We start from the raw sequence: 54720 nt of genomic DNA on the forward strand, positions 1-54720 counted from the left end.
GGTGGCGGCGTGTCTGGCGATGTCGGGGCTGCACTGGGGGCAACGGGCATCCGTGTGCCCGCTCCAAAAGTCTATGAAACATTGGAATCGAATGCCGCAGACGGTGTGATGATGCCGATGGAGGCGAAGAAGAGCTTCAAACTGTTCGAAGTTGCCAAAAACTCTTACGAAGTTCCGGGCGGGTTCTATCGTGGATCTTTCGCCATCATCATGAACCAGGACACATTCGACAGGCTGTCTGATGCCGATCGCGCTGCACTGGATAAGGTATTTGGCGAAAACTTGTCACGCGCTGCGGGCAAAGCCTGGGACCAGATCGATGCGGCTGGCATCGAATCGCTGCACGCGAATTCCGACAATGCACTGACACAGGCCTCGGCTGACGATGCGGCCAAGTGGCAGGCACTTACAGGACCGCTGATTGAAAAGGTCCTCTCCGAGGTCAGTGCAAAGGGCGTCGATGCAGTTGCCGCGCATGCCTTTATCGTCGAGCAGATGTCCGCCGAGTGACCTGACCGCACGTTCAGCGTTTCAAAACACCAACAACAAGGCCCTTCATTGGGCCTTGTTTCATACAGTGGACCCACCATCATGACTGAACAAGATGACCAAACCTCAAATCCAGCGCAAAACTGGGACATGTCGCTGCGACAAACAAGTCCCTGGCGCTATATCGCCGTTGCCCCGACATGGTTTGCGGCCGGTATCTTGTTCCTGTTGATGTCGATGACATTTGCAGATGTCGTTTTGCGCAGCCTGTTTGGCAACCCGATTGAATCGGCAACCGAATTAACGCGACTGTTCATGGCCATCATCGTGTTTTCGTCTCTGCCTATCGTCAGTTGGAAAGGCGCGAACATCGTGGTTGATCTTATGGACCCGCTATTTTCCCGTCGCCTTGCGGCCCTGCGCGACTTTGTAATTGATCTTGCGTGCGGAATCTTTCTGTTGTGGCCCGCAAAGCGGGTCTGGGAACTTGCCGAACGTGCGCGCGAATACGGCGATGTCAGCGAATACCTCAACCTACCACAACACTATGTCGGTTGGTTCATCTCCGTTTTCACCCTTGTCACTGCAATCACCTTCATTGCCCGTGCCGTCGCGCGAGTAATTTCCCCAACAAAGGCAAACTTCTGATGCTGTTTTCCATCCTTGGCCTGGCTGCGGTCCTTTTCCTTGTGTTCCTGCGGATGCCGATTGCGATAGCAATGGGGTTTGTGGGGTTTGTCGGCTATGCTGAACTGCGCGGGTTTCGTGCCTCGATTTCTATGGTCGGTCGGTTGATCATAGACACCGCACAGGACTACGGGCTGTCGGTTGTCCCACTGTTCATCCTGATGGGGCTTTTCGTGAATAAGGGCGGACTGTCGCGCGAATTGTATCAGGTATCTTACGCCTTTATGGGTCACTTTCGAGGTGGGCTGGCAATGGCGACAATCGTTGCTTGTGCCGGATTTTCGGCCATCTGCGGCTCGTCCCTGGCGACTGCTGCCACGATGTCAAAAGTCGCGATGCCTCAAATGCGCAAATACAATTATGCTGACAGCCTGTCGACGGCATCCATCGCCGCCGGGGGCACGTTGGGGATTCTTATACCGCCCTCTGTCATTCTTGTTATCTATGGTTTGCTGACCGAAACCAGCATCGGAAAATTGTTCATCGCCGGTATCATCCCGGGATTGCTCGGGGTCGTTCTTTACCTTGCGGCAGTGCGCTACACGATCCTGCGCAACCCAGAGGCCGGCCCCGCCGGGGATCGCGCGAGCTGGGTTGATCGTGCCAAGGCTTTGAAAGGCGTGTGGGCGGTACTTCTGTTGTTCTTCATTGTAATCGGCGGGTTGTACGGAGTTTTGGACTTCTGGCCACTGAATTTGACATTTTCCCCGACCGAGGCGGCAGGTATGGGCGCGGCAGGAGCCTTTCTGATCGCTTTTTCGCGGCGCAGACTCAGCTTTGCTGCAACGATGCAGGTCTTGATCGAAACCGCCCAGACGACCGCCGCTCTGTTTACTGTTCTGATCGGCGCCTGGGTGTTTTCAAACTTTGTGAACCTTGCCGGCCTGCCGGAAGCGCTGCGCGCCACGGTTTCCTCTGCGGGTCTGGGGCCAATGACGGTAATGCTGATGATCCTTGGCGTCTATGTCATCCTCGGATGTGTTTTCGAAAGCCTTTCGATGCTATTGCTGACTGTGCCGATCTTTTTTCCACTGGTCACGAGCCTAGGCTTTGATCCGGTCTGGTTCGGCATCATTGTTGTCGTCGTCACCGAAATCAGCCTGATTACACCACCGGTCGGATTGAATGTCTTTGTCCTCAAAGGCGTTGTTGGGAACGTGTCGACAGCAACGATCTTCAAAGGCGTCACGCCATTCTGGGTCGTCGACATCATCCGCTTGGCCGTGTTGGTACTTGTACCAACACTGGTGCTGTTCCTGCCAAACTCTATGCACTAGCGAGTGGTGCCTCCCAAAAGGACGCTAACCAACTCTCTGATATGGCGTGTTAAAACGTACGGCTCGCGGCGTTCGGCGCTCAACGAACCTAGTTAGAGATTGGTTAGCCTTCCAACATCTGTTTTGCGAAATTCAATTGAGGTTACAGCACGGGCTATTCCTCAGCTCCGACAAAGGTCCTGCATTTCTCGCCTTCACTGCAATGCATTCGGCAGCGATCTCTGCTGAAAGAGAGAAGTACGAGAACCTTGGTGCGTTCCGCGCGACTGACATTTTCAGTGCCGGATTGCCGGAATTGCAGCCAAAGATTGCATAGTCGCCCAGTCAAACACCGGTGGCGGGACAATTTCTGAGGGCGTAACGAACGGCAGCTTTTCTTTCTGCAGTGTGGCTGATGGTCTCGGTAAGCGGGAGTTGCAGCACCTGCGAGCGTCGGCGTTGACTATGTCTACTCCGGGCTCTCAGCGGACATTCGAGAGTTCACAAATAGGAGGCCTAGTGGAAGCCAAAAACCTTTGTTAAAGCCGCAACAGCGGTCGCCAAGAAAATAAGTAGCCAGAGCCTACTTGGCCGATAGTCTGTCGAGAAGTACCGAACTCTTCTTTGGCTTGCTGCAAATCGCTCTTGCTCCCAACCACCTGCTTTTGGACCGATAACAGGTTCGATATTCGCTCGGATGTATTCACTGATACTTTCTATGAAAACGCGATGCAGAAAGGTTCTACGCAGCGAGAATAGCGAGACAAAAGGTGGCGCAAACCATACCCATGTTTCGAACTCGTTGCTAATCAGGAAGCTATCGCTGAAAATCAATCCGTAGATGACCACTAGCGCTGCGAAGGCCCCTCGTTCGAGACGAAAGTTTCTTTCAGTGTCTGCCTCGATTGAAGCCCTTAGCGCTTTGTACTCTTCGAGAAGGTAGTTTGCTTCGCGGTCACTCAACGAAGCCTCTGCCTCAGACTTTTCAACATCCAATACATTCCCCCCCAATCGCAATCCAAAATTCCCAACGCGACTTCGTTATTGAAAATACCAACTGCTATGTCTAGCAAACTTGAAACAAATCCGAAAATCTTAGCACCAGTTGCCTGTGCAAAGCCCGTAGCACGCCTTCAACCACAAAAGGCTCACCAGATCGCGGCCAGTATGAGTGCCAGAAGAAGGAGACATAGTTCATCGTATTTGCGATCTCCAATAGTGATAGCGTAGTCTTAGATTGGATCGCGTGACACTTCGAGACCGGACATTCAATCCCTCTGCAGAATTTGTCAGAAAGGGCTCTCAGCAGACATTCGAGAGTCAACAATAAGGAGCGCCTGATGTCGGCTCTGCGGACTTTGCGGTCATTTGGAACAAACCCTCAAATGGCTGCAGTGTTTGACGAAACGAGACGGGCTATGCGACCTAGGACACTAGCAGATACGCAATAAGTGCGACCAATCCAATTGAGCTAGCCCAACCTAAAAACGAATAAAAGAACTTAAGTCCATCCAGCTGTAGCATCACATAGTCTCCCAATCGCATGTTTCGCTTATGCTTCCAACGATCAAAAATCAGAGGAAAAGCCGCCGCAAGACCGTGTGCCAGCCCGGTGGGGAGTAAGAGTGACATCACTCCGACACCAAATACACTTGCGGCTACTCCTGAGACGGTCCAAGTGTTGTCGAGAGCCTGAGAAACAGCACCCAAAGTGATTGCGGCGGCAAAAACAGACACCAACATCATCAAGAATGCACCTAATCGCTGCATAGGTGTTTCAGGTGATCCCCACGCCCAAAGACACAGAACCTTTTCGAACATTGAGTTTGGTAAACCTCATACTGCTTCCTAGCCAACTCGTCATAGCAGCCATTCGTTCCGTTCGCAGCATTTGTTGCGAAGGGCTCATTGCAGATATTCGAAGTCGACAAAAAGTAGCAACGAGTTAGCTCTGCGGACTTTCCCGGCTTTCGCCGCGGCTCCGCCAATGCCGGCTTTGGATGATAGACGCTCGGTCACAAACGGTCGATTCCACCGGTGACAGAAACGTGTGAGCTTTGTTCAAACAGATCGCGTTCCGACCCAAGCAGCAGCAGTCAAGCGCAGAGCTTCAGCAATTACTTGGAGAGCAAAGGCACCTTTGATACGCTTGGTATGGAGGTGGTTGATTATGGGTTTTCTCAAGCGACATAAAGATGGCCTGGCTGCGCTTGCGCTAGTTCTTGGTTTGGTTCTGACGATTTTCAACTTAGTCGATCTTCCATTCAAAGTCTGGAATCGAGTTGATGGTGCTGCAGCGGCGAGCGCAACCTTGGCGAATTCGATCTCACACCAATACATAATCTACAAACCTGGTGATGTGCCCAACCCTGAACCCTTTGGAGGAGATGGAACACCATTTCTGAAAACCAGCATCCCGGACATTTACCAAATTCATGATACGAGTTTTAGAGACGCTAAGTATGAAGGCAACGAGAACAAATTCTACGATATCTTCGAGGAGGAGATCGAAGGTAAAATTGTTACAGCCGATGCCAATCGATCGTGCTTTGTCACATGTGCATTGAACCCCGTCGGCCTATGCGAGGGCTATCTTCCAAGCAATCTCTGCAGCCTCTATGGTATAAGTACGCTCCCCGGGAATGCAGAATGGTGCAGCATATTTGGCCCTACGGTTTCGGAAGAACAGAAACAAACCTTCTTCGCGGACACCTTCATGTCGATTGATGATATACAAAGTTGTAACGTTGATTTTGAAGCTTTGACACGAAGGCAAGAAGCATGCGGATGCTCAGAGTCCAGTGAGATTGGACATCGCCAAGAGAATTTCATTTATTACGTTCTTACCAATACTGGAACAGACGCAATTTCGGAGATTGAATTGGTGCTTGAGCGTGTTCCCTCAACTGATCAAGTGTTCACGCGTTACGATCAGCTAGCTGACTACGGGCGCGCTACTAATTCTGAGAACGAACTTTCAATCACATATGAAGCTGCACTGCTGCCAGGAAAGAGCATCGTGGTTCCTATTCTGCATGCCATCATCGGCGATAAACCAACAGAAGATGGACCGACGACAAAAGGCTACGATCTCTTTGCGATTGGTGAGCATCTCGTCCCTGTTCGCGTTCTGGCAACTCGGCAGTCTGGCAAGTTCGTAGAACAGGCTGTGCGGGCAATGTCTTCAAACCCAGTCAGTTTTGGTGAAGGTATTGGCGGAGCGGGCTAGGATCACTGCCTAGCGCACATCACTTTGCACTTTGAGCAAACCCCCTGCCAATAACCTAGGCACCCACAACGGTCGTTTTTGTCATTAGCGGATACGAGCCAGCGAGCATTGAAAAATCTTGCGCCACAAACCTTTGGCGAAACTCGAATTGATTTCGTCACGTTCTTTTCCTAGGTCCAAAGTGCGGACACTGGTGCGCGGTACAGCATCAGGTGCTTTGGGCTGAGAGCGGTCAATCGAAATTCCAAAATAAGGAGCGGCAAAAATCGGTTTGGACAAGTTGAAAATGTTCCCTACATGTTCTCATCATGCCCGCCGCGAATCCGCCGATACGAGAACACCCGGGAAAGCCGTCTCGAAAGATGGTCGACGCGGCCCGCGCTCATCAGTTAATCACGCTGCGCTGTAACCTCTGCCACAAGCGCATGAACTATCTGGCTTCTGATCTGGTTGAGATAGTGGGGCCAGATTGGCCGCTGAATCACGCACCTTTTCCCTGCCATAAGCACGGGCGCGAATATCTCGACGTCAAGGTCTGGTCACCAACGGCAGAGGATCTGGGCCGCGTGGCAATCAGGCGACCGGCTCGGGTGATCCAGACTTGGAAGACTGTGATGCTCGGGGACTGAGAGGCTCGAACCAGTTTCCAAAGTCGCTTGTAAGCTATTGATACTTGGTGGCGGCCGCCAAACTTGGTTTCCAATGCAGGCCTTTGAAAAACAACAATATGCGCATACCTCTCAGGTGCGCCATTTCTTGAATATTTGGGCTCGTATTGAAAATCACCTGCGACAGCCGGTTTGCGCAGGGTTTATGAGGCTGCCTGAGTAGAATAGGCACCTACTTAATGGCAGATAAATCTGCTCATTCAAACGGTTAGGTGACCGACAAAGTTCTCTTGACGACAGGCGGGGCGGATCAACCGCCCCAGCTTCTTACCACACCGCAATCCATATGCACGAAGTTCGAGCGGTGGTATTTGCCAACACCACCAGCACGGCAAGACATCGCCGCTTTGGCCATTTGCGAGACCGAACGAGATGACAGGCGGAGGTCGGCTGCCTGGCCTTTCATGTGCAACGAATTCTTGGCAACACGGCGCGACCGTGACCGCAGCATCGCGTTGGTCTGCGGCGAGCGATAGCCCGACAGCAGCATATAGGGTTCGTTGACATCCAACAGATTATGCGACGCCGCCATGATGTCGATCGTGCGGAGGTCCATATCCTTGGCCTGGTCGGTGCGCCAATCGCGCATGAAGTGGTTCACTTCTTTGACCGCGTCTTTGATGTATTTACCGTCAACCCAATAGATCATATCGATCCGCTCGCCAGTGCGTCCGGAATACATGCGAATACGGCGAATATCACCACCGCCACGAAGGAATCCTGCTGCATTGGAGTAGGTTGGAGTTGCTACAACTGCTGTAGCTGCGAATGCGCCCAATAAAGCACGCCGGGTCAAACCCGAGGAACTGCTCGTCGTCATTTTGTGTTTCGTCCCGTACTGTTCCTGCCTGCACACGATGTTACGCGCGCTGTATTAATTTATTCCCATCCCAGATGAGGGATTTATGACACAGTCGTGAAGGGCGGCCAAGAAGTCTTTCAAATTCATCTTTTCAAGGGGGAATTTTCGGCAGTTTTTTGCGCAGGTGGTGCAAAATGGCAAAGATCCAACGTCTTAGGCCGTCGCGGAAATCTGTCCGATGCAAACAAGCATCACGCTTGGGTATAAGCACGAAATTGATGCATTTGTGAATAGACAATGGGTTTCAAGCAAAACCATAATTGTTCGGCATTGCCTGAAACGGCGTATTATATTGAAAATTCAAGGGCTCCAAATGTTCTCTGTTCTTCGTGCAAGCACCGGTATTGCTTTGGCCGCATGTTTTCTGACGACTTCGGCGATGGCGAACACTGAGGCCAAGCCTGACACCGCATTCCAGATGGCGGTTGCCGAATTTGCACCTTCCGGGTCTGAGATTGCCGATTTCTACCGTGAAAGAGGATTCGTGCCTGTTTGGGTTGGCGACACGGCTGCACATGCTGAACGTCGTCAACGGTTGATTGAGGGGCTTTCTGCGGTCGAATTACACGGGCTACCCGCGAACGCCTATGATGCGCAGGGCTTGGTTGACCGGCTTCAATCAGCAAAATCAGCGCGTGAGCTTGGGGCCGTCGAGGTCGAGTTGACACGCGTTTTTGCAGCCTATGCTCAGGACATGAGGACAGGCCTTTTACGCCCATCCGATATAGACGATGGATTGGTCAGGAAGGTCGAGCCGACCTCGACAGCAGGGCATCTGCGTGGACTGACGACCTCGGAGGATGCAGCCTATTTCGATCAGTTGGCGCCAAGCTCGACCCAGTATCGGGCTTTGATGAAGCAGAAACTTGCGCTGGAAGAATTGGTTCGCCAAGGCGGTTGGGGAACTACTGTTCCGCAGGCTAAGCTCGAACTGGGAGATACGGGACCCGCCGTAATAGCGATGCGTAACCGACTGGTTGAAATGGGTTTTATGAACCCAACAGCCAGCCCTGTTTTTGACGATGCCTTGCTGGCAGGCGTTCAGCGGTTTCAGATCGCACATGGTCTTGCCGCAGATGGCGTCGCGGGTCCGGGCACAATTACTGAGCTGAACCGCACTGCTTCGGATCGTCTGAAGGCCGTCTATGTCGCGCTGGAGCGTGAGCGCTGGTTGCCGCGCGAGCGCGGTGAACGCCACATTCTGGTCAATCAGGCTGATTTCTCAGCCAAGATTGTTGATGACGGCTTTATTACCTTTGAAACCCGCGCTGTGATCGGCAAGAACACCCATGATCGTCGCAGCCCTGAGTTTTCGGACAAGATGGAGCATATGGTCATTAACCCCAGCTGGTATGTCCCACGCTCGATCATTACCAAGGAATACCTGCCGCAGCTGCAGTCCAACCCAAATGCCGTTGGGCATATTCAGATTACCGATCGCAGTGGTCGCCAGGTCAATCGCGGGGCAGTAGATTTCACCCAGTTCACCGCAAGCAACTTTCCATTTGCGATGCGCCAACCGCCCAGCAAAAGCAATGCCCTGGGGCTGGTGAAGTTCATGTTCCCCAACAAGCACAACATTTATCTGCATGATACACCGCAGAAAAGTCTGTTCGCTCGGGAATCCCGTGCCTTCTCGCATGGTTGTATCAGATTGGCGCAGCCTTTCGAATTCGCTTACGCACTGTTGGCGAAGCAAGAAGAAAACCCAAAGGCATTTTTCCATCGGATTCTCGCGACTGGAAAAGAGACCACTGTGAAGCTTGAGCAGCATGTTCCTGTCCACTTGATTTACCGCACTGCCTTTATTGGCCCGAAAGGTGAGGTACAGTACCGACGCGACGTCTATGGCCGTGATCAGAAAATCTGGAATGCTCTGCAGAAAGCAGGGGTGGTCCTGCCGGACGTTCAGGGGTAATCACCGGGGGCAGGTCCTAGTTCCGGGAAGCCCCACATGAAATATACAGTTCAACAAATCGCAGATGCCCTTGACGCTGAGTTCCAGGGCGATGCCAGCCTGGTCGTACATGCTGCTGCTGAACCGTCGGATGCAACTGCCACTGATCTGGCGATGGCGATGTCGCCAAAATATGCCGAGGATCTGGGATCGGGTTCGGCGCAGGTCGCCATCCTTTGGGAAGGTGCTGACTGGCAGGCGTTGGGGCTTAAGGCAGCAATATTCGTTCGACGACCGCGCATGGCGATGGCCGGGATCACCTCCATGCTGGATAAAGGGCAGGGCTTTGGGTCCGGGGTTCACCCTTCGGCAGTCATCGACCCAACTGCGGATGTGGCAGATGGGGTCTCAATCGGCCCTCTGGCAGTCATTGGTGCACGGGCCCGTGTCGGCAGAGGGGCGAATATCGGACCGCAATGCGTCATCGGCATGGATGCTGTGTTGGGCGAAGACGCGGTTCTGCGCGAAATGGTCAGCATTGGTGCCCGTGTGCAGATCGGGGATCGTTTTATCGCGCAACCAGGGGCAAGGATCGGTAGCGACGGGTTCAGTTTTGTTACGCCCGAAGTATCGGGGGTAGAGAACGCGCGCAAGACCTTGGGGGATGCAGGAGACGCCAGCGCGCAAAGCTGGCTGCGCATTCATTCGCTTGGTTCTGTGGAAATTGGCGACGATGTCGAGATCGGTGCGAATTGCACGATCGACAACGGGACCATTCGTAATACTCGCATCGGGAATGGCACAAAACTGGATAATCAGGTCCATATCGGCCACAACACGCGCGTCGGTAATGACTGTCTGCTGTGTGGTCAGTCTGGTATTTCCGGTTCGGTTGAGCTTGGCAATAACGTGGTTCTGGGTGGGCAATCAGGCGTCTCGGACAATATTTTCGTTGGCGACCGGGTGATTGTCGGCGGTGGTACCAAAATCCTGTCAAACGTACCTGCCGGTCGTGTGTTGATGGGCTACCCGGCTGTGAAGATGGAAACCTTTACTGATGTCTATAAGGCGCAGCGCAGATTGCCGCGGATGCTTCGTGACGTGGAGGCGTTGAAAAAGGCTGTTTCCAAACAGCCTCCGAGCGATTAAATCACATTCAACGTGATAATCAGAGGATCGATATGAGCATCACCGACCGCGTCATTGCCATCATTGCCGAACAAGCCGTGTTGGAGCCTTCGGATGTGACGCCCGAAAGTACGCTCGAAGATCTGGGGATCGACAGCCTGGGGCTGGTCGAGAGTATCTTTGCCATCGAAGAAGAGTTCGACATTACCGTTCCGTTCAATGCCAATGAACCAACGGCCAGTGACTTTGACATCTCAAATGTCGCCGCGATCATTGCTGGGATCGAAAAGCTTGTGGCAGAAAAGGTCTGACCCAAGCAAATGAAACGGGTAGTAATAACCGGGGCAGGCACGATCAATTCGCTTGGTCATTCAGTTCCAGATACGCTTGAGGCGATGCGGGAAGGCCGTTGTGGCATTTCGGAACTTGAATTTCGAGATGTCGACAGGTTGGCGATCAAGATCGGTGGGCAGGTCCGGGGGTTCGAAGCCGAGGGTCGGTTCAACCGCCAACAGATGACTCTGTATGACAGGTTTACACAGTTTACCCTGACCGCGGCCAAAGAGGCCATAGATCAGTCCGGGATCGAATTCCACGGTGAGTTGGCTGCACGATCTGGCGTGGTTCTGGGAACAGCAGGTGGTGGCGTTTCGACCTGGGACGACAATTACCGTTCAGTCTATGAGGACGGGAAGAACAGGGTTCATCCATTTGTTGTTCCTAAACTTATGAACAACGCGGCGGCAAGCCACGTATCGATGGAACATAACCTCAAAGGTCCCAGCTTTACCGTATCGACTGCTTGTGCCTCATCGAACCATGCGATGGCGCAAGCCTTTCAGATGGTGCGCAGCGGGGCGGCCCCTGCGATGATCACCGGCGGCTCAGAATCCATGTTGTGCTTTGGTGGCGTTAAGGCCTGGGAAGGGCTGCGGGTGATGTCCAAGGATGCCTGTCGTCCCTTTAGCGCCAACCGAAACGGTATGGTGCAGGGTGAGGGCGCAGGCATCTTTGTCTTCGAGGAATACGAGCACGCGAAGGCGCGTGGGGCAGAAATTTTGTGCGAAGTTGTTGGTTTCGCGATGACCTCGGATGCATCAGACATTGTGATGCCCAGCAAGCAGGGCGCTGCCCGTGCGATGTCAGGGGCGTTGTCTGATGCTGGCCTGAATGCCAATCAGGTGGGTTATATCAACGCCCATGGCACAGGTACTGCGGCCAATGACAAAACGGAATGTGCCGCTGTAGCTGGCGTTTTCGGCCCGCATGCGGACGAACTTTTGATCTCATCCACAAAGTCGATGCATGGTCACTTGATTGGCGGAACCGGCGCGGTAGAGCTTTTGGCCTGTATCATGGCCCTGCGAGATGGGGTGATTGCACCGACGATTGGCTACGAAGAACCTGATCCGGAATGTGCTTTGGACGTTGTGCCCAACGAGGCACGCGAAGCGAAAATCGAGGTTGCGCTAAGCAACGCTTTCGCTTTCGGAGGTCTGAACGCAGTACTTGCCTTGAAGCGGGTTTGAGAAAGCCGCTGGGTTAAACGGCTTTCTCGAAATGTAGTCTTCAGTTGGTTGCGACATCAACAATGTCGTAGCCTGCAGTAAACCCGGACAAAGACAGGTCAAGTTCGATCACCTGATCCGGCGCGGGCGCTGGAACGATGGTCAAAGTCGCCTTGCTACCCTGCTTCATTGCGTCGATATCCCCTTGGGTCAGGCCGATTTGGGCAACACAGCCAACAGGGTTACAAAACGAATAGTTGTAGCGTTTGGCAGGCGCCCCGTCGATTGAGAGGGTCAGCTGCGCTTGCAACAGGGTTTCAAGCGGAACCAAGATATTTGCTCCGGCTACAGCCGAACCGCCTTCGGGTAGGCGGAACATGGAAAACTCAGCCATAGGCACATCTTGCGGGCCATTTATGACCTGCAGCAGCGAACACAGATCTTTGCCCGCGTTCATCTTCAAACAGTTCAGGCTCCAGTCGCCGAATTTTTCTTTGTCATAGCGCTGTCCGACCTTGACGGTTTCATCGACCGGCTGCCCCAGGTCGAGACCATTGTCCACCTGCTCGGTCGTAGGGGATTCGGTGGCAGGTTCTGTCGTGTCGGTGGTCTCTTGCGCCAGGGCGGCGCCGTTGAAAAGAAAAGCTGCCGCAACAAGCTTTATCGGTGTCCTGAACATAATTGCCTCGTGATTGTTGATGTGGCTTTTCGCCGGGTCTAGCACCACTGGCGCGCAGTGTCAGGCATTATGCAGCGTAAAAAGACAGAAGTGATCGGAATCTCGCCTGAGGCCCCGTGGGCAACACGTGTGGCCAAGATAAAAGGGAGCCGGTGGAGCGGCTCCCTTTCATGAATTTTTCTCCCCGTCGGACCGGCCGACTTAATTATGTGCAGACGTTACGAGAGGGCGGCGCGGTGGTCAACTGCTAACCTGAAAATTTAATTATGAAGCTATGGTGGAAAAAGGGCCGCGCGTGAACGCGCGGCCAGTCGACAGGGAGGAAGTTTGTTGACCGCGCAATTCTCATACACGAACAACCAGAAAACTATCGCAGCCAAAGGTTAACTTTGTATGCTGGGCGGAGATCGGTAGGAAACAGGGCCTTAAACATATGAGTGAGAACATATTTCTTGGCGGTGGTGGCGCGGATTACAGCCAACCGCAGACGTTGTCGTTGAAATACGCCAACCGCCACGGCCTGATTGCCGGTGCGACCGGTACTGGCAAGACCGTGACGCTTCAGATCCTAGCCGAGGGGTTTTCCAAGGCTGGGGTGCCGGTGTTTCTGTCTGACGTCAAAGGTGATCTGTCTGGGTTGGCGCTGGCGGGCAGTGAAAGTCACAAGCTACATGGGGCATTTCAGAAGCGTGCCGAAACCATCGGATTCACGGATTACGAATATGCCGCTTGCCCGGTCACTTTCTGGGATCTGTTCGGTCAGCAAGGCCATCCGGTTCGAACCACAGTATCCGAGATGGGACCTTTGTTGTTGTCCAGGCTGATGGACCTGAGCGAAGCACAAGAAGGCATTGTAAACATTGCATTTCGGGTTGCCGATGAAGAAGGTATGCCCCTGTTGGATATGAAAGATCTGCAAGCCCTGTTGGTCTGGATCGGAGAGAACAGAGCAAATCTTTCACTGCGCTATGGGAATGTCTCAACCGCCTCGATCGGTGCCATCCAGCGACGGTTGTTGGTTCTTGAAAATCAAGGGGGCACCAATCTGTTTGGCGAACCTGCCCTGGAACTGGCCGATCTTATGCGCACCGATGCCAACGGGTATGGCATGGTGAACATCCTGGCCTCTGACAAGCTGATGGGATCACCTCGGCTGTATGCGACGTTCTTGTTATGGCTGCTGAGCGAACTGTTTGAAGAGTTGCCCGAAGTCGGCGATCCGGACAAACCCAAGCTGGTATTTTTCTTTGACGAAGCGCATCTGTTGTTCGAAGACGCGCCCAAAGTGCTTGTGGACAAGGTCGAGCAGGTCGCCCGCCTTATCCGATCAAAGGGCGTAGGGGTCTATTTCATCTCGCAAAACCCGGCAGACATCCCAGAAGACATTCTGGGTCAGTTGGGTAACCGGGTACAGCATGCTTTGCGAGCCTTCACCGCCCGAGACAGGAAAAACCTTCGCCTTGCGGCCGAAACCTACCGCGAGAATCCAACCTTTGATACAGAGGCCGCCATCCGTGAGGTTGGCGTGGGCGAGGCGGTTACATCCATGCTGCAAAAGAAAGGGGTTCCGGGCATCGTCGAACGCACTTTGATCCGTCCCCCTGGGTCACAGTTGGGGCCGATTACCGCTGCCGAACGGCAAACGGTAATGAATGCGTCTCCGATGAAAGGCAAATACGAAACCCGCATAGATCGCAGATCAGCCTTTGAGATGCTCCAGGCGCGGACTGATGCCGCAGCACAGGCCGCAGCCGAGGCAGAAGAACAGCTTGAGTCTCAATCGATTGCAGAACGCGAATTTGCCACGGCTCGCCGATACTCAGGCAGCAAAGTATCGCGGTCTTCTTCGCGGATCGTGCGAAAGAAAGACACCTTTGCCACCGCCATGAGCGAGGCCGTCATTAAAGAGCTTAAGGGAACAACCGGGCGCAGGATCGTCCGAGGCATTCTGGGCGGGTTATTTCGTAATCGTTGAATGGCGGGCCGGGCTAATTGCCCGGCCACACAACGGTCACTTCAGGCGGCGTTGGCCTTCTTGTCTGCAATATGCATCAGCCTCGGGGACGGACATTTTTGTTGCCGGAAAGTCGATTGCCCGGTCCCAGTCCACGCGGTTCTGCCGGTAGAGCTGGCATGTTACCACGCCCTTGGGGGTCTGGACTTTGACCGGAGTGGTTTCCAGATCTTTTGGTGACGGAATACATGCGGTCAAAGAGGCAAGAACCGGCAACAGAATGAGTGTCTTTGTAAGAGTGGTTTTCATCGGTGTTTTCTATTCCCTGCGGGCAAATGGTAGTAGTCTGCACAAAGGCAAATATTTGGTGAACACGACTGTGAAACTTGTCAGGCCGATGAGTTGCTCTAGTAAGTTCCTCACTCAAAAGCAAGAAACCGCACCAATTTCTTGACGCGGTTCCATATATTGGAGGTTCTGTGGCCCTATTTCTCGGGGATCAACCCTCTTGGGCTGAATCTAAGAACAATCAGCAGAATCAACCCCATCGTGAACAGTCGCATATGGGCCGCGCTGTCGATCAGATGCGTCTTGAGCGCACTGCCATCGGGCATTCCGGACGTGATCAGGTTCATAAGCCACAACCCAATCGGTTCGACCTGGACCCACAGGAACCAGATGAGGAACGCGCCCAGCACCGCACCAAAGTTGTTGCCCGATCCGCCCACGATCACCATGACCCAGACCAGAAATGTAAAGCGCAGAGGGTTGTAGGTACCCGGCGTCAACTGCCCGTCCAGCGTTGTCATCATTGCGCCCGCGATACCGCAGATGGCAGAGCCCAGAACGAAGATTTGCAAATGGCGGCGGGTGACATCTTTACCCATCGCCTCGGCTGCAACCTCGTTGTCACGGATGGCGCGCATCATGCGGCCCCAGGGGCTGCGCAGCGCCATCTGGGCCATCCACAGCAGGATCAGAAGAACAACCATGAACAGCAGGGAATAGCCCAGCTTGACCGACAGGGTCGAGGCGATGACAGGGTCCAGCCCAAACCAATCGGCACGGGCAATGAAGGATGGATCCTGCTGCAGCTCAACCTCATAGCCGACCACGGGCGAGGGGCGTGGGATGCCGTAGACATTCTTGACACCTCGGGCCAGCCAGTCCTCGTTTTTCATGATTGCGATGATGATTTCGGCAATCCCAAGCGTCGCAATCGCCAGATAGTCCGAGCGCAGGCCAAGGGCTGTTTTGCCGATCAACCAAGCAGCACCGGCGGCCAACACGCCGCCCGCTGGCCAGGCCAGCAGAACCGGCAGATTCAACCCGCCAAGGTTGCCCGCAACGGCTGGGTCAATGGCTTCGACACCAGCAACGCTGGGGTCAAACACCGCACGGTAAATGAAAAACCCGGCGATCAGAATGGCGACGATGGCAATCGTCTGTACACGGCCCCTCGGCATTTTTGTTGCCACCAGAACCGCCGCAACGACGGTCGCAGCCCCCAACAGCAACGAAAGGACGATCCCGTATCCTCCGGATGACCACGCGCCGGGTGTCGGCGGGGTTGAGACCAGCACAACTGCCAGCCCGCCCAGCGCAACAAAGCCCATAACACCAACGTTAAACAGGCCGGCAAAGCCCCATTGCAAGTTTACCCCAAGCGCCATGATGGCCGAGATCAGCCCCATGTTCAGGATCAGGATTGCTGTGTTCCATCCCTGCACCAAGCCAGTTGCCAGTATTAGAACGGCGACCGCAGCAAAAAGAACCGAGTTTTTCAGCCGCTCGTTGTCCGTTTGCACAGCATATCGGTAAGTCCATCCTAGGGCGACCTCCGCGATTCCGGCAATCAGTCCGACGGTGCCAATAGTTGCTCCGGCGATCAGAGGAATAGCAATCGATGCAATGAGACTTAGGATCATACTGCTTTCCCCTTAAACAGACCTGTGGGCTTAAACAGAAGCACGATAAGCAAGATAACAAAGCTGACCGCGAATTTGTAATCGGTGGATAGGAATTGGACCAATCCCGATGGCTCCAGATGTTCCGGTGCCAGATAGGTCAGCACCTTTTTCCACGCATAGGTGATCGTCACCTCGGAAAACGCGATGATGAACCCGCCCGCGATAGCGCCCAACGGGTTGCCGAGGCCGCCGACGATGGCCGAAGCGAAGATCGGCAGCAGAAGCTGGAAATAGACAAAGGGCTTAAAGCTCTTGTCCAACCCGTAAAGCACACCCGCAGTTGTCGCCAGCGCCGCGACAAGGATCCAAGTGATCATCACCACACGTTCAGGGTTGATGCCGGACAGCAGCGCCAGATCCTCGTTATCCGAATAAGCGCGCATCGACTTGCCGGTGCGGGTTTTGTTCAAAAACCAGAACAAAAGTGCCACGGCGACAACGGCCACAACCACAGTGATGCCCTGAGAGGTCTTGATCGCCAGCCCCTCATGTAGCCCGGTCATCGCCTTGAATTCCCGCGCTGAAACGATGAACCGCTCACCGTCCGAGAACCTTTGATCATCCGGCCCGATTATGAACCGCACCAGCCCGTTCATTATGAACATCACGCCCATCGAGACGATCACCAGAATGACCGGCTTGGCCTTTTGTTCCCGGTAGAACCTGTACACCAGCCGATCCGTGATCAGAACCAGAACGATACAGCCGAGAATGGCAAAGGGCAGGGCCAGCAGAGCGGTCGGTAACGGCCCGAAACTGACACCGGCGGCCTGCAGACCCCATGTGACCAGCACCGCGATCATCGCACCAAAGGCCATCGTGTCGCCATGGGCAAAATTCGAGAACCGCAGGATGCCATAGATCAGCGTCACCCCCAACGCGCCCAGCGCCAACTGGCTGCCATAGGCGATTGCGGGAACAAGGACGAAGTTGGAGAGCGCCACAAGGGCGTTGAGGAAGTCCATTAGTTTTGTTTCCCTGCTTCGCAGAAACCTTTAACTGACCTGGTCAGTAGTTTGTCGCGTCCAACCAATGTTTCACTTAAGATTGCAGTTCCAAGTTCATAGTTGGGTTTGTCCGCATTAAAAACGCCTTGAAACACGTCGAGCCTTGGGCTGCCAATGTCTGGGCCATAGGCGAATACCGAAAGTATTGGATCATGCGTGACCCGAATATGCGACCAGTCACTAGTTGGGTATTCTAAGCCATTTTCGTGCCAGATTAATTGGTGCTCTGTTTCAGAAAGCATCACATTTCGTTGATTCTCAAACCTACAAAGAAGCACATTTTCTGATTCAGTTTGTTTTGATTGAAGTATCGCGCTCTCAGCAGAAGCGACGGTTACAAAAAGACAGACGAAAAAGGCGGCGAGACAGCTAAATCTATTCATCCTCACCCCCCCAAGAAACTCTTACGAACCTCTGGATCGGCCAGCAGTTCCTTGCCCGTGCCGGTATAGGCATTCCGCCCCTGAACCAGCACATATCCCTTGTCGGCGATCTCCAACGCCTGACGAGCGTTCTGCTCAACCATCAGGATCGGCAACCCGGTGCGGGAAACCTCGATGATCCGGTCGAACAGCTCATCCATCACGATTGGTGAAACACCGGCGGTGGGTTCGTCCAACATCAGCACTTTGGGCTGGGTCATCAGCGCGCGGCCCACGGCGACCTGTTGGCGCTGACCGCCCGACAGCTCTCCGGCGGCTTGGTTGCGTTTGTCGCGGAGGATGGGGAAGAGGTCATAGACCTGCTCCATCGTGTCCGAGAAATCATCACGGCGGATAAAGGCACCCATCTCAAGGTTCTCTTCCACCGTCATCGACGTAAAGATGTTCGAGGTCTGAGGAACAAAGCCCATCCCCTTGATCACCCGATCCTGGGGCGACAGGTTGGTGATGTCTTCTCCGTCCAGTCGCACAGATCCCGCGCGGACATCCAGCATCCCAAACACGGCCTTCATTGCAGTGGATTTACCGGCGCCGTTGGGGCCAACGATTACAGCGATTTCACCGGCGTCGACGGAAATCGTGCAATCATGCAGGATATCCGGGCCCTTGCCGTAGCCTCCGGTCATGGTGTCGCCGATCAGGAATGGGCCACCTTCGACGCGGTGCGTCTTTCCGCTTTTGCGATGTGCGGGCGTCATTGTGCCCATGCCGTGTGTATTGGTGATCGAGGCATCCTTGTTGCCGTGGTCATCCTGATAAGGATTATCGCTCATGCCCCGGCCTCCAGCTTGTCTTTGTTCTTCAGGCCGGTGCCCAGATAGGCTTCGATCACATGCTCATTGGCTTTGATCTCGTCCAGAGTGCCCTGGGCCAGAACCTTGCCCTCGGCCATACAAATGACCGGGTCGCAGATTTTGCCGATGAAATCCATGTCGTGCTCGATAACTACGAAAGTATAGCCGCGTTCCTTGTTCAGTCGCAGAATCGTGTCGGCGATGGTCATCAGCAGAGTGCGGTTCACACCCGCGCCGACCTCGTCCAGAAACACGATCTTGGCGTCGACCATCATGGTACGGCCAAGTTCCAGCAGCTTTTTCTGCCCGCCCGAGACCTGACCGGCCTTGTGATCGGCCAGATGTTCGATGGTCAGAAACTCCAACACCTCATCAGCCTTAGCCTTTAACGCGCGCTCTTCATTAGCGATGCGTTTGCGGCCGAACCAGGTGTTCCAAAGCGATTCCCCGGATTGCGCGCCGGGCACCATCATCAGGTTCTCTCGGCAACTCATCGAGGAGAACTCATGCGCGATCTGAAAAGTGCGCAGCAGACCTTTGTGAAATAGATCATGCGGTGGCAAGCCGGTTATGTCCTCGCCATCCATGAACACGCGCCCAGAGGTGGGCGGGAGCACACCCGCGATCACGTTGAACAGAGTTGTCTTTCCGGCCCCGTTCGGCCCAATCAGGCCGGTGATCGAACCCTTCTGGATTTCCAGCGATGCCCCATCCACCGCATGAAACCCGCCGAAATGCTTATGCACGTCCTCGACGACGATCATCTTTTCCCCTAGCCGCCGTTTTCGGCGTTCTTGTTTTCACACCCTCATTGAAGAGGTGCGGTCTTTTTTCACTGAAGCAGCCCGGACACAAGGTCCGGGCTGCTTATTTTCAGGTCTTCTTAGGCCAAAATCAACGGAAGTTGACGGTCTTGTTTTCGCCGTCGGTGACTTCGATCTCGCGATACGAACCTGCGCTTTCGCCGGGGCCGATCAGCTCAACGCCGGACGCGCCGACATAGTCGATGTCTTGACCAGCGGCCAACAGTTCCAGACCTTTGGCCAGCTCACCCGGATAGATCTTCTCTCCTGGAGCGTTGGCAACATCTAGGATCTTGCTGCCGTAGTCGGCCGGGTTGGTCGAACCAGCGGCCTGCATCGCCAGCATGAACAGCGCTGCGGCGTCATAGCTTTCAGGCGAATAGGGCGACGATCCGTCAAAACCGGCGGCTTCGGCCATGGCAAAGTACTTTTCAGCACCTTCACCACCTGAACCGGCGATCTGACCGAACGAGCCGTTCAGGTCGGGACCGACATTTGCGGGCAGCGAGTCACCGATCATGCCGCCCGGCAAGCCGAACGTGTCGAATGCACCGCTGTCCAGCGCTGACTGAATGATGCCCAGTCCGCCCTGATCGAGATACCCGGCTACAACCAGAATGTCGCCACCGGCCGAGGCCAGCGCGCCAACTTCGGCCGAGTAGTCCGCTTTGCCATCTTCATGCGCTGCCACGATTGTGACTTCGCCGCCCGATGCCTCGAACGAGGACTGGATCGCGTCTGCCAGACCCTTGCCATAGTCGTTGTTGGTGTAGGTCAGTGCGATTGAAGTGATACCGCGATCATTCAGGATATCTGCCATCACTTGACCTTCACGCGCATCCGAAGGGGCGGTGCGGAAGAACAGGCCGTTATCCTCCATGGTCGACAGGCCGGGCGAGGTCGCCGAGGGCGAGATCATGACCATCCCGTTCGGGATCGCGACATTCTGCAGGATCGCTCCGGTCACGCCAGAGCAGTCACCGCCAATGATGCCGGCAACGCCGTCGGCAATCATGCGTTCACCGTTCGAGGTGGACAGGCCGTTGTCGATACAGCCGGTATCAGCGCGCGATGCGGTGACGGTCGAGCCATCCAGCAGTTTGCCGGATTCGGTGACTTCGGCCATCGCCATCTCGGCGCCTGAACCCATGGCGGGTGCCAGCGATTCAATCGGTCCGGTAAAGCCGAACAGAACACCCAATGTGACGTCTTCGGCCATAGCTGCGCCCGAAAGAAGGGCGGTTGCTGCAGTTGCTGTAAGCAGCTTTTTCATATGGTTACTCCCAGTTGTGAACGTATTCGTTCTGGGCACGACCCTAGGCAAGCTGTTCGAAAAAGAAAAGTCCTAACGCAAACGTGTTTTTGTGGCGCACAGTTCTAGTTGTTCAGATGTGCCCGGCGCGGTGTTTTCGGTAAGGAGAACGAGATGTTTAGACTAGCTTTGATCTTCATCTTTTCTGTTGTTTCAGGGTTGGCAGGGGCAGAATCGCTAACTACCAACTCCGGATCGGCGCGTGTGACGGCGATGGTGAAGGGGCTCGATACGCCCTGGGCAATCGGCATCCTGCCTGACATGTCCTTTCTGGTAACTGAGCGCGAAGGTGAACTTCTGTTTGTGTCGGAGGGAAACATAGTTCGCGTCAAAGGCACTCCCAATGTGGTTGCAAAGGGGCAGGGCGGTTTGCTGGACGTAACCGTTGCCAGGGATTTTTCGCAAAGCCGTGAGGTTTTCCTGACCTATTCCAAGCCTCAACCAAAGGGGGCAGGCACTGCACTTGCGATTGCGCGCCTGTCCGAAGACGGATCAGAGCTGACCGATCTGCGCACGATTTTCGAAGCTGAAAATGGTGGGGATTCTGGGCGTCATTTTGGCTCTCGTATTGTCGAGGCAAAGGACGGGACATTACTTGTCACTATCGGCGATCGTGGTGATCGCCCGACCGCACAGGATCAATCGAGTCACAACGGCTCGGTGATCCGTGTGAACCGGGACGGCTCGGTGCCGGCTGATAATCCATTTGTCGGACAACCGGGAATTCAGCCAGAGATATGGTCTTATGGCCACCGGAATCCCCAAGGTGCAGGGCTGGATGCACGGGGGCATCTATGGGTATCGGAACATGGAGCCAAGGGCGGTGATGAAGTGAACCTAATCCGGCCGGGGCGGAACTATGGCTGGCCGGTGATTTCCTATGGCAAGCACTATTCCGGACAAACAATCGGCGAGGGGACGGCGAAACCGGGGATGGTGCAGCCTGAATTCTATTGGGACCCTTCCATCGCCCCATCCGGCCTTTTGATTTATTCAGGCAAGCTTTGGCCCGAATGGAAGGGTGATCTATTCGTCGGGTCGCTCAAATTCGACTATATCGCTCGGCTTGAAGGCACTCCATTGACTGAGGTCGAGCAGATCAAGGGCCCTCAGACGGAACGCGTCCGCGACATTGTCGAGGCACCAGATGGATCAATCTGGTTTGTTTCCGTCGGGCAGGGCGCTGTCTTTCGCATGACCCCCAGCGATTAAACAGACAAGCGCCCGCTTTGCGCACCGCGCTCACGATAGGGCGTGGTGTTGTAATGCGCCCGGTAGCATTTCGAGAAATGGCTCGGCGAGGCAAACCCGCATGCCAGCGCCACGTTGATCACGCTCATGTCGGTCTGCATCAGCAGGTTCCGGGCTTTATGCAGGCGCAGCTCCATATAATAGCGTTTAGGTGACCGGCTGAGGTAACGGCGAAACAGACGCTCTAGCTGCCGCGTGGACATGCCGACCTCTTTGGCCAGAAGCGAAGGCGAGATCGGCTCTTCGATGTTCTTCTCCATCATCAGGATGACCTGGCTCAGCTTGGGATGGCGCACCCCAATCCGTGTCGGGGTCGACAGACGCTGGGTGTCCTGATCAGTACGGATCGAGGAATAGATCAGCTGATCGGCCACCGCGTTCGCAAGATCTTCGCCAAAATCCTCGGCGATGATTTTCAGCATCAGGTCGATAGAGGAAGTACCACCGGCTGTTGTCATCCGGTTTCCGTCAATCTGGAATACGGATTTGGTCAGTTCGACCTCATCAAATTCTTCGGTGAAACTGTCTGAGTTTTCCCAGTGAATTGTCGCACGCTTGCCATCCAGTAAACCGGCCTTGGCCAAGGTATAAGCTGCCGTACACAGCCCACCAATGCGCAATCCCCGGCGTGCTTCGCGGCGGACCCAGTTCAGAATTTTCTTGGTGGTAGCGGCTTGAACATCGACACCGCCGCAGATCAGCACGACGTCATCACGCTGCAGCTCGGCTAGATCTGCGTCCAGTTTGAACTCGGTTCCTGCGGAACATCTGATTGTCTCGCCGCCTTCTCCAGACAGACTCCAACTGTAAAGCTCTTTGTCGGCCATTCGGTTTGCGATGCGCAGGCTATCCAGCGCAGAGGCAAAACACAGCAGCGAGAATTTGTCCAACAGGACAAACACGAAATGACGAGGGCTGGCCGCAGTGGTTTCCACCGTGACAACTTGGCGTTGCTCTTGCATGGCGAGGTGTCCTTGATTCGGCGCCGTTTGACCCTACGTCCGGCGACAGATTTGACCGCCACCATGATCAAAGCTTGTTTGCGACGTCAAGAGGTCCAAATCGTATATGGCCTCTCACCAAACGTTTTTGTATAGAGGCGACTTGAATACTTCAGCGGAGATCAAAGCTATGACCGAATGGCAAAAAACGAACTGGCGCAACAAGCCCCGGGTTCAGATGCCAGACTATACCGACGCAGCCGCGCTGGCAAAAGTCGAGGCTCAGCTTTCGCAGTATCCGCCGCTGGTGTTTGCAGGTGAGGCGCGTCGGCTCAAGCAACATCTTGGTGCTGCGGGGCGGGGTGAGGCTTTCCTGCTGCAGGGCGGCGACTGTGCTGAAAGCTTTGAACAATTCAGCGCGGATGCGATCCGCGACACCTTTAAGGTGATGCTGCAGATGGCCATGGTTCTGACCTATGGCGCAAAGGTGCCGGTGGTCAAAGTGGGCCGTATGGCTGGACAGTTCGCCAAACCGCGCAGCGCACCGACAGAGGTGGTGGATGGCATTGAGCTGCCCAGCTATCGCGGCGATATCATCAACGAGCTGGATTTCACGCCCGAGGCGCGGATTCCGAATCCGTCCAAGATGTTGCAAGCCTATACGCAGGCAGCGGCAACATTGAACTTGTTGCGCGCCTTTTCGACCGGTGGTTTCGCCGATATGAGCCATGTGCATTCGTGGACACTCGGCTTTGCCGATGGCCAGGATGTTCAGAAATACTCTGAAATTGCTGACCGAATTCAGGATTCGATTGATTTCATGGGGGCTGCGGGCATCACCGCTGACACAACGCATGAATTCTCGTCGGTTGAATTCTATACCAGCCACGAAGGTCTGCTGCTTGAATACGAAGAGGCGCTGACCCGTCTTGATTCTACATCGGGCAACTGGTTGGCCGGGTCCGGCCACATGATCTGGATTGGCGACCGCACCCGTCAGCCTGATGGCGCGCATGTTGAATTCTGTTCTGGCGTTCTGAACCCGATCGGTCTGAAATGCGGTCCGACGACATCTGCCGAAGACCTCAAAGTTCTGATGGCCAAACTGAACCCGGAAAACGAAGAAGGGCGTCTGACCCTGATCGCGCGGTTTGGTGCAGGCAAGGCAGGAGAGCATCTGCCGCGTCTGGTCAAAGCCGTCAAGGAAGAGGGCGCCAAGGTGACCTGGGTCTGTGACCCTATGCACGGCAATACGATCAAATCGGCCACCGGCTATAAGACCCGGCCCTTTGATTCCGTGCTGCGCGAAGTTCGCGACTTCTTTGGTGTGCATCAGGCCGAGGGCACGATCCCCGGCGGTGTGCATTTTGAGATGACCGGGCTAGACGTGACCGAATGCACTGGAGGTGTACGCGCTGTAACAGAAGAAGATCTGTCAGACCGTTACCACACTGCCTGCGATCCACGTTTGAACGCGTCGCAGTCGTTGGAACTGGCCTTCCTTGTTGCGGAAGAATTGACAGATCTGCGCCGGAACCGCGGCAAACGCGCAGCCTCCTAACCACTTGGTCAGACGGTTTTAAAAAGGCGGGTCTAATAGGCCCGCCTTCTTTACATTTAATACGCGTTACTCGTTACTTATCCCGTGATACGACCAATCGAAGGTGAAATCCGGGACGTTTGAACTCTTGTTGTTCTTCGGCAAATCCTTCGACAACAGGCTGTACCGGTTGTTGAGGCGCCTGTATTTCTGACACAGCACGCAGTTTATGATGGCTTACATCAAAGCGCCGGGGGGTTGCCCCAATCGCCCTGTCACTGACCATGACGCCAAGAACACGGCTGACATCGCCCAAATCGCTTTTCAGCGGCAAAAGGATCATTCGCGCCTGAAGATCCGTGCGCCCAAACCCACCGGTCGAGGCCAATTCAAGTTCAGCAATGGCAGGACCGGCAAAAACCTGTTCAAGGATTTCCGTAACCTGAGTTCGCGCGCTGGGTTCGAAAAAAGCGGTCAGCGGCATTCCCCGGACCTCCATACCCGCCAGTGTGTTCAAGTGACTGCCGGCCAGACGAAACCGGCCCAGACCGGGTGCAATGCGTTCAAGGATGAAGGTGTTAGGCAGGATATTCTCAAGCCCGCGCGGGTCGATCTGAGATCGCATAGGAACACCATCGCCGGACAGCAAGGCTGTCCAGTACGCTTCGGCCTGTTGTATGGGCGATAGACTGCGCCCACTGTCAAAACGATCCATTGCGACGATCTTTCCAAATTTAGTCCCGGAACCGTTACCGAAAAAGATCTTCATTTTCATCACCCTAACTGCAATCGACCGTCATTTTCATAAAATGCAAGATACCGGGAGCTTTTGCGCCTTGTCGGTACTTGCCTAGACGAGATTGGCACGGGTTGAGTCAATTTTGGAGTAATTCTTTAATGAATGGTTAACCTCTGTCCGGCGCTGTCATTCTCAGCAAACTCTTGCCCTGCACACGAGGATGGCATTAGGTGCGGACAAGAACACTGGGCGGGCAAAGCGGAGAAGATAGGCATGATCAGATCCATGACCGGATTTGCCTCGGGCAAGGGAACACATGGTCCACACAGCTGGACCTGGGAGTTGCGCAGCGTAAACGGCAAAGGGCTGGATATGCGTCTGCGGGTGCCTGAATGGCTCACCGGGCTCGAAGCCGCGCTGCGGTCACGGATGTCCAAAGGTCTGGGCCGGGGGAATGTGACGCTTTCGCTCAAGCTGAGCCGCGAGGAAACGACAGCCGATCTTGTGCTGAATCCAGTTGCGATGGCCGCTGCTCTGGATGCTCTGGCGCGAACGCAGACGATGGCAGAAGAACGGGGACTAGCGCTGGCCCCGTCGACGGCGGCCGAGCTTATTGCTGTCAAAGGCATGTTGGAATCCGGTGGGGATGCGGATGATCCGGCCCCCTTGGTCAAACATCTAACCGGCGCCTTTGATGATTTGCTGAGCGATTTCATTAAGATGCGTGAATCCGAGGGCCGGGCCCTGGCCGATGTGCTTGAGGCGCAGCTATCGCAGGTTTCAAGCCTTACGGAGCAAGCCGCCAAGCTCGCTGAAGAGCGCCGGGATAAAATCGCTGAAAACTTACAAGAAAACCTGCAGCGCGTGATGGATAATGCGCAAGGCGCGGATCCGGACCGGGTTGCACAGGAGCTGGCTCTGATCGCAGTCAAGTCGGATATAACGGAAGAAATTGACCGGCTGAAAGCCCATGTCACTGCCGCACGCGATTTGCTTGCACAGGATGCCGCCGTGGGGCGCAAGCTTGATTTTCTGATGCAAGAGTTCAACCGCGAGGCCAATACGCTGTGTTCCAAGGCACAAAGCGCCGATTTGACATCGGTTGGGCTTGAGTTGAAGGCGGTAATAGATCAGATGCGCGAGCAAGTGCAGAACGTAGAATAATGACAGGAGCGCCCTGATGGCGGATCGACGCGGCCTATTAATCATTCTGTCCTCGCCTTCGGGCGCAGGGAAATCCACGTTGGCCAAGCGTCTGATGCAATGGGACACAGATCTGGAGTTCTCGGTTTCGGCCACAACACGCGCGCCCCGGCCTGGGGAAGAACATGGGCGTGAGTATTATTTCCTGACCGAAGATACCTTTCGACAGCAGGTGTCCGAGGGACAGATGCTGGAACATGCCCATGTGTTTGGCAATTTCTACGGCTCTCCGGCTGGGCCAGTTCGCGAGTCCATCAATGAAGGCAAGGACGTTCTGTTCGATGTCGACTGGCAGGGCGAGGTGCAGATTAGGAACTCGGATCTGGGCAAACACGCCCTGTCGATTTTCATCCTGCCACCGTCGATCCCCGAATTGCGCCGCCGACTGGAAAGCCGCGGTCAGGACAGTGAAGAGGTTATTTCCAAGCGGATGCTTAAAAGCTGGGATGAGATCAGTCATTGGGGATATTACGACTATGTGCTGGTCAATGACGATCTGGACGAGACCGAAGAAAAGCTGAAAACCATCGTCAGTGCCGAGCGAATGCGGCGTATCCAGCAACCCAAGCTTCAGGATCATGTCCGTACGCTGCAAAACGAATTCGAGGATCAGTCATGACCATCTATGCCCTTGGCTCTGATGTACCGGAAATCCACGAGGACACCTGGGTCGCCCCCGACGCCAATCTGATCGGCAAAGTCGTGCTCGAGCAGGGGGCCTCGGTCTGGTTCGGCTGCACGATCCGCGCTGATCACGAAGAAATCCGGGTTGGTGAGGGCAGCAATGTTCAGGAAAACTGCGTGATGCATATTGATGCGGGGTATCCTCTGAGCATCGGGAAGAACTGCACGATTGGGCATAAGGTCATGCTGCATGGCTGTACGATCGGGGATAATACCCTGATCGGAATGGGGGCCATCGTGTTGAACGGTGCCAAGATCGGCAAAAACTGTCTGATCGGGGCAGGGGCTTTGGTGACCGAAGGAAAAGAGATACCGGATAACTCTCTGGTCATGGGCTCACCGGGTAAAGTGGTGCGGGAGATCGACGCTGCGACGGCCCAGAAGCTGACCTTCAGCGCCTTGCATTATCAAGAAAACATGCGTCATTTTCGCGATACAATGCGAGAGCTATCCTAGCGTCCAACTGCGTTGCTAAGAGAACTGCCCCTTTATGACCAACGACCAACTTGAAGAAATTGTAACCGCCATCCCGATGCCCGCGCTGATGGTTGACCAGACGGAACGGATTATTGCGGTCAATACCGAAGCAAAGACGTTGTTGGGCCAGAATATCCTGCAGCGGCATTTCGCGACCATCCTCAGACAGCCGCAGGTTATCGAAGCGATTGAACAAAGCCTGCGCACGAAGGGAACGTCCAACACTCGGCACCTGTCCAATGACGGTGCCCAGGATACAACATTCGAAGTTCAGTGCCGGTATATGAATGGGGTCGGTGCAGTATCCGGCGGTGCGTTGCTTGCTGTATTTCAGGACGTTACGCATGTTGAGCAAGCAAATCAGATGCGACGTGATTTCGTCGCGAATGTCAGCCATGAATTGCGGACCCCGCTGACGGCATTAATGGGCTTTATTGAAACCTTGCGCGGTCCGGCCCGAGATGACGAGGCCGCCCGGGATCGTTTTCTTCAGATCATGAACGACGAGGCAAATCGCATGAACCGGCTTGTCGGCGATCTTCTGTCTTTGAACCGCGTCGAAAGCGAAGAGCGGGTTCGCCCGAAAGAACAACTTGAGCTGACGGCACTTCTTAAATCGACCCTCAATTCTCTGCGCCCATTGGCAGATGACGCGGATGTAGTGCTGAGCCTGGATGCGCCCGAAGACAAAATAATGCTAGTTGGCGACAGCGACCAGTTGCTCCAAGTATTTACCAACCTGATCGAGAACGGAATTAAATACGGCGGCAGCGGTGGTCGGGTAGAAGTTCGCGTCAAATCTTCGGATCACGATACTGCTATGCGTGGTCCCGGTGTTCGCGTTCAGATCGTGGATAGGGGACCTGGAATCGACCCGAAGCATGTATCGCGTTTGACCGAACGATTCTATCGCGCGGACAGTCATAGGTCACGGCAACTGGGTGGAACCGGGTTGGGCCTGGCGATTGTAAAACATATTCTAAACCGCCATCGCGGCAGATTGCGGGTGGAAAGCGATCTTGGAAAAGGCACTGTTTTTACAGTGATTTTGCCGCGCTGATCGCTTGGATCAAGCCAGTTGTCGGATCTGTTTTGTTTCTTTCACAGCATATGTTCTGTGGCGTATCGGCTGAAAATCCAAACATGTCATGAAACCGTTACACACTTGTCACAAAAGACTTACGCACGACTTTTAGAGGTTCGGCCAAGATCATCATGAGGATGATCCAGAAACATATTTCTCAAGGAGACTGAAATGTCCTTTGTAAAACTGTCGGCTTCGGTTCTGGCTATCGCTGCTGTTTCGGCCACTGCGGCCACCGCGCGTGATCAAGTTCAGGTTGCTGGTTCTTCCACCGTTCTGCCCTATGCTTCGATCGTTGCAGAAGCCTTTGGCGAAAACTTTGACTTCCAGACCCCGGTTGTTGAATCGGGCGGATCTTCGGCCGGCCTCAAGCGGTTCTGTGAAGGTGTTGGCGAAAACACCATCGACGTAGCGAACGCTTCGCGCCAGATCCGTGAAAAAGAGATCAAAGCCTGCGCCGAAAACGGCGTCACCGACATCATCGAAGTTCAGATCGGCTATGACGGCATCGTTTTCGCATCCGACATCAACGGCTACTCGTTCGAGTTCACGCCGGAAGATTGGTACAAAGCGCTGTCCGCTCAGATCGTAGTTGATGGCCAGCTGGTCGACAATCCCAACAAGACCTGGGCCGACGTGAACCCAGCATTCCCGGCTCAGCCGATTGCAGCCTTCATCCCCGGCACCAAGCACGGCACGCGTGAAGTGTTCGAAGACAAGGTGATCCTGGCCGGTTGTGAGCATCTGGGTGACTTTGATGTCTACAAAGCCGCAAATGGTGACGACAAGAAAGCCGCTGAAAAAGCCTGTATCGCTCTGCGTACGGATGGCGTTTCGGTCGACATCGACGGTGACTATACCGAGACCCTGGCGCGTATCGACAGCAACAAAGACGGCATCGGCGTCTTTGGTCTGGCGTTCTACGAAAACAACACCGACAAACTGCAGGTTGCGACCATGGCAGGCATCGTGCCTTCGACCGAATCCATCGCAACTGGCGAATACCCGGTATCGCGCCCGCTGTTTTTCTATGTGAAAAAAGCGCATATCGGCGTTATCCCCGGGCTGAAAGAATATGCAGAGTTCTTCGTCGCTGACGAGGTTGCAGGCCCCGATGGCCCTCTGGCTGCATACGGTCTCGTATCAGACCCAGAGCTGGTCAAGGTTCAGGAAATCGTAGCCAGCGAAACCACTTTGGGCGGCGGTTCCTAAGCTTTCACACGACTGAACCGGGGCGGTGTCTACGCCCCGGTTTTCTTAAATCCACTCCTGCCGCTTGACGGAGTTCTCATGGCACTAACCTGGCTGCTGCTCATTTTGCTGGCGATTGCTGTTCTTGGCTATTTTGCGGGCCGGTACCGCGCGATGGCCAGCGCGGACGGAAACCTGCGCAATCTGCACTCTCTTCCATCCTATTACGGCTATAACGTTGCTTTGACGGCGCTGATACCGGGGTTCGTTTTGCTGGTCATCTGGTTGCTGGCGCAGCCCTTGATCGTCAGCAATTCTGCCTCTGGGTTGCTGCCGGACTCGGCAATCCCCGAGGGGTCGACCCGCGGCTTGCTGATGAGCGAAGTGCGCCGGGTCGCCAACGGCCTGGACGGCGCGGTTGCCGCAGGCACCATGACCGAAGACTTTGCCCGCAGCGCGCATGAGGATTTTGCCGATGTGACCGCGCGACTGAAAGAGGCTGGCCAGATCATTACGCAAGAGGTAACCGCACCCATTCTGCTGGCGGCGCAGAAATATCGCTCGATGAGCGCAAGCGGAAACATTGCGATGCAGATCGCGGTTTTGGTTGTGACGCTGATCGGGGCCTCATTTGCCTATATCCGCACTCATAAAGAATTTCGCGCCCGAAATGTTGTCGAACAAGGCATTCTGGCGCTGCTGCTGCTGGCCGCTTCGATCGCAGTTCTGACCACAGTCGGCATCGTCCTGTCCATGTTTTTTGAAACGATGAATTTCTTCGAACTTCATTCGTGGAAAGACTTTTTCTTTGGCAGCACCTGGGCCCCGAACTTCCGGGGCGGAAGTGAACTGTCGATCCTCCCACTGCTGTGGGGGACATTGTATATTTCTCTGATCGCGTTGCTGGTTGCGGTTCCGATTGGGCTGTACGCTGCGATCTATCTTTCCGAATATGCCTCGAGCGTGGCAAGGTCTGTGGCCAAGCCTTTGCTGGAAATCCTCGCCGGTATCCCAACCATCGTTTACGGTCTTTTCGCGCTGCTGACGGTCGGTCCGGCACTGGTATCTGTGTTCGGGCAGGGGGGTGCTTTGGGCGTTGGTTGGATGGCCAGTTCGAACGCTGTACTCACGGCGGGTCTGGTCATGGGCATCATGCTCATCCCATTCGTGTCGTCACTATCTGACGACATCATCAACGCGGTGCCCCAGTCAATGCGAGACGGATCGCTAGGCTTAGGCGCAACGCATTCCGAAACTGTCAGGCAAGTCGTCCTGCCGGCAGCTTTGCCCGGGATCGTAGGGGCAATCTTGTTGGCCGCAAGCCGCGCAATCGGTGAGACGATGATTGTCGTAATGGCCGCCGGTGCGATTGCCAAATTCTCGGGAAACCCTTTCGAAGCCATGACCACAATCACCACTAGGATCGTCAGCCAGCTGACCGGGGATACTGATTTCGCAAGCCCGGAGACTCTTGTGGCCTTTGCCCTGGGTCTGACCCTGTTCATCATCACGCTGGGGCTGAACATCTTCGCCCTCTATATCGTGCGCAAATACCGGGAGCAGTATGAATGACTGACATGTCCCAAAAACAAGACGCAGCACCTGCCGCTAAACACAAAGGGGCTTCGCTGTTCAATCAGGACACGCGAACCAAGCGTCGCAATGCGGCCGAATCCCGGTTCAAAATGTACGGGATCGCGGCCATTGGTGTCGGTCTTGTGATGTTGATCGTGTTGGTGACCAATATCGTCACCTCCGGTACCGGCGCCTTTCAGCAAAGCTTTCTTGAGCTGACGGTTGAGCTGAAGGAAGACAAGCTCGACAAAAAGGGCAACCGTGACATCGCGGATATCAGCAAGGTTTCGACCTTCGGATACGCGCCTTTGATCGCCTCCGCACTGGAGGTTGAGGTGCAGAAACTGGGCATCCAGTCCGATCTGTCGCCCAAAGAGATGGGGCAAATCCTTTCCAAATCCGCACAGGCGGACCTGCGTAATTACGTCATCTCGAACCCGGATGAGATCGGAAAGTCGGTCAGCTTCCGTTTTTTGGTGAACAGCCGCGTTGATGGCTATCTGAAGGGCCGTGTGACACGCCAGTCCATCGCGAATGACAAGAGCATCTCGGTCGCACAGCTGGACTTTGTGGATCAGTTGCGTGCTGCTGGTGTGCTGTACAAGGCGTTCAACCCTGACTTTATCTTCGGGGCGGACGCCTCCGATCAGCGGCCCGAGGCTGCCGGGATCGGAGTATCCATGCTGGGTTCTCTGTTCATGATGCTGGTCGTGTTGGCGCTGGCCCTACCGATCGGGGTCGCGGCCTCGATCTATTTGGAAGAATTCGCGCCGCAGAACCGGTTTACCGATATTATCGAGGTGAATATCTCGAACCTCGCGGCTGTTCCTTCGATTGTGTTCGGTATTCTGGGCCTGGCCGTATTCATCAACTATATGCATCTGCCGACCTCGGCCCCGCTGGTGGGTGGTCTGGTGCTTACGCTGATGACGCTGCCAACGATCATCATTTCGACCCGAGCTTCACTCAAGGCGGTGCCGCCGTCGATCCGAGACGCCGCGTTGGGGGTAGGGGCCTCGAAAATGCAGGCAGTGTTTCATCATGTGTTGCCACTGGCCGCACCTGGCATCCTGACGGGTACTATTATTGGCCTGGCGCAGGCGCTTGGTGAAACTGCGCCGTTGCTGCTGATCGGGATGGTGGGCTTTATCGCCTCGAACCCGCCGGATGAAATAGTGGACGGTTTTCTGTCTCCGAACTCGGCCATGCCAGCACAGATTTACGAATGGTCCAAGCGCGCCGACCCGGCCTTTTACGAACGCGCATGGGGGGGCATCATTATCCTGCTGCTTTTCCTGGTAACAATGAATGCAATCGCAGTCATCCTGCGCCGTCGCTTTGAACGCCGCTGGTAAATGGGGTCAATTATGAACGATATGACACGAGTGGAGAGAACCGTGGACGCCAAAGACATCAAGATCGCCGCGAACAAGGTTCAGGTTTATTATGGTGAAAATCACGCCATCAAAGACGTCGACGTCAGGATCGAAGACAAGACCGTCACCGCCTTTATCGGCCCCTCGGGTTGCGGAAAATCCACCTTCCTGCGCTGCCTGAACCGGATGAACGACACGATCGACATCTGCCGTGTCGAGGGCGATATCCTGCTGGATGGCGAAGATATCTATGACAAACGCGTCGACCCGGTTCAGCTGCGTGCCAAGGTCGGTATGGTGTTTCAGAAACCGAACCCATTTCCCAAGTCAATCTATGACAATGTGGCCTACGGCCCGCGTATCCACGGACTGGCCAGAAACAAGGCTGAACTGGACGAGATTGTCGAGAAATCACTGCGCCGCGGCGCCATCTGGGATGAGGTCAAAGACCGTCTGGATGCCCCCGGAACCGGCCTGTCCGGCGGTCAGCAACAGCGCCTGTGCATCGCCCGTGCGGTGGCTACGGAACCTGAGGTTCTGCTGATGGACGAGCCGTGCTCGGCCCTTGATCCGATTGCGACTGCGCAGGTCGAGGAACTGATCGACGAATTGCGGTCGCGATACTCGGTGGTGATCGTTACCCACTCGATGCAGCAGGCCGCTCGCGTCAGCCAGAAGACCGCGTTTTTCCATTTGGGCAACCTTGTCGAGTTTGGTGAAACCGGACAGATTTTCACCAACCCCGAAGATCCCCGCACCGAAAGCTACATCACCGGCCGTATCGGCTGAACATAGGTATTCAGAGATGACAGAACAACATATCGCATCCGCCTTCGACCGGGATCTGGAAGCCATTCAGGCGCATATCATGAAAATGGGCGGCCTCGTCGAAGCCGCAATCATGAGCGCGGCACGGTCGCTTGAGTCGCGCGATGTCGAACTCGCGCAAGAGGTGCGTCAGGGCGACAAGGCCATTGATGCGTTGGAAGAGCTGATCAACGAAGAAACGGCGCGTTTGATCGCGCTGCGTGCGCCAACAGCAAGCGATCTTCGTCTGGTCCTATCGGTATTGAAGGTTTCCGCCAACCTGGAACGTATCGGCGACTATTCAAAGAACATAGCCAAACGCACGACGGTCCTGGTCAATACCAGTGAGATCAATGGCAGTGCCGCCGCCTTGCGACGTATGGCACGTGAGGTCGAGCGGATGCTCAGGGACGCTTTGGACGCCTATGTCCAGCGCGACGCTGAGCTGGCGGCGGATGTCATCGAACGTGATGAGGAAGTCGACCAGATGTATAATGGTCTGTTCCGAGAATTCCTGACTTTCATGGCAGAAGACCCACGCAACATCTCATCCTGTATGCACCTACATTTCATCGCCAAGAATATAGAACGTATGGGCGATCATGTGACGGCGATTGCCGAGCAGGTCGTTTATCTGGTGACCGGAGAGCGCCCGACAGAAGCGCGTCCCAAAGCCGATTTTACATCGCAATCCGTCTAGGAGATTTGAGAATGTCCGCTGATCAACCGACCGTTCTGGTTGTCGAGGATGAGCCGGCTCAGCGCGAAGTCCTGGCCTATAATCTCGAGGCAGAAGGTTTTCGCGTATCCAAAGCAGCCAATGGTGAAGAGGCCATGTTGCTGGTCGATGAAGACAGTCCGGACATTATCGTACTGGACTGGATGATGCCCAATCTTAGCGGGATCGAGGTTTGCCGCCGGCTGAAAACCCGCTCCGACACGCGGTCGATTCCAATTATCATGTTGTCGGCCCGGTCGGAAGAAATCGACAAAGTACGAGGTCTGGAAACTGGGGCTGATGACTATGTGGTCAAACCCTATTCGATTGTCGAGCTTATGGCCCGGGTACGCACCCAGTTGCGGCGTGTCCGGCCTGCGACTGTAGGAATTAGGCTGGAATTCGCAGACATCGTTTTGGATTCTGAAACTCATAAGGTCAGCCGCGACAGCAAACCACTAAAGCTTGGCCCAACCGAATTTCGCTTGCTGAGCACATTTATGGAAAAGCCGGGCCGCGTCTGGAGCCGAGAACAGCTATTGGATCGCGTCTGGGGGCGGGATATTTATGTCGATACACGAACGGTCGACGTTCATATCGGCCGCTTACGCAAAGCTCTAACGCAGTATGGTGGAGATGATCCGGTTCGCACTGTTCGCGGTGCGGGATACGCGCTGGGTTGAACGCGTGGGGCGGGCGGCTGCAAGCTATGAGTTTTACTCAAGGGTGGATGCGAAACTCTTACTGTTTTTTGGTGAGCCGACGGGTTAGTTTGCCGCGAAGCTGACAAAGCGGAGACGCACCATGAATGCCCCTGACACCAAGCCGACATTACGCGCCAAAGATGTGCCTGACATGGGCCAGTTCGCCTGGGATGATCCGTTCCGCCTGTCAGACCAGCTAGACGAAGACGAACGTATGATTGCGGCCAGTGCGCAAGCCTATGCGCAGGAAAAGCTTCAGCCGCGGGTGACAGAAGCATTTCAGAACGAAGAAACTGACCCCGAGATTTTTCGTGAAATGGGTGAAATGGGTCTGCTGGGCACTACGATCCCGGAAGAATACGGCGGGCTAGGGGGCGGATATGTCTCTTACGGCCTTGTCGCCCGAGAAGTGGAACGCGTGGATTCGGGCTATCGCTCGATGATGTCTGTACAAAGCTCGTTGGTGATGTATCCGATCTATGCCTATGGCAGCGAGGAGCAGCGCCGGAAATACCTTCCGAAACTGGCCAGCGGCGAATGGATCGGATGTTTTGGTCTGACCGAACCTGATGCGGGCTCTGATCCGGCAGGTATGAAAACGCGTGCGGAAAAGATCGACGGTGGATATCGTCTATCTGGCAGCAAGATGTGGATATCGAACGCCCCGATTGCGGATGTGTTTGTTGTTTGGGCCAAATCTGATGCACATGACGGAAAGATCCGTGGTTTTGTCCTTGAAAAAGGCCTCAAAGGTCTGAGCGCGCCGAAAATCCAGAACAAGCTGAGCCTACGCGCCTCGATCACCGGTGAAATTGTGCTGGAGGGTGTCGAAGTCACCGAGGATGCTTTGCTGCCTCATGTTCAGGGCCTGAAAGGCCCGTTTGGATGTCTTAACCGCGCACGCTACGGAATCAGCTGGGGTGTTATGGGCGCTGCCGAAAGCTGTTGGCATGCGGCGCGCCAATATGGGTTGGACCGGAAACAATTTGACAAGCCATTGGCGCAGACGCAGCTTTTCCAGCGCAAATTGGCGGATATGCAGACAGAAATTGCTCTGGGTCTTCAGGCAAGCCTGCGTGTCGGGCGACTGATGGACAAGGCCGAAGCCGCGCCCGAGATGATATCGATCATTAAGCGCAACAATTGCGGCAAAGCCCTGGATATTTCACGTCATGCGCGAGACATGCACGGCGGCAACGGCATTTCGCTTGAGTTCCAGGTCATCCGACATATGGTGAACCTAGAAACGGTCAACACCTACGAGGGGACGCATGATGTTCACGCGTTGATCCTGGGGCGTGCACAGACGGGATTGCAGGCGTTTTACTAAGTTTCCAGAATTCGTGTAATTGGTATTATGTTAAATTAATGCCAATGCGCTTGGGAAACTTTTCAAATCCTCACAATACCTTACGATCTGTTCCTGACACCTACCACATCATGAGGATCGAATGGAATTGAACGGAAAGATCGTTGTTGTGACCGGTGCCGCTGATGGCATCGGAAAAGGTTTGGCACAGCGATTTGCTCGTGAAGGTGCCACGGTTGTCTGCGCTGATATCAACAAAACCGGCGCAGACGCTGTCGCAAAAGAGATTGGCGGCCATTCATTCCATTGTGATGTTTCGCTTGAGGCTAATACAGCCGAGTTGATCGAAGCTGTAGAAAGCTCGGTCGGCCCTATCGATCTGTATTGTGCAAATGCCGGGATATTGACGATTGGTGGTTTGGAGGTTCCGGATGAAGACTGGGATCGTATCTGGAAAATCAACGTGATGTCCCATGTTTGGACCGCGCGGCATTTGGTGCCCAGAATGCTGGAGCGTGGCGAAGGCTACATCATGACCACGGCGTCTGCTGCGGGATTGCTGAACCAGCCAGGTGCCGCGCCATACGGCGTCACAAAGCACGCAGCAGTTGGGTTTGCTGAATGGTTGTCGCTTACATACGGGCATAAAGGTTTGCGGGTCTCGGTACTTTGCCCACAGGCCGTACGGTCCGATATGACGCGCGGGCACGAAACTTCCGTGGCTTCGATTGACGGAATGTTGGAACCTGAAGATGTTGCCGAGGCTTGCGTAGAGGCAATATCTTCTGAGCAATTTCTGGTACTGCCTCATCCACAGGTTCTGGACTACATTCGCCATAAATCCGGAGATTATGACAGGTGGATTTCAGGAATGCAGAAGTTAAATCAAAAGTTTATCGAAGAAACTTAACTTTTGTTCTGAGGGCGCCTCATCAGGCCTTCCTGGGCGACTGATGCGACCAGAACGCCATCTTCGGAATAGATTGATCCACGGTTGAAGTTGCGCCCTCGCCCGCCCCATGGCGAATCCATGGAATACAGATGCCAATTCTCGAACTTGAGCGGCGCGTGAAACCAAATCGCATGGTCCAGGCTGGCGCCGTTCACCTCACCAGTAAACCAGCTTAGGCCGTGCGGGCGCATTCCCGAGCTCATGAGATACATATCTGAAGCATAGGCCAGCAACAGATGCTGCGTGACCGCATCGGCATTGGCCGCGGCCCCCATCCGGAACCAGATCTGGTTGCGGTCATCCGATTTCTCTGGGTTGAAAGGATCCAGATGGCCGACCTCGCGGACTTCGATCGGGCGCTCGCGTGTTAGTTCTCCGCGAAAGCTGGGCGGTACATTGTCCAGATATTTCTTCTTGAGCTCTGATCGCGATGGGTAGGATTCGGGCGTTTCCATCTCAGGCATGTCGTGCTGATGATCCCAACCTTCGTCCTGAATGTGGAATGAGGCGGACATGTTTAAAATCTGCTTACCATGCTGAATTGCAACCACACGGCGCGTCGTGAACGAACCTCCGTCACGGGCCCTATCAACTTGATATATTACGGGAATGCTTGGGTCGCCCGGGCGGATGAAATAGGCGTGCAGGGAATGACACAGGCGGTTGTCGACGGTGCGATATGCGGCGGCTAGTGCTTGTGCGATGACCTGACCGCCGAAAATTCGCATAGGTGTTTCGCCGCCCGACCCTGTTCCCCGAAACAGGTCCACTTCCAGTCTTTCAACGTCCAGAAGATCCAGAAGAACTTTCTCTGCTTCGGTCATATGCGGTACTCCGATTAATCTTGGCGAATGGGTATCAGCGCGCCGAATGTCATTCAATGATTGACCCGAGGGTGAGCGCCTTCAATTCTGCGCGGGAGGGATAAGAGCTGGATGGTGACAGTTGGGTAAAAAAGATCGCTGTAAATTCGTTCTGACGATCAACCCAAAAGAAGGTCGATGCCATACCACCCCAGCTGAAATCCCCCATGCTGCCCGGAACACAGGTTCTGCCGGGGTTAATGACGACAGCGCCACCAAGGCCAAAGCCCATGCCCTCCATGGGTTGTTCCGCAAAACTCTGCGGTCCCATCGAGGCAATATCGCCGGGTAAGTGGTTGTGAAGCATGAATTCTACAGTTTTTGGTGCAAGAATCTGTTGATCACCGAACCTCCCGCGATTTCGGAGCATCTCTGAAAATCTAGCAAAGTCATCAATGGTTGAAACCAACCCTCCGCCCCCAGAGTACATTGTTGCCGATTCAAAGGGCGATGCTTCGGCATTGTCGACCAGACGCAATGTCTGCTCACCCGTACGGGCTTCGTTTAGCGCCATCGCATTGCCCGCCAAAGGCGTATAGAGCGAGGCAAACCGATCCCCTGCTCCCGCCGGAACCCCGAACCCGGTCTGGGACATGCCAAGAGGTTTGAAAATCTCTTCCGCAAGGAATTGCTCCAGAGATTGGCCGGAAATAACTTCTATCACGCGACCAATAACGTCTATCCCCACCGAATATTCCCATCGCGTTCCCGGCTGAAAGGCGAAAGGTAAAGTGGACAGCAAAGATACTCTTTCGGCCAAAGACCCTTCTTTAGGGCCAAAAACAAGATCAAGTTCGTCCATTGCCGCAGCCAGGATGCCGGGGTTGAAAGGATAGCTTAGGCCACTTGTATGGGTCAGCAGCTGATGAAGCGTTGGTGCAGGTGCAGGTTCGGTCTGATCCAACCTTGTGGCGCCGGGTACCAGCGCCTGTGTTGCGGTGAAATCAGATATATATTCAGACACTTGAGCGCCGAGGTGAACCTCACCTCGTTCGACAAGGATCATCAGGGCCGCAGTGGTTATCGGCTTGGTCATCGAATAGATGCGAACGAGGGTATCCCGCTCGAATGGCAGATTGTTCTCAACGCTTCTAAGCCCGCAGGAATGAAACAGAACCTCCCTGCCCTGATGCATCATCAAGAATGAGCTTCCGGCATATTTGCGATCATCCACATAGGATTGCATCCAATCGCAAATACGATCTAGCCGGGCTTGTTCGAACTTCATCTGTGTGTGCTCAACTTTGAGAAATTAACGTATCTTTCCCAAATATTGCGGGGTTAAGCGGAAAAAGGACAGCTAAATCACCTCAATCCAACGATGTCCCTGTACGCCAAAAGGGTTTTGCCTGCTAATGTGGTCGCAGATAGATTCGTGTCCGGTTCGACTCTCGCCTGATGGAGGAGAAATATGCCGCAACATATAGAATTTGTTTATGATTTTTGCAGTCCGAACGCCTTCCTGGCGCAGAAGATGATATCTGATATCGCCGCAAAGCACGAAGTCGGTGTTACATATGTTCCGGTTCTGCTGGCCACTGTTTTCAAAGCCACCAATAACCAAAGCCCGTTTAAGGCTTTTTCAGAGAACCGGCAGAAGACGGCCTATTTGACCCGCGATCTCCATCGCTTTGCGCGTCACCGTGGGTTGAGCTTTCATATGAGCCCACATTTCCCGGTGAACACCAAATTCGCCATGCGCGGGGCTTTGTTAGCATCCGGTAAATCATGGGAAAACAGATATATAGCGTCTATATTTGATGCTATTTGGGTGCACGGCCAAAAAGTGGATGATCTGGGTGTCCTTTGCGACATTCTTCAGGATAACGGCTTGCCTATACGAAAACTGCGCGAGGCCATGACCAATCTGAACGTAAAGCAAAACCTGAAAAACCAAACCAAGGCTATGGTCAAGCGAGGTGTTTTCGGTGTCCCCAGCATGTTTGTAGATACTGAGATGTTCTTTGGCAAAAACAGCCTGGCCAACCTTGAGCTTGAATTGTCGAAATTTCATACGCCCTAGGTGGTTTCACCCTCGGCCCAATGCAGTCAGCCCTCGTTGTGCAAACTTAGGAACGTAACTACCAAAAATATGAGCTCTTTTCGGATCAGAGGCGTTACCGTCAAGCGCCCGCTTATAAACACCCTGCAAGATCGCGGCCATTCGGAAGAAATTGAACGCCAGATAGAACCCAAAGTTATCAATTCCGGGCAGGTCGCGGCGCTCGCAGTATTGATCAATGAAAGCCTGATCGGATGGCAGGCCGAGCGAGGACCGGTCTATACCAGCCAGACCCCGCCCCTCTTTTCCAGGTGGCATCTGCCATTGCATGATAACGGCTGCGAGATCGGCAAAGGGATGCCCGATTGTCGACAATTCCCAATCCAGTACGCCCAGACAGCGGGTGCCCTGCTTTTCGAACATCAGATTGTCGATGCGGTAATCACCGTGAACCAGCGTTCTCTGACCATCATCCTTGGGGGTTGCGTTGGTCAAAGCCTCGATCAAGGCATCCATATCCGGAATCTGAGTGGTTTCGGACGCCCGAAATTGTTTCGTCCACCGCCCGATCTGACGCTCAAAATAGCTTCCCGGCGGGCCATAGTCGGACAGACCAACAGAATCGATGTCGACCTTATGCAGCGCCGCCAGAACGCGGTTCATCTCGTCGATAATTGCCGTGCGGGTTTCGGTTCTTTCACCAAGCATTGTGGGTTCAAGAAAAGTCCTGCCATCGAAATGCTCCATCACATAAAACGCCGACCCGATGACGTCATCATCCTCGCAAAGCAGCAGCATTTTGGGTACAGGCACATCGCTGTCGGCCAGAGCACTTTGAACCCTGAACTCGCGGTCAACGGCATGGGCGGATTTTAGCAACACGCCCGGCGGCTTGCGGCGCAGGACATAGGAATTCTCAGGCGTTTTTAACTCAAAAGTTGGGTTTGATTGGCCAACCTCGAATTTTTTCGCCTCCAACGGACCCCGATACCCTTTGAGATGCGTGCCGAGATAGGCATCGACGCGTTTCAGATCCAGAATTGCGCTGTCCATTTTGTGGCTCCCTTTGGCCGATGCTTCAGAGTGCTTCAGCAAAGATGTTGCCGGCGGTGACAACATTGATCCCGCCCGAAACCGGGATCACCGCGCCGGTGACATAGCTGCCACCCAGACCGCACAGGAACAGCATACAGCCTGCGATATCCTCGTCACGTCCAACGCGACCCAAGGGTACGGATTTGCCGACTTTTTTGCGCGTCCCTTCGTCAGATGTGGCAAAGGCCGTCATCCGAGAGACAAAGGGTCCAGGCGCCAGCGCATTGACGGTGATGTGATGCGGAGCAAGTTCTTTGGCCATGATTTTGGTCAGATGCAGCACAGCCGCCTTTGAGGCAGAGTAGCTATACGCACCGTCGCCCATAGGAACTTCGCCCATAACCGATCCAACATTGACGACGCGGGATGGATCTTCGGCAGTCCCGGAAGACATCAGAATCGGCAACAGTTTTTGGGTCAGTTCGAAGATTCCTGTCACATTGATCGACATGACTTTTTCCCAGGCTTCGTAGGGAAACTGACCCATCGGTGCGCCCCAGGAAACACCGGCATTGTTCATGAGGATATCCAGCCGGTCCGTGCGCTTGAGCACTTCGGCCACCAGATTGTCGACACCCTCTTTTGATCCGACATCACCGGCAAACCCTTCGGCGGTTCCTATGGCGTCCAGTGCGTTCAATTCGGCCGCGACCGCCTCGCACGCGTCACCTTTACGAGATGCCAACAGTACACGTGCACCCGCCCGGACCAGCGCCTCGGCTGCCATTCGGCCAATTCCGGTGGCCCCACCCGTGACCAGAGCGGTTTTGCCCTGCAATGAGAAAAGAGTTTCGGGGGTCATGACCTGCTCCTCGGTTTTTGATTTTGGCAAACTGTCTCATTTGTCGGTCAAGGGTAACGCCTAACCCGGTTGTGCTGGGTGGTTTCTTGACAACTCAGAACAGTACGCCAAAAGTTCCTCCTTACCGAATAACAGGGACATTAGCGTAAACATGCAAGCCTTACTCAGCGTCGCTCCGGGCGGACCGGAGACATTGGAACTGACCACCCTGCCCGATCCGTCGCCGGGCATGGGCGAATTGCTTGTTCGCGTGCGGGCCGCAGGCGTTAATTTCCCGGATACACTGATGATACGCGACCTGTATCAGATAAAGCCACCAAGACCGTTTGCCCCCGGAGGTGAAATCGCTGGCGAGGTTATCGGGCTGGGCGAAGGTGTTTCGGGCTTTAACGTTGGCGACCGTGTGCTGGCCCTGACCGGACACGGAGGTTTTGCCACACATCTGGCGGTCAAAGCGGCGACAGCTGTTAAATTCCCGAGCTCAATGCCATTTGAGGACGCGGCGAGCTTTATCTTCACCTTTGGCACCTCATATCACGCCCTAAAGGACCGCGCTGCGCTGCAACAAGGGGAAACGGTCCTGATTCTGGGTGCAGCGGGCGGAGTTGGTACGGCTGCGATTGAGCTAGCCAATGCCATGGGGGCTCGGGTTATTGCGGCAGTCTCATCGCAGGACAAAGCAGATTTCTGTCGTCAGATCGGGGCGGACGAAACGATCATTTACGCGCGCGACATGGACAAACAGGCGCAAAAGGCCTTTGGATCGGACATCAAGGCCTTAGCCGGTAGTCAGGGCGTTGATGTCGTCTACGATGCCGTTGGCGGTGCCTATTCAGAGCCAGCGCTGCGCAGCTTGGGGTGGAAGGGGCGATTCCTGGTCGTCGGTTTCCCAGCCGGAATCCCTCAGATACCATTGAACCTCCCTCTGCTTAAGGGTTGTCAAATTGTCGGTGTTTTCTGGGGCGCCTCGGTGTTTCGCGACCCGAAAGGACATGGCAAAAACATGGAAGATTTGTTCGGGTTATACGCCAAAGGGCAGATCAAACCACAGATCAGTGCGCAAATCCCTCTGGATCAAGCCCAAAAGGCGCTAGACCTTCTGGCCAGCCGAAAGGCCCTTGGGAAAATTGTCGTGACCATGGCATAGCCAGCCAATATCTGAAACTTCAGCCTCGTGTCCTATAGGCCGCGGTTCTGACGCATGATCCAGGTTCGGTGGACATCTCTACCTGTTCACGTTTAAGAACCTTGTTATGGGGACAGTATAACAATGCATAAAGCTCTTATTCTGAATGGTCCGAACCTCAATCTGCTGGGCACGCGACAGCCCGAGGTTTACGGAAGCACAACGCTGCAAATGGTCGAGGATATGTGCCTCGAACACGGTAAGTCTATCGGGATGGAAGTGATTCATTTCCAATCCAACCACGAAGGCGCGTTGATTGATGCCATTCATGCCGCCAAAGGTGTGCAGGACGGCATTGTTTTGAACGCAGGTGCCTATACGCACAGCTCGATTGCCCTGATGGACGCAATCGCCTCGGTTGAGCTGCCGGTCATCGAGGTTCATTTGTCCAATATCCACGCGCGTGAGGAGTTTCGACACCGATCCTATATCTCACGTGTGGCAGTAGGCATGATTTGCGGATTGGGTCCGCAGGGATATGTGCTGGCGCTGGATGCGTTGCGGTCCCATTTACAGGGTGAATGATCGCTATGAAGCTTTCTGAGTATCTGAATTTCCTCAGCTATACCAAAACCCTGGAAGAGCTCTGGGATGCCCATTGCCGGCAAATGGCAGAATATGGGTTCGATCGTTTGCTGTACGGATATACGCGATATCGCACCGAAACGTCGCTGGGGGATCCCGAGGATTTTGTAATCCTGACCAATCACAGCAAAGATTACCTGGATGGGTTTCTGGGAGGCGGGTTGTATTTCCATGCTCCGATGCTGAAATGGGCTTTGCATAATGAAGGGGCCGCAAGCTGGAGGATCGCCCAGGATCTGATGACTGATGGCACCCTGACCGCAAAAGAGCGAGACGTCATCGAGTTCAACAAAACCAAAGGTGTCGTCGCCGGCTATACGGTCAGTTTCGACTCGGTTTCGGTTCGGTCGAAAGGGGCAATTTCGCTTTCAGCGCATGGATCGCGTACACAAGACGATGTGGACGCTGTCTGGGAGGAATTTGGCCAGGATATTCTTCTGATGAACAACGTTGCTCATCTGAAAATCCTCACCCTGCCCTATAACGCACCAAATCGCGCCCTGACAAAACGTCAGCGTGAGGCGCTTGAGTGGGTCGGCGACGGCAAAACAACTCAGGACATTGCGATACTGATGGGGCTGACTTCGGCCACTGTCGAAAAGCATCTGCGTCTGGCGCGCGAGGCCCTCGTGGTCGAGACAACGGCGCAGGCAGTTTTGAAAGCATCTCTTCAAAATCAGATGTTCATCGTTGGGGTTTGACTCAGGGAGTGACGCGAATATGCGTCAATTTACCTAGGGTAAGGAAAACATGACTTTCCGAATCTAACGCTAAAGTTGCAAAGTGGTATTGTTCCGTGAGTGGTGGCTTTAGCCTGGGAACATTTGGTCGGATCTTTGCAATAACAAAGCTCTCCGATCGCTCTGACAATAGGGCGCCTATTTGTCCGCGTCTCTTTGTCGGAATTTTGGGGGGCCTCGTCCATCCCCATCTTTGCGGGGCCCCTCATTTAAACTAGGTTTAACTTGTGGACGCTTTCGGCGTCCTTTTTCGTTTCTTGGCATCATTTCTACACTAAGGGCAAAGAAAAACCGGATACGCATGGCGTACCCGGTTTCTCAGATTGATACAGGCCCTGTTCAGGGCCTGTGATGCTTAGCCCTGAACTGCTTTTGCAACTTCAGCGGCAAAGTCTTCTTTTTCGACAACGATGCCTTCGCCAACTTCCAGACGCACGAATCCGGTGACGGTCGCGCCTGCTTCTTTGGCAGCGGCCTCAACGGTCAGGTCAGGGTTTACAACGAACTGCTGGTTCAACAGGGTCGATTCAGCGACGAACTTCTTCATGCGACCAACGATCATCTTTTCGATGACCTGCTCCGGCTTGCCGGATTCGCGCGCGATGTCCATCTGGACCTGCTTTTCTTTCTCGACGATCGCCGGGTCCATGTCTGCCTCGGACAGAGCTGCCGGGTTCACAGCCGCGATATGCATCGCAATCTGCTTGCCGATGGCTTCGTCACCGCCGGTCAGAGCGACCAGAACGCCGATCTTGCCCATGCCGTTAGTGGCTGCGTTATGGACGTAAGATACAACAGTGTCGCCCGACAGTTTGGACATACGGCGCACCGACATGTTCTCACCGATGGTGGCGATCTTGTCGGTCAGCGTTTCCGCAACTGTTTTGCCACCCAGATCAGCTGCCAGCAGAGCTTCGACATTGTCGACGCCTTCTGCGGCATATGCGATTTTACCAACCATTTCCTGGAATTCGGCGTTTTTCCCGACGAAGTCGGTTTCCGAGTTCACTTCAACTGCAACACCATTGTTGCCGTTTACGTGAACGGCAACCAGACCTTCCGCCGCGGTACGACCCGATTTCTTGGCCGCTTTGGCCAAGCCTTTGGTGCGCAGCCAATCAACGGCTTCGTCCATGTTGCCGCCGGTTTCGGTCAGCGCTTTTTTCGCGTCCATCATGCCTGCGCCAGTGGTGTCGCGCAGTTCTTTTACCATTGCTGCTGTGATTGCCATCTTTTGGCTCTCCTCAATTCAAACGGAATTGGGGCAGGTCATACCCTGCCCCAGATGTCATTTACGTGACGGGCAGCTTACGCTTCGGCAGGTGTTTCTGCTGCTGCGGGTGCTTCTTCCGCAACGACTTCTTCAACCGGTGCTTCTTCGAATGCGCCAAGATCAACGCCTGCTGCACCCATCTGAGCGGTCATGCCGTCCAGAGCGGCACGTGCTGCTAGATCGCAGTACAGCGAGATCGCGCGGGCTGCGTCATCGTTGCCAGGGATGATGTAATCCACACCATCGGGCGAGCAGTTGGTGTCGACAACTGCCACGACCGGGATACCCAGCTTGTTGGCTTCGGCGATGGCCAGTGCTTCTTTTTTGACGTCGATGACGAACAGCAGGTCCGGGACGCCACCCATTTCGCGGATACCGCCCAACGAAGCCTGCAGTTTGCCTTGGTCACGTTCCATGCCCAGACGCTCTTTCTTGGTCAGGCCTTCGGCGCCCGATTCCATGGCTTCGTCAATCTGGTTCAGACGGTTGATCGACTGGGAAACGGTTTTCCAGTTGGTCAGGGTGCCGCCCAGCCAGCGGTGGTTCATGTAGTACTGGGCTGACTTTTCAGCTGCTTCGGCGATTGGGCCTGCGGCCTGACGCTTGGTGCCTACGAACAGAATGCGGCCGCCCTTGGCAACAGTGTCACGAACAGCCTGCAGAGCCTGGTCCAGCATCGGAACGGTCTGGGTCAGGTCCATGATGTGGATGCCATTGCGCGAGCCGTAGATAAACGGGCCCATGCGGGGATTCCAACGCTGCGTCTGGTGACCAAAGTGAACGCCAGCTTCCAACAACTGACGCATGGAGAACTCGGGAAGAGCCATGCTTTATTTCCTTTTTCCGGTTTACGCCTCGGCGGGGGTGAAAGAAGCGGATGCTCCAACCGGCGGGCCAGATAAGGATGTCTCCCCTATAAAGCCCAAACCCCGCCTGCGGGTTTGAATGGCGCGCGTATACGGCAGGTATTCAGGCAGTGCAAGGGCCAATCGCTCTATTTTTCAAGCCGCGCAATACTGTGCGCCTGACGCACGGTATCTTCGCAATAGGCGGCCAGGACCTTTCGGTTCTCAAAGTCGCTGACCTTGGCTGGCGAATGATAAATTAGCTCTACGCCACCTTGGCGACGTGCTCCCAAAGTCTTTAACAGATGCGGTGCAAAATCCATGTCACCCCACCAGCCATAAAACCGGTCAGGCTCACCCTTAGGTGCATGGTAAACGACCGACACCGGTTGAACATACATGAAATCGCGTAGATCTTCAGTGAAGAATGCCGCAAAAAGGGTTGTTTTGAATGGTAAAATCCGTAGACCGTCGGTCGACGTACCCTCTGGAAAAAACAGCAGCTTGTGACCGGCTGTCAGGCGCTCCTGAAACAGAAGTGTCTGTTCGCGTGCCTTCTTGCGGTCGCGCTCGATGAAAACAGTACCTGTCGCTCGCGCCAGCCAGCCTATACCGGGCCATTTGGCTACCTCGGCCTTCGAGACAAAATAGATCCTCTTACGGGCATTCAGCGCAAAAATATCAAGCCACGAGGAATGGTTCGCAACAACCGCACCACGCTGGGTCATAAGCTCTCCGGTTGTAAGGTAGCTAATCCCGAGAATCCGGAACGCATTACGGCATACGAACTGCGTGATGAAGGGCGTGACCGGACGGTGAACCCCATAGAGCGGGCGCTCGATCATGCGAAGGATCAGCAGGACAATCAGCCCGCTGAATACAAATACAGCAAGTGGTAAACCCCGAAGGAAGACCAATAGCCATCCGCAGACCCCCAGATTGATTGGGTCAGGTGCGTCTTCACTGTGCCATGAGGCGTCACTCATCACGTTACGCTCCGCCATAGATGCGCCGTTGTCGCTCATTCATCCGCGCCGTGTCGAGGATAAGGCAAACATCGGTGGTATTGAACATATGGTCGATAAAGGCACCCTCGCCCACAAACCCGCCGAGACGCAGGTATGCTTTTATCAGTGCTGGAACCTGCACCATCGCTGCGCGCCGATCCAGTTTATCGCTATCCAGCATATCCATGGGCTGGAACACTTCGGGCTGAGCCCGAACCCGAAGGTCCGGAGGCGCAAGGTGATTGTGATGTAACATGGACAAAGGCTGAGCCAGAGCTTGAGGATCGGTGCCGTGGAAACTGGCGACGCCAAACAAGACCTCGATCTCGCGCTCGGCGACATAGGCGGCCAAGCCATTCCACAGGTGATACATTGCAGTGCCGCCGCGATAATCGGGATGTAGACATGAACGTCCCAACTCCAACAGCTTGCGTCCGCCTTGTTTCAAGATGGAAAGATCGTATTCATCTTCGGAATAGAACTGTCCGATTTCAGAAGCACGATCACCTGGTAACAGCCTGTAAACGCCAACAACTTTGCCAGATTGATCGTCAATCGCCAACATATGATCGAAATAGGGATCGAACCTGTCGCGCTCCAGCCCGGCATTGTGGTCGACCATTTCCCCACCGCCGCCCAGTTCACGTATGAACACGTCATAGCGTAACCGCTGTGCAGCCCGCAATTCGGTGTCATTTTCGGCGAGTTTGACGGTGAAAGAAGGGCCTGCGTCCGGCATCAGAGGTTCCGTATTGTTTCCGCGCTGATACCGCAGGTTTCAGGGGAATGGCAACATAGAGCGCTTCGATCAAACGTTAACCTTTCTTAAACCAGTTTCACGGATCAAAGACCGGCATCAGGGCGATGCGTGTCCCGTCGATTACCACTTTTCCCTGCTCGCGGAAGTTTACGGTGATCTTACCTGCGATGTTGGATTGTACCTGTCCAACGCCCCAATCGGGGAAATCGGGGTGGCGGACATACATGCCCGGTGCAAGAATGGCATTCAGATCTGTCATCAAGGGGCTCCGGTCCGGTGGCAGATACAGCAGGAGGTACGCATGAGCGACTCGGACGTCAACCTGGCCGAACTGATCGGCTCGCGGATCTGCCACGATCTGATCAGCCCGATCGGGGCGATCACCAACGGCTTGGAGCTGCTTGAAATGGTTGGCGCGGTGCAAGGCCCCGAGATGGAACTGATCGCGGGAAGTGTCGGCAGCGCCGGCGCACGCATCCGCTTTTTCAGGGTCGCTTTTGGGTCGGCCAGCCATCATCCCCTTGGGCGGGCCGAGGTTTTAGAGCTGTTGAATGATGTCGAACGCGCAGGTCGTGTTCGTGTCAACTGGAACCTGACCGAAGCGGTGCCGCGTAATCAGGTGAAACTGGCCTTTCTGGCGTTGATGTGCTGCGAAAGCGCGATGCCATTTGGCGGGGATGTAACGATCGTAAACGATGGGAAGAACTGGTCTGTGACAGGGACCGCGGACAAAATGAAGCTGGAAGCCGAGCTATGGAAGAACCTGCCCAGCGGACGGTTTACCAACAAGGTCACCCCTGCGCAGGTTCAATTTGCGCTGCTGCCTGAATCCGCATCGTCGATTGGACGGCGGGTCGCGACCGATACGGCCTCAACCCGCGTCGAAATCCGGTTTTAAGACCGAACAGTCCCTGAACCGCGCACCAGATACTGAAAACTGGTCAGTTGAGCCGCACCTACGGGGCCGCGCGCGTGCATCTTTCCGGTGGCGATGCCGATCTCGGCCCCCATGCCAAACTCACCGCCATCGGCGAATTGGGTTGAGGCGTTATGCATCAGGATCGCGCTATCAAGCCGTTCAAAGAAACGGGCAGCTGCAGCGGGATCCTCGGTCATGATGCAATCGGTATGGTTCGACCCAAACCTGCGGATATGAGCAATGGCGGCGTCGATATCAGTCACCGGCTTGGCCGCGATGATACTATCCAGAAACTCTTTGCCCCAATCATCAGAAGTGGCCGCGATAGTGCCATCAACGGCCAAAGTACCTTCGGCGTGTACTTCGACACCTGCGGCCAGAAGCGCCGATATGACATCCCGTCCCAGCGTTTCAGCGATATCCTGATGGATCAGCAGACATTCGGCAGCACCGCAGATTCCGGTACGACGGGTTTTGGCGTTTAAAACCACATCGAGCGTCTTTTGGGGGTCAGCGGCCTTGTCGATATAGATATGCACAATGCCTTCCAGATGGGCAAACACGGGCACGCGGGCCTCGCGCTGGACTAGCCCGACCAGCCCTTTGCCCCCACGGGGAACGATCACGTCGACATAATCGGTCATGGTCAGTAGTTCCTGAACCGCCGCCCGGTCGCGGGTTGGGATAAGCTGAACGGCATCCTCGGGCAGGTTCGCCGATTTCAAGCCCTGAACCAAACACGCGTGGATGGCTGACGAGGAATGAAAGCCTTCTGATCCACCGCGCAGGATGACCGCGTTCCCGGACTTCAGGCACAACGCTCCCGCATCCGCCGTAACATTTGGGCGGCTCTCATAAATCACGCCGATAACCCCCAAAGGTGTCCGCACACGCTGGATGTTCAACCCCGAGGGCATGTCCCATTCGGTCAGAACCTCACCAACAGGATCGGCCTGCTCTGCAACGGCGCGCAGCCCGTCGACCATGCCCTGAATGCGGGTCTCATCCAGCATCAGGCGATCCATCATCGCCGGGCTCAACCCTTTGTCGCGCCCGAATTCCATATCTTTCTTATTGGCCGCAATGATCTGTTCACGATTGGCCCAAACAGCCTCGGCGGCCCCAATCAGGGCAGCATGTTTACGCTCGGCGCTTGCAAATGCCAGCTCGGCAGCGGCGGCCTTGGCGCGTTTCCCAAGATCGGTCATCAGGTCGGGGATGCTGTCGAAATCCTTCATCTCAGGTGCCTTTCAGTCAATTTGTCAAACAGCCAGATCATCGCGGTGGATCAACACCGCGCGGCCAGGATAGCCTAGAGTGGCTTCGATTTCGGTCGATTTGCGCCCCTTGATAGCGTCTGCTTCTTGTGCGGTATAGCGGCTGAGCCCCTGCGCAAGCCGTCGCGCCTGTTGGTCCATGATCGAAACAGGATCACCGCGCCCGAAATCTCCGGATACTTCGACTATTCCTGCTGGCAAAAGGCTTTTGCCATTGCTCAGCGCCCGCGCGGCCCCCGCGTCCACAACGATCTCACCTCGGGGTTTCATCGCGGAAATCCAGCGTTTGCGGGCGGCATGCGGGTCAACTGTCGCTGTGAACCATGTGCAGTTCGCGCCGTTTTCAAGCGTTTTCAACGGGTTCAGAGGGGATCCTTCGGTGATCGCCATATCGCAACCAGCAGCCGTGGCCATTTTTCCCGCCAACAGTTTGGTCTTCATCCCGCCCTTTGATAGGCCGGAACCGGCATCACCCGCCATCGCCTCAATCTCGGGCGTGATGTTTTCGATGACGTCATACCGCCTGGCAGAGGCATCCTCATTTGGATTGGCCGAGTAGAAGCCATCAACATCCGACAGCAGGATCAGCTGATCAGCGCCAACAGTGACGGCGATCTGAGCGGCCAGACGATCATTGTCGCCATATCGGATCTCATCCGTTGCCACTGTATCGTTTTCGTTGACAATCGGAACGACTCCAAGCCCCAGCAGCGTTTCCAAGGTGGCGCGTGAATTCAGATAGCGGCGACGATCCGCGCTATCCTCCAGCGTGACGAGCACTTGTGCAGTGGTAATGTTGTGAGGCGTCAGCGCTTCTTCATAGGCGCGGGCCAGCCGGATTTGCCCGACAGCGGCGGCGGCTTGAGACTGTTCCAACGGAAGCGTGGCCAGGGGCAGACCCAAAACGCCACGCCCCAATGCGATTGACCCCGATGAGACCAGAATGACGTCGGTCCCCTGCCCCTTTAGCCATGCGACGTCCTGAGCAAGCGAATGTAACCAATCAGATCGCAGCAACCCTGTGTTCCGATCCACCAGCAAGGCGGATCCGATCTTGACCACGAGGCGTTTGGCTGCGGTCAGGGTTGCCAAGGCAGTTCCTCCTCGGCGGGTTTCTGGCGCACGCGGTCATCGTCTATCCGACCGCGCAAAGCCCGCAGGACGTCGGTTACACCCAGATGCGCCACACCAGACATGGCCATTATGGGGCCTCCGACGGCCTCTTCAAGCTCGGCCTTGGCCAGTTCACGTTCCTCGTCATCCAGGGCGTCGACCTTGTTCAAGACGGTGATGCGAGGCTTATCGGCCAACTCACCACCATAGGCTTCAAGCTCGTGAATGATCGTGCGATAGTCTTCGGCCACACTTTCCGAGGTGCCATCAACTAAATGCAGCAATACCGCGCAGCGTTCGACATGGCCCAGAAAACGGTCTCCGATGCCACGTCCTTCATGTGCGCCCTCGATCAGACCGGGGATGTCAGCCACCACGAATTCCACATTGTCGACACCCACAACGCCCAAATTGGGGTGCAAGGTGGTAAAAGGGTAATCGGCAATTTTGGGGCGTGCGTTCGATGTCGCAGCAAGAAAGGTCGATTTGCCAGCATTAGGCATCCCCAACAGGCCGACATCGGCAATCAGTTTCAGGCGCAGCCAGATCGTGCGGTCGATACCTGCCTGACCCGGATTAGCCCGACGAGGGGCCTGATTGGTGGCCGATTTGAAGTGCAGGTTGCCAAAACCGCCATTGCCGCCCTTGGCCAGAAGGACCCTTTGGCCCACCTCTGTCAGATCGCAGATGACGGTTTCTTCGTCTTCGTCCAGGATCTCAGTGCCGACCGGGACGCGCAGAATGATGTCATCACCATCTTTTCCGGTGCGCTGCTGCCCTCGGCCAGGCTGACCGTTCTTGGCAAAGAAATGCTGCTGGTAGCGAAAGTCGATCAGGGTATTCAACCCATCCACAACTTCGACCCAGACAGAGCCACCTTTACCGCCGTCCCCGCCATCGGGACCGCCGTATTCAATGTACTTTTCGCGCCGAAAACTGACGCAGCCGCCACCGCCGGCCCCGGACCGGATGTAGACCTTTGCAAGATCGAGAAATTTCATGACTGTCCCCTACTGCAAAGGCCCCACCGGCCACAAGTCAGAGTTTTTTACTGTATGTCCAAGTGGGCACGTTCGCATCACGCGCCACTGAATAGATTTCGGCATCACCCAGGTATTCGAAACCACAATGCGTCAGCACCCTGGCTGAGGCTGGATTGTCCTGAAATACGCTTGCGAACATCGACGTGTTTTCAAGCGGATTGGCGACAACCAGTGCTTCGACCGCCAGAGATGCGATCCCGGTGTTCCAATAGACAGGAGCCACCCAATAGCCGACCTCGGATTGGTTGCGATCCAGGCGTTCCAGAGAGATTAGGCCTATCAGCTCCGGACCGCCATCCTTGGTCGCGTCCATCGCCCAGACATCCTCGCTGCGGTCTTCGGCCATGGACCGGGTCACAAAGGCCTCAACCGCGCCGGGCGGCAAAGGATGCGCAATCCTTGTCGTCATACGCGCAACCCGCTCATCTCCGGCATAATGTTCGATGAGACCCAGATCCGACCGGCGCAGAGGGCGCAGATCGAACCGCTCGGTTTCTATGACCGGCTGGTTTATGATCGTCTCAAGTTTCATAGGTGCGTTCCTCCTCCGAACAACACAAAAAGTACAGACGCAACAGTGAGACCTGCTAACGTCCACATCAGATATTTTTCCATCGGCCGACCTTCAACCGCGTGGGCAATTCTATCCCCGGCAAATGTCCAGATTGGGTGAAGAATCACCTGACAAATCAACAAACAAGCCGCGATTGCGAGCGTTGCCTCAAAAGTTGGTGTTCCGATGGCGACAAACCCCGTGAACCCCGCAACGATCATGGCCCAGGCCTTGGGATTGAGCGGATGAACAATCAATCCAGCCAGAAACCCTGGCGCTGCGCCATCAGCCTCTTGCCGGGACAGCCGCGTGTTGGCGATCTTCCAGGCCAGCCACATGATATAGGCCGCCGAGGCGTATTTCAGAACAGCAAACACCGCCGGCGCCTGATCCGCCAATTGCAGCAACCCAAAGCCCACCGGCCAGATGATTAGCTGCTTGCCCAGAATGACGCCGCCCACAAAAGGCAGCGCTGCCCGAAACCCGTAACGCGCACCGGTTCCCAGCAGGACCATATTGGCCGGTCCCGGCGTGCCGACCTGACTGGCGGCAAAGATCAGGAAACTGGTGGTTGCGACTGTCATCGGACTGTTTGATCGAACCTGCGTTAAAACGAGAAAAGGGACCGGCATTTTCTGCCGGTCCCCCAAGAATTTTCAAACCTTATGGGTTTCGGCTTACTCTGCGGCCTCCGCCACTGGCAGGACCGAAATAAAGGTGCGGTTTTTGAGGCCTTTGTGGAACTTCACAGCGCCATCAACAGTTGCAAAGATGGTGTGATCTTTGCCAATGCCTACGCCTTCGCCCGGCCAGAACTTGGTGCCGCGCTGACGCACGATGATGTTGCCTGAAATGGCGGCCTGGCCACCATATAGTTTCACGCCAAGGCGGCGACCAGCTGAGTCGCGACCGTTACGGGAGGAACCGCCAGCTTTTTTATGTGCCATTCTCTCTCTCCTTAGCCTTTAGCAAGCTCTTTGGCCTGCTCAACCCATTCGGGTTTCACTTTGACCGTTTCGATAGCAGCAATCTGCTCGTCCGACAAGGCGGCCAGAGCGGCAAAGCTCTCGATACCGGCCTCGTTCAGCTTTTTGGCAGCGGCAGGGCCGACACCGTTCAGCGCGGTCAGATCGTCTGCAGCAGCAACAGCGGCGGGTGCCTCTGCTTTGGCTTCTGCTTTCTTGGCGGGCTTTTTCGCTGCGGGTGCAGCTTCACCAGCCGGCGCGGAACCGGTTGCAGCTTTGATGCCCGACTTGTCAGCGCCCGACGACAGGATGTCGGTGATCTTGACCAGGGTCAGCTTCTGACGGTGGCCAACGGTACGCTTCGAGCTGTGCTTACGACGGCGCTTGACGAAGTTGATGACCTTGTCACCCTTGATCTGTTCGATCACGTCGGCCTGAACGGCTGCACCATCTAC

The 54720-nt window shown here is 55.0% G+C and carries 58 protein-coding genes (2 of these 58 running past the window's edge); 29 read left to right on the forward strand and 29 right to left on the reverse strand.

Annotated features, from left to right (window positions below; genetic code table 11):
- The 3 genes from AC2FIZ_RS02800 to AC2FIZ_RS02810 all read left to right on the forward strand — a co-directional run.
- Nucleotides 1-510, forward strand: partial view of a TRAP transporter substrate-binding protein gene (locus AC2FIZ_RS02800; RefSeq protein ID WP_496688763.1) — the 3' portion only. 504 nt of this gene lie to the left of the window's left edge; only the last 510 of its 1014 coding nucleotides appear in the window; its start codon lies off the left edge, out of view; its stop codon occupies nucleotides 508-510.
- 81 nt (nucleotides 511-591) lie between these two features.
- Nucleotides 592-1137 (forward strand): TRAP transporter small permease, encoded by a 546-nt coding sequence (locus AC2FIZ_RS02805; RefSeq protein WP_299353551.1) that lies wholly within the window; start codon nucleotides 592-594, stop codon nucleotides 1135-1137.
- On the forward strand, nucleotides 1137-2453 hold the full coding sequence (locus AC2FIZ_RS02810; RefSeq protein ID WP_299353548.1) for a TRAP transporter large permease: 1317 nt from the start codon (nucleotides 1137-1139) through the stop codon (nucleotides 2451-2453). Before AC2FIZ_RS02805 ends, AC2FIZ_RS02810 begins: the two co-directional genes overlap by 1 nt.
- Before the next feature lie 495 nt (nucleotides 2454-2948).
- On the opposite strand, the gene AC2FIZ_RS02815 is transcribed toward AC2FIZ_RS02810, so the two are convergent.
- Entirely contained in the window at nucleotides 2949-3428 is a 480-nt protein-coding gene (locus AC2FIZ_RS02815) for a hypothetical protein (RefSeq protein ID WP_496688766.1), read from the reverse strand.
- A 429-nt stretch (nucleotides 3429-3857) separates the two neighbouring features.
- Nucleotides 3858-4253: a hypothetical protein gene (locus AC2FIZ_RS02820; protein ID WP_496790566.1), complete on the reverse strand. Its 396-nt coding sequence runs from the start codon at nucleotides 4251-4253 to the stop codon at nucleotides 3858-3860.
- Nucleotides 4254-4602: 349 nt separating this feature from the next.
- Here AC2FIZ_RS02820 and AC2FIZ_RS02825 point away from each other — a divergent pair, with 349 nt between their 5' ends.
- Nucleotides 4603-5661 (forward strand): hypothetical protein, encoded by a 1059-nt coding sequence (locus tag AC2FIZ_RS02825; protein WP_496790568.1) that lies wholly within the window; start codon nucleotides 4603-4605, stop codon nucleotides 5659-5661.
- Between the two features lie 308 nt (nucleotides 5662-5969).
- Nucleotides 5970-6290, forward strand: coding sequence for a hypothetical protein (locus AC2FIZ_RS02830; RefSeq protein WP_496790570.1), 321 nt, complete (start codon nucleotides 5970-5972; stop codon nucleotides 6288-6290).
- 289 nt (nucleotides 6291-6579) lie between these two features.
- Here the strand turns inward: AC2FIZ_RS02830 and mepK are convergent, their stop codons facing one another.
- Nucleotides 6580-7149 carry a peptidoglycan L,D-endopeptidase MepK gene (gene mepK / locus AC2FIZ_RS02835; RefSeq protein ID WP_142633747.1) on the reverse strand — a complete coding sequence of 190 codons (570 nt, stop codon included), beginning with the start codon at nucleotides 7147-7149 and terminating at the stop codon, nucleotides 6580-6582.
- Between the two features lie 355 nt (nucleotides 7150-7504).
- Between mepK and AC2FIZ_RS02840 the strand changes: the two genes are divergently transcribed.
- From AC2FIZ_RS02840 to AC2FIZ_RS02855, 4 genes are read left to right on the forward strand one after another with little or no spacing between them, the layout of a single operon-like run.
- Nucleotides 7505-9109, forward strand: coding sequence for a L,D-transpeptidase family protein (locus tag AC2FIZ_RS02840; RefSeq protein ID WP_496790571.1), 1605 nt, complete (start codon nucleotides 7505-7507; stop codon nucleotides 9107-9109).
- 36 nt (nucleotides 9110-9145) lie between these two features.
- Nucleotides 9146-10237, forward strand: a complete 1092-nt coding sequence (gene lpxD / locus AC2FIZ_RS02845) for a UDP-3-O-(3-hydroxymyristoyl)glucosamine N-acyltransferase (protein WP_496790573.1) — start codon at nucleotides 9146-9148, stop codon at nucleotides 10235-10237.
- Between the two features lie 32 nt (nucleotides 10238-10269).
- Nucleotides 10270-10527 (forward strand): acyl carrier protein, encoded by a 258-nt coding sequence (locus AC2FIZ_RS02850; protein ID WP_142633752.1) that lies wholly within the window; start codon nucleotides 10270-10272, stop codon nucleotides 10525-10527.
- Between the two features lie 9 nt (nucleotides 10528-10536).
- A complete protein-coding gene (locus AC2FIZ_RS02855) occupies nucleotides 10537-11745 on the forward strand; it encodes a beta-ketoacyl-[acyl-carrier-protein] synthase family protein (protein ID WP_496790574.1) in 1209 nt (402 codons plus the stop codon).
- 40 nt (nucleotides 11746-11785) lie between these two features.
- Here the strand turns inward: AC2FIZ_RS02855 and AC2FIZ_RS02860 are convergent, their stop codons facing one another.
- Nucleotides 11786-12403: an invasion associated locus B family protein gene (locus AC2FIZ_RS02860; RefSeq protein ID WP_142633757.1), complete on the reverse strand. Its 618-nt coding sequence runs from the start codon at nucleotides 12401-12403 to the stop codon at nucleotides 11786-11788.
- A gap of 433 nt (nucleotides 12404-12836) precedes the next feature.
- Between AC2FIZ_RS02860 and AC2FIZ_RS02865 the strand changes: the two genes are divergently transcribed.
- Nucleotides 12837-14378 (forward strand): helicase HerA-like domain-containing protein, encoded by a 1542-nt coding sequence (locus AC2FIZ_RS02865; RefSeq protein WP_496790575.1) that lies wholly within the window; start codon nucleotides 12837-12839, stop codon nucleotides 14376-14378.
- A gap of 36 nt (nucleotides 14379-14414) precedes the next feature.
- Here the strand turns inward: AC2FIZ_RS02865 and AC2FIZ_RS02870 are convergent, their stop codons facing one another.
- From AC2FIZ_RS02870 to AC2FIZ_RS02900, 7 genes are all read right to left on the reverse strand, one after another.
- The gene (locus AC2FIZ_RS02870; RefSeq protein WP_142633761.1) at nucleotides 14415-14666 is read right to left on the reverse strand and encodes a hypothetical protein; all 252 of its coding nucleotides are present in this window, start codon (nucleotides 14664-14666) and stop codon (nucleotides 14415-14417) included.
- 176 nt (nucleotides 14667-14842) lie between these two features.
- Nucleotides 14843-16285 (reverse strand): branched-chain amino acid ABC transporter permease, encoded by a 1443-nt coding sequence (locus tag AC2FIZ_RS02875; protein WP_142633764.1) that lies wholly within the window; start codon nucleotides 16283-16285, stop codon nucleotides 14843-14845.
- Nucleotides 16282-17292 carry a branched-chain amino acid ABC transporter permease gene (locus AC2FIZ_RS02880; protein ID WP_281994603.1) on the reverse strand — a complete coding sequence of 337 codons (1011 nt, stop codon included), beginning with the start codon at nucleotides 17290-17292 and terminating at the stop codon, nucleotides 16282-16284. Before AC2FIZ_RS02880 ends, AC2FIZ_RS02875 begins: the two co-directional genes overlap by 4 nt.
- Nucleotides 17292-17717, reverse strand: coding sequence for a hypothetical protein (locus AC2FIZ_RS02885; RefSeq protein WP_281994604.1), 426 nt, complete (start codon nucleotides 17715-17717; stop codon nucleotides 17292-17294). Before AC2FIZ_RS02885 ends, AC2FIZ_RS02880 begins: the two co-directional genes overlap by 1 nt.
- A gap of 2 nt (nucleotides 17718-17719) precedes the next feature.
- Nucleotides 17720-18550, reverse strand: a complete 831-nt coding sequence (locus AC2FIZ_RS02890; protein ID WP_142633769.1) for an ABC transporter ATP-binding protein — start codon at nucleotides 18548-18550, stop codon at nucleotides 17720-17722.
- Nucleotides 18547-19335 (reverse strand): ABC transporter ATP-binding protein, encoded by a 789-nt coding sequence (locus AC2FIZ_RS02895; RefSeq protein ID WP_271947144.1) that lies wholly within the window; start codon nucleotides 19333-19335, stop codon nucleotides 18547-18549. The genes AC2FIZ_RS02890 and AC2FIZ_RS02895 overlap by 4 nt, the downstream gene beginning before the upstream one ends.
- A 130-nt stretch (nucleotides 19336-19465) precedes the next feature.
- Nucleotides 19466-20647 (reverse strand): ABC transporter substrate-binding protein, encoded by a 1182-nt coding sequence (locus AC2FIZ_RS02900; protein ID WP_142633772.1) that lies wholly within the window; start codon nucleotides 20645-20647, stop codon nucleotides 19466-19468.
- Between the two features lie 153 nt (nucleotides 20648-20800).
- Here AC2FIZ_RS02900 and AC2FIZ_RS02905 point away from each other — a divergent pair, with 153 nt between their 5' ends.
- On the forward strand, nucleotides 20801-21898 hold the full coding sequence (locus AC2FIZ_RS02905; RefSeq protein ID WP_496688121.1) for a PQQ-dependent sugar dehydrogenase: 1098 nt from the start codon (nucleotides 20801-20803) through the stop codon (nucleotides 21896-21898).
- Here the strand turns inward: AC2FIZ_RS02905 and AC2FIZ_RS02910 are convergent.
- Complete coding sequence (locus AC2FIZ_RS02910) at nucleotides 21895-22899, reverse strand: GlxA family transcriptional regulator (protein WP_142633776.1); 1005 nt, start codon at nucleotides 22897-22899, stop codon at nucleotides 21895-21897. The two genes, AC2FIZ_RS02905 and AC2FIZ_RS02910, sit on opposite strands and share 4 nt — an antisense overlap.
- A 169-nt stretch (nucleotides 22900-23068) precedes the next feature.
- Here AC2FIZ_RS02910 and AC2FIZ_RS02915 point away from each other — a divergent pair, with 169 nt between their 5' ends.
- Nucleotides 23069-24439 carry a class II 3-deoxy-7-phosphoheptulonate synthase gene (locus AC2FIZ_RS02915; protein WP_142633778.1) on the forward strand — a complete coding sequence of 457 codons (1371 nt, stop codon included), beginning with the start codon at nucleotides 23069-23071 and terminating at the stop codon, nucleotides 24437-24439.
- Nucleotides 24440-24512: 73 nt separating this feature from the next.
- Here AC2FIZ_RS02915 and AC2FIZ_RS02920 read toward each other — a convergent pair whose 3' ends face one another.
- Entirely contained in the window at nucleotides 24513-25187 is a 675-nt protein-coding gene (locus AC2FIZ_RS02920; RefSeq protein ID WP_496790577.1) for a PAS domain-containing protein, read from the reverse strand.
- Between the two features lie 243 nt (nucleotides 25188-25430).
- Between AC2FIZ_RS02920 and AC2FIZ_RS02925 the strand changes: the two genes are divergently transcribed.
- The 12 genes from AC2FIZ_RS02925 (at nucleotide 25431) to AC2FIZ_RS02980 (ending at nucleotide 37195) form a co-directional block, all read left to right on the forward strand.
- The gene (locus tag AC2FIZ_RS02925; protein ID WP_496790578.1) at nucleotides 25431-26321 is read left to right on the forward strand and encodes a YicC/YloC family endoribonuclease; all 891 of its coding nucleotides are present in this window, start codon (nucleotides 25431-25433) and stop codon (nucleotides 26319-26321) included.
- A 16-nt stretch (nucleotides 26322-26337) separates the two neighbouring features.
- The gene (gene gmk / locus AC2FIZ_RS02930; protein WP_496790579.1) at nucleotides 26338-26979 is read left to right on the forward strand and encodes a guanylate kinase; all 642 of its coding nucleotides are present in this window, start codon (nucleotides 26338-26340) and stop codon (nucleotides 26977-26979) included.
- A complete protein-coding gene (locus tag AC2FIZ_RS02935) occupies nucleotides 26976-27500 on the forward strand; it encodes a gamma carbonic anhydrase family protein (protein WP_281994609.1) in 525 nt (174 codons plus the stop codon). The genes gmk and AC2FIZ_RS02935 overlap by 4 nt, the downstream gene beginning before the upstream one ends.
- 34 nt (nucleotides 27501-27534) lie before the next feature.
- Complete coding sequence (locus AC2FIZ_RS02940; RefSeq protein ID WP_142633788.1) at nucleotides 27535-28581, forward strand: sensor histidine kinase; 1047 nt, start codon at nucleotides 27535-27537, stop codon at nucleotides 28579-28581.
- Nucleotides 28582-28776: 195 nt separating this feature from the next.
- A complete protein-coding gene (locus tag AC2FIZ_RS02945; RefSeq protein ID WP_281994610.1) occupies nucleotides 28777-29817 on the forward strand; it encodes a substrate-binding domain-containing protein in 1041 nt (346 codons plus the stop codon).
- 78 nt (nucleotides 29818-29895) lie between these two features.
- Entirely contained in the window at nucleotides 29896-31368 is a 1473-nt protein-coding gene (gene pstC, locus AC2FIZ_RS02950; RefSeq protein ID WP_281994611.1) for a phosphate ABC transporter permease subunit PstC, read from the forward strand.
- Complete coding sequence (gene pstA, locus AC2FIZ_RS02955) at nucleotides 31365-32726, forward strand: phosphate ABC transporter permease PstA (RefSeq protein WP_496790581.1); 1362 nt, start codon at nucleotides 31365-31367, stop codon at nucleotides 32724-32726. The genes pstC and pstA overlap by 4 nt, the downstream gene beginning before the upstream one ends.
- A 12-nt stretch (nucleotides 32727-32738) precedes the next feature.
- The gene (gene pstB, locus AC2FIZ_RS02960; RefSeq protein WP_142633794.1) at nucleotides 32739-33536 is read left to right on the forward strand and encodes a phosphate ABC transporter ATP-binding protein PstB; all 798 of its coding nucleotides are present in this window, start codon (nucleotides 32739-32741) and stop codon (nucleotides 33534-33536) included.
- 16 nt (nucleotides 33537-33552) lie between these two features.
- Complete coding sequence (phoU, locus tag AC2FIZ_RS02965; RefSeq protein ID WP_271947126.1) at nucleotides 33553-34254, forward strand: phosphate signaling complex protein PhoU; 702 nt, start codon at nucleotides 33553-33555, stop codon at nucleotides 34252-34254.
- A gap of 11 nt (nucleotides 34255-34265) precedes the next feature.
- The gene (gene phoB / locus AC2FIZ_RS02970; RefSeq protein ID WP_142633798.1) at nucleotides 34266-34955 is read left to right on the forward strand and encodes a phosphate regulon transcriptional regulator PhoB; all 690 of its coding nucleotides are present in this window, start codon (nucleotides 34266-34268) and stop codon (nucleotides 34953-34955) included.
- Nucleotides 34956-35076: 121 nt separating this feature from the next.
- Nucleotides 35077-36306, forward strand: coding sequence for an acyl-CoA dehydrogenase (locus AC2FIZ_RS02975; protein ID WP_271947124.1), 1230 nt, complete (start codon nucleotides 35077-35079; stop codon nucleotides 36304-36306).
- A gap of 121 nt (nucleotides 36307-36427) precedes the next feature.
- Nucleotides 36428-37195 carry an SDR family oxidoreductase gene (locus tag AC2FIZ_RS02980; RefSeq protein WP_281994613.1) on the forward strand — a complete coding sequence of 256 codons (768 nt, stop codon included), beginning with the start codon at nucleotides 36428-36430 and terminating at the stop codon, nucleotides 37193-37195.
- Here the strand turns inward: AC2FIZ_RS02980 and AC2FIZ_RS02985 are convergent.
- On the reverse strand, nucleotides 37192-38061 hold the full coding sequence (locus tag AC2FIZ_RS02985) for an acyl-CoA thioesterase (RefSeq protein WP_496790582.1): 870 nt from the start codon (nucleotides 38059-38061) through the stop codon (nucleotides 37192-37194). The genes AC2FIZ_RS02980 and AC2FIZ_RS02985 overlap by 4 nt on opposite strands.
- Before the next feature lie 49 nt (nucleotides 38062-38110).
- A complete protein-coding gene (locus tag AC2FIZ_RS02990) occupies nucleotides 38111-39328 on the reverse strand; it encodes a serine hydrolase domain-containing protein (RefSeq protein WP_496712436.1) in 1218 nt (405 codons plus the stop codon).
- A 183-nt stretch (nucleotides 39329-39511) separates the two neighbouring features.
- Here AC2FIZ_RS02990 and AC2FIZ_RS02995 point away from each other — a divergent pair, with 183 nt between their 5' ends.
- On the forward strand, nucleotides 39512-40123 hold the full coding sequence (locus tag AC2FIZ_RS02995) for a 2-hydroxychromene-2-carboxylate isomerase (protein ID WP_281994616.1): 612 nt from the start codon (nucleotides 39512-39514) through the stop codon (nucleotides 40121-40123).
- Between the two features lie 6 nt (nucleotides 40124-40129).
- Here AC2FIZ_RS02995 and AC2FIZ_RS03000 read toward each other — a convergent pair whose 3' ends face one another.
- Nucleotides 40130-41155 carry a phosphotransferase family protein gene (locus AC2FIZ_RS03000; RefSeq protein ID WP_281994617.1) on the reverse strand — a complete coding sequence of 342 codons (1026 nt, stop codon included), beginning with the start codon at nucleotides 41153-41155 and terminating at the stop codon, nucleotides 40130-40132.
- A gap of 25 nt (nucleotides 41156-41180) precedes the next feature.
- Nucleotides 41181-41999, reverse strand: coding sequence for an SDR family NAD(P)-dependent oxidoreductase (locus AC2FIZ_RS03005; RefSeq protein WP_496790583.1), 819 nt, complete (start codon nucleotides 41997-41999; stop codon nucleotides 41181-41183).
- A gap of 151 nt (nucleotides 42000-42150) precedes the next feature.
- Here AC2FIZ_RS03005 and AC2FIZ_RS03010 point away from each other — a divergent pair, with 151 nt between their 5' ends.
- From AC2FIZ_RS03010 to AC2FIZ_RS03020, 3 genes are all read left to right on the forward strand, one after another.
- Complete coding sequence (locus AC2FIZ_RS03010) at nucleotides 42151-43146, forward strand: NADPH:quinone oxidoreductase family protein (RefSeq protein WP_496790585.1); 996 nt, start codon at nucleotides 42151-42153, stop codon at nucleotides 43144-43146.
- Nucleotides 43147-43269: 123 nt separating this feature from the next.
- On the forward strand, nucleotides 43270-43710 hold the full coding sequence (gene aroQ, locus AC2FIZ_RS03015) for a type II 3-dehydroquinate dehydratase (protein ID WP_271947108.1): 441 nt from the start codon (nucleotides 43270-43272) through the stop codon (nucleotides 43708-43710).
- Nucleotides 43711-43715: 5 nt separating this feature from the next.
- Nucleotides 43716-44471 (forward strand): LuxR family transcriptional regulator, encoded by a 756-nt coding sequence (locus AC2FIZ_RS03020; protein ID WP_142633818.1) that lies wholly within the window; start codon nucleotides 43716-43718, stop codon nucleotides 44469-44471.
- 394 nt (nucleotides 44472-44865) lie between these two features.
- Here AC2FIZ_RS03020 and tsf read toward each other — a convergent pair whose 3' ends face one another.
- The 5 genes from tsf to AC2FIZ_RS03045 all read right to left on the reverse strand — a co-directional run bounded on the left by tsf (nucleotide 44866) and on the right by AC2FIZ_RS03045 (nucleotide 48654).
- On the reverse strand, nucleotides 44866-45741 hold the full coding sequence (gene tsf / locus AC2FIZ_RS03025; RefSeq protein WP_142633819.1) for a translation elongation factor Ts: 876 nt from the start codon (nucleotides 45739-45741) through the stop codon (nucleotides 44866-44868).
- 77 nt (nucleotides 45742-45818) lie between these two features.
- Nucleotides 45819-46610 carry a 30S ribosomal protein S2 gene (gene rpsB / locus AC2FIZ_RS03030; protein ID WP_142633821.1) on the reverse strand — a complete coding sequence of 264 codons (792 nt, stop codon included), beginning with the start codon at nucleotides 46608-46610 and terminating at the stop codon, nucleotides 45819-45821.
- Nucleotides 46611-46777: 167 nt separating this feature from the next.
- Nucleotides 46778-47614, reverse strand: coding sequence for a lyso-ornithine lipid O-acyltransferase (olsA, locus tag AC2FIZ_RS03035; protein WP_496790691.1), 837 nt, complete (start codon nucleotides 47612-47614; stop codon nucleotides 46778-46780).
- A 4-nt stretch (nucleotides 47615-47618) separates the two neighbouring features.
- A complete protein-coding gene (gene olsB, locus AC2FIZ_RS03040) occupies nucleotides 47619-48374 on the reverse strand; it encodes an L-ornithine N(alpha)-acyltransferase (RefSeq protein ID WP_281994620.1) in 756 nt (251 codons plus the stop codon).
- Nucleotides 48375-48471: 97 nt separating this feature from the next.
- Entirely contained in the window at nucleotides 48472-48654 is a 183-nt protein-coding gene (locus tag AC2FIZ_RS03045) for a DUF3553 domain-containing protein (RefSeq protein ID WP_008756567.1), read from the reverse strand.
- Nucleotides 48655-48696: 42 nt separating this feature from the next.
- On the opposite strand from AC2FIZ_RS03045, the gene AC2FIZ_RS03050 reads away from it, so the two are divergent.
- On the forward strand, nucleotides 48697-49293 hold the full coding sequence (locus tag AC2FIZ_RS03050; RefSeq protein WP_496790587.1) for a histidine phosphotransferase family protein: 597 nt from the start codon (nucleotides 48697-48699) through the stop codon (nucleotides 49291-49293).
- Here AC2FIZ_RS03050 and AC2FIZ_RS03055 read toward each other — a convergent pair.
- From AC2FIZ_RS03055 to AC2FIZ_RS03085, 7 genes are all read right to left on the reverse strand, one after another.
- Nucleotides 49290-50552 carry a glutamate-5-semialdehyde dehydrogenase gene (locus tag AC2FIZ_RS03055; protein ID WP_496790588.1) on the reverse strand — a complete coding sequence of 421 codons (1263 nt, stop codon included), beginning with the start codon at nucleotides 50550-50552 and terminating at the stop codon, nucleotides 49290-49292. The genes AC2FIZ_RS03050 and AC2FIZ_RS03055 overlap by 4 nt on opposite strands.
- Nucleotides 50553-50576: 24 nt before the next feature.
- On the reverse strand, nucleotides 50577-51683 hold the full coding sequence (proB, locus tag AC2FIZ_RS03060; RefSeq protein ID WP_496788581.1) for a glutamate 5-kinase: 1107 nt from the start codon (nucleotides 51681-51683) through the stop codon (nucleotides 50577-50579).
- The gene (obgE, locus tag AC2FIZ_RS03065) at nucleotides 51671-52705 is read right to left on the reverse strand and encodes a GTPase ObgE (RefSeq protein WP_142633832.1); all 1035 of its coding nucleotides are present in this window, start codon (nucleotides 52703-52705) and stop codon (nucleotides 51671-51673) included. The genes proB and obgE overlap by 13 nt, the downstream gene beginning before the upstream one ends.
- Before the next feature lie 37 nt (nucleotides 52706-52742).
- Nucleotides 52743-53279 (reverse strand): GNAT family N-acetyltransferase, encoded by a 537-nt coding sequence (locus AC2FIZ_RS03070; protein WP_142633834.1) that lies wholly within the window; start codon nucleotides 53277-53279, stop codon nucleotides 52743-52745.
- Entirely contained in the window at nucleotides 53276-53884 is a 609-nt protein-coding gene (locus tag AC2FIZ_RS03075; protein ID WP_271947094.1) for a LysE family translocator, read from the reverse strand. Before AC2FIZ_RS03075 ends, AC2FIZ_RS03070 begins: the two co-directional genes overlap by 4 nt.
- A 93-nt stretch (nucleotides 53885-53977) precedes the next feature.
- The gene (gene rpmA / locus AC2FIZ_RS03080; protein ID WP_120635433.1) at nucleotides 53978-54247 is read right to left on the reverse strand and encodes a 50S ribosomal protein L27; all 270 of its coding nucleotides are present in this window, start codon (nucleotides 54245-54247) and stop codon (nucleotides 53978-53980) included.
- 11 nt (nucleotides 54248-54258) lie between these two features.
- Nucleotides 54259-54720, reverse strand: the 3' portion of a protein-coding gene (locus tag AC2FIZ_RS03085) for a 50S ribosomal protein L21 (RefSeq protein ID WP_271947092.1). 156 nt of this gene lie beyond the right edge of the window; only the last 462 of its 618 coding nucleotides appear in the window; its start codon lies off the right edge, out of view; the stop codon is at nucleotides 54259-54261.

The sequence above is a fragment of the Ruegeria sp. CDSB022 genome, from assembly GCF_059611145.1.

Excerpts from the sequence above, each read along its gene's own strand:
- AC2FIZ_RS02805 (WP_299353551.1), top strand. The coding sequence starts at position 592 with ATGACTGAACAAGATGACCAAACCTCAAATCCAGCGCAAAACTGGGAC.
- AC2FIZ_RS02810 (WP_299353548.1), top strand. The coding sequence starts at position 1,137 with ATGCTGTTTTCCATCCTTGGCCTGGCTGCGGTCCTTTTCCTTGTGTTC.
- AC2FIZ_RS02820 (WP_496790566.1), bottom strand. The coding sequence starts at position 4,253 with ATGTTCGAAAAGGTTCTGTGTCTTTGGGCGTGGGGATCACCTGAAACA.
- AC2FIZ_RS02825 (WP_496790568.1), top strand. The coding sequence starts at position 4,603 with ATGGGTTTTCTCAAGCGACATAAAGATGGCCTGGCTGCGCTTGCGCTA.
- AC2FIZ_RS02830 (WP_496790570.1), top strand. The coding sequence starts at position 5,970 with ATGCCCGCCGCGAATCCGCCGATACGAGAACACCCGGGAAAGCCGTCT.
- mepK (WP_142633747.1), bottom strand. The coding sequence starts at position 7,149 with ATGACGACGAGCAGTTCCTCGGGTTTGACCCGGCGTGCTTTATTGGGC.
- AC2FIZ_RS02840 (WP_496790571.1), top strand. The coding sequence starts at position 7,505 with ATGTTCTCTGTTCTTCGTGCAAGCACCGGTATTGCTTTGGCCGCATGT.
- lpxD (WP_496790573.1), top strand. The coding sequence starts at position 9,146 with ATGAAATATACAGTTCAACAAATCGCAGATGCCCTTGACGCTGAGTTC.
- AC2FIZ_RS02850 (WP_142633752.1), top strand. The coding sequence starts at position 10,270 with ATGAGCATCACCGACCGCGTCATTGCCATCATTGCCGAACAAGCCGTG.
- AC2FIZ_RS02855 (WP_496790574.1), top strand. The coding sequence starts at position 10,537 with ATGAAACGGGTAGTAATAACCGGGGCAGGCACGATCAATTCGCTTGGT.
- AC2FIZ_RS02860 (WP_142633757.1), bottom strand. The coding sequence starts at position 12,403 with ATGTTCAGGACACCGATAAAGCTTGTTGCGGCAGCTTTTCTTTTCAAC.
- AC2FIZ_RS02865 (WP_496790575.1), top strand. The coding sequence starts at position 12,837 with ATGAGTGAGAACATATTTCTTGGCGGTGGTGGCGCGGATTACAGCCAA.
- AC2FIZ_RS02870 (WP_142633761.1), bottom strand. The coding sequence starts at position 14,666 with ATGAAAACCACTCTTACAAAGACACTCATTCTGTTGCCGGTTCTTGCC.
- AC2FIZ_RS02875 (WP_142633764.1), bottom strand. The coding sequence starts at position 16,285 with ATGATCCTAAGTCTCATTGCATCGATTGCTATTCCTCTGATCGCCGGA.
- AC2FIZ_RS02880 (WP_281994603.1), bottom strand. The coding sequence starts at position 17,292 with ATGGACTTCCTCAACGCCCTTGTGGCGCTCTCCAACTTCGTCCTTGTT.
- AC2FIZ_RS02885 (WP_281994604.1), bottom strand. The coding sequence starts at position 17,717 with ATGAATAGATTTAGCTGTCTCGCCGCCTTTTTCGTCTGTCTTTTTGTA.
- AC2FIZ_RS02890 (WP_142633769.1), bottom strand. The coding sequence starts at position 18,550 with ATGAGCGATAATCCTTATCAGGATGACCACGGCAACAAGGATGCCTCG.
- AC2FIZ_RS02895 (WP_271947144.1), bottom strand. The coding sequence starts at position 19,335 with ATGATCGTCGTCGAGGACGTGCATAAGCATTTCGGCGGGTTTCATGCG.
- AC2FIZ_RS02900 (WP_142633772.1), bottom strand. The coding sequence starts at position 20,647 with ATGAAAAAGCTGCTTACAGCAACTGCAGCAACCGCCCTTCTTTCGGGC.
- AC2FIZ_RS02905 (WP_496688121.1), top strand. The coding sequence starts at position 20,801 with ATGTTTAGACTAGCTTTGATCTTCATCTTTTCTGTTGTTTCAGGGTTG.
- AC2FIZ_RS02910 (WP_142633776.1), bottom strand. The coding sequence starts at position 22,899 with ATGCAAGAGCAACGCCAAGTTGTCACGGTGGAAACCACTGCGGCCAGC.
- AC2FIZ_RS02915 (WP_142633778.1), top strand. The coding sequence starts at position 23,069 with ATGACCGAATGGCAAAAAACGAACTGGCGCAACAAGCCCCGGGTTCAG.
- AC2FIZ_RS02920 (WP_496790577.1), bottom strand. The coding sequence starts at position 25,187 with ATGAAGATCTTTTTCGGTAACGGTTCCGGGACTAAATTTGGAAAGATC.
- AC2FIZ_RS02925 (WP_496790578.1), top strand. The coding sequence starts at position 25,431 with ATGATCAGATCCATGACCGGATTTGCCTCGGGCAAGGGAACACATGGT.
- gmk (WP_496790579.1), top strand. The coding sequence starts at position 26,338 with ATGGCGGATCGACGCGGCCTATTAATCATTCTGTCCTCGCCTTCGGGC.
- AC2FIZ_RS02935 (WP_281994609.1), top strand. The coding sequence starts at position 26,976 with ATGACCATCTATGCCCTTGGCTCTGATGTACCGGAAATCCACGAGGAC.
- AC2FIZ_RS02940 (WP_142633788.1), top strand. The coding sequence starts at position 27,535 with ATGACCAACGACCAACTTGAAGAAATTGTAACCGCCATCCCGATGCCC.
- AC2FIZ_RS02945 (WP_281994610.1), top strand. The coding sequence starts at position 28,777 with ATGTCCTTTGTAAAACTGTCGGCTTCGGTTCTGGCTATCGCTGCTGTT.
- pstC (WP_281994611.1), top strand. The coding sequence starts at position 29,896 with ATGGCACTAACCTGGCTGCTGCTCATTTTGCTGGCGATTGCTGTTCTT.
- pstA (WP_496790581.1), top strand. The coding sequence starts at position 31,365 with ATGACTGACATGTCCCAAAAACAAGACGCAGCACCTGCCGCTAAACAC.
- pstB (WP_142633794.1), top strand. The coding sequence starts at position 32,739 with ATGAACGATATGACACGAGTGGAGAGAACCGTGGACGCCAAAGACATC.
- phoU (WP_271947126.1), top strand. The coding sequence starts at position 33,553 with ATGACAGAACAACATATCGCATCCGCCTTCGACCGGGATCTGGAAGCC.
- phoB (WP_142633798.1), top strand. The coding sequence starts at position 34,266 with ATGTCCGCTGATCAACCGACCGTTCTGGTTGTCGAGGATGAGCCGGCT.
- AC2FIZ_RS02975 (WP_271947124.1), top strand. The coding sequence starts at position 35,077 with ATGAATGCCCCTGACACCAAGCCGACATTACGCGCCAAAGATGTGCCT.
- AC2FIZ_RS02980 (WP_281994613.1), top strand. The coding sequence starts at position 36,428 with ATGGAATTGAACGGAAAGATCGTTGTTGTGACCGGTGCCGCTGATGGC.
- AC2FIZ_RS02985 (WP_496790582.1), bottom strand. The coding sequence starts at position 38,061 with ATGACCGAAGCAGAGAAAGTTCTTCTGGATCTTCTGGACGTTGAAAGA.
- AC2FIZ_RS02990 (WP_496712436.1), bottom strand. The coding sequence starts at position 39,328 with ATGAAGTTCGAACAAGCCCGGCTAGATCGTATTTGCGATTGGATGCAA.
- AC2FIZ_RS02995 (WP_281994616.1), top strand. The coding sequence starts at position 39,512 with ATGCCGCAACATATAGAATTTGTTTATGATTTTTGCAGTCCGAACGCC.
- AC2FIZ_RS03000 (WP_281994617.1), bottom strand. The coding sequence starts at position 41,155 with ATGGACAGCGCAATTCTGGATCTGAAACGCGTCGATGCCTATCTCGGC.
- AC2FIZ_RS03005 (WP_496790583.1), bottom strand. The coding sequence starts at position 41,999 with ATGACCCCCGAAACTCTTTTCTCATTGCAGGGCAAAACCGCTCTGGTC.
- AC2FIZ_RS03010 (WP_496790585.1), top strand. The coding sequence starts at position 42,151 with ATGCAAGCCTTACTCAGCGTCGCTCCGGGCGGACCGGAGACATTGGAA.
- aroQ (WP_271947108.1), top strand. The coding sequence starts at position 43,270 with ATGCATAAAGCTCTTATTCTGAATGGTCCGAACCTCAATCTGCTGGGC.
- AC2FIZ_RS03020 (WP_142633818.1), top strand. The coding sequence starts at position 43,716 with ATGAAGCTTTCTGAGTATCTGAATTTCCTCAGCTATACCAAAACCCTG.
- tsf (WP_142633819.1), bottom strand. The coding sequence starts at position 45,741 with ATGGCAATCACAGCAGCAATGGTAAAAGAACTGCGCGACACCACTGGC.
- rpsB (WP_142633821.1), bottom strand. The coding sequence starts at position 46,610 with ATGGCTCTTCCCGAGTTCTCCATGCGTCAGTTGTTGGAAGCTGGCGTT.
- olsA (WP_496790691.1), bottom strand. The coding sequence starts at position 47,614 with ATGAGTGACGCCTCATGGCACAGTGAAGACGCACCTGACCCAATCAAT.
- olsB (WP_281994620.1), bottom strand. The coding sequence starts at position 48,374 with ATGCCGGACGCAGGCCCTTCTTTCACCGTCAAACTCGCCGAAAATGAC.
- AC2FIZ_RS03045 (WP_008756567.1), bottom strand. The coding sequence starts at position 48,654 with ATGACAGATCTGAATGCCATTCTTGCACCGGGCATGTATGTCCGCCAC.
- AC2FIZ_RS03050 (WP_496790587.1), top strand. The coding sequence starts at position 48,697 with ATGAGCGACTCGGACGTCAACCTGGCCGAACTGATCGGCTCGCGGATC.
- AC2FIZ_RS03055 (WP_496790588.1), bottom strand. The coding sequence starts at position 50,552 with ATGAAGGATTTCGACAGCATCCCCGACCTGATGACCGATCTTGGGAAA.
- obgE (WP_142633832.1), bottom strand. The coding sequence starts at position 52,705 with ATGAAATTTCTCGATCTTGCAAAGGTCTACATCCGGTCCGGGGCCGGC.
- AC2FIZ_RS03070 (WP_142633834.1), bottom strand. The coding sequence starts at position 53,279 with ATGAAACTTGAGACGATCATAAACCAGCCGGTCATAGAAACCGAGCGG.
- AC2FIZ_RS03075 (WP_271947094.1), bottom strand. The coding sequence starts at position 53,884 with ATGACAGTCGCAACCACCAGTTTCCTGATCTTTGCCGCCAGTCAGGTC.
- rpmA (WP_120635433.1), bottom strand. The coding sequence starts at position 54,247 with ATGGCACATAAAAAAGCTGGCGGTTCCTCCCGTAACGGTCGCGACTCA.